Here is a 56,514-nt window from a genome sequence, read left to right as displayed (position 1 = left end):
GCTGCGGGTCCATGTCGTGGAGCTCCTTGGCCACGTCGGCGGGATTCATGTCCGCGAACTCCGCGACGAGGGTGGCGGTGGTCCGGACCGTCGAGGCGTGCAGCCACGGCACCTCCGACCAGCTCTCCACCTTGATCTCCGAGCGTCCGCCGAAGCCGAACCGGCCGACCCTGGTGTTGGTGCGCAGCGCCACCTGGCTCAACTCCCACTCGTGGCTGCGCACCTCGTGCATCGACACGTCGAGGATCCGCGCCACCGCGTCGCCCTGCTCCACGGGTCGGTCGAACAGGTCTCCGGCGACGAGCAGCTCGCCCGCGCGACGCTGGAAGCGGCGGGTGTCGATGGTGCCCGTGATGCTCACCTGGTGCGCGGAGACGTGGTGGACGCGCAGCATCGGCACGAAGATGCGCTGCTTGGCGAAGAGCTCCACCACCAGGCCCTTGACCCTCGGTGCACGCCCGTCGGGGCGCGTGTAGCAGATGATGTCCTTCACCCGCCCGACGTGGCTGTCGGACGCGTCGACGAGCGGCAGCCCGATCACGCGCGAGATGAAGACCTGTGCCATGCGCACAAATGTACCGGCTACCCGACGGGTAGCCTTGGAGGCACCGAAGGAGGAATGGATGGGTTTGAAGGACCGTTTCCAGCTGAACTACCCGCAGTCGCTGGGCGAGTTCGGCGCGTACGAGGACGCCCAGAAGGCCGTCGACTTCCTCGTCGAGCGGAAGTTCCCCGTCGAGAACCTCATGATCGTCGGCACCAACCTGAAGCTCGTCGAGCGCGTCATCGCGCCCAGGACGTGGCCGCGGGTCCTCGGCCGCGGGGCCCTGTCCGGGATCGGGACGGGCTTCCTGATGGGGCTCATGCTGCTGCTGTTCGTCGGCGGCGACAACCCGCTCCTCATGCTGCTGCTCGGCCTCGCGATCGGCGTCTTCACCGGCGTCGTCACGGCCGGGCTGGGGCGTTCGCTGGCCGGCGGCAAGCGGGAGTTCGAGTCGATGCGGGACACGGTGGCCACGAACTTCGAGGTCCTCGTCGAGCACAAGGTTGCCCAGCAGGCGCGCGAACTGCTCGCGACGATGCCCGGCTACCGCTCCGGCCTGTTCTCGTGACCGTCGACTGGGACGCGCGGTTCGCCGCCGAGGGCTACGTCTACGGCGAGGAACCCAACGACTTCCTGCGCGAGCACGCCAAGCTGTTGAGGCCGCGGTCGAGGCTGCTGTGCGTGGGCGACGGGGAGGGCCGCAACGGCGTCTTCCTCGCGGGGCTGGGCCACGACGTCGTGAGCCTCGACCAGTCCGCGGCGGGCTTGGCGAAGGCCGAGGCGCTCGCGCGGCGCCGCGGGGTGGCGGTCGAGACCTGGCACGTCGACCTCGCCGACTACGTCCACCATCCGGCCCCGGTGAGGCCGTGGGACGCCGTGGTGAGCATCTTCTGCCACCTGCCCGCCGAGCTCGGGCACGCCGTCGCCCGTACGCTCACCGCCCAGACGCGCGCCGGGGGAGTCCTGCTGCTCGAGGCGTACACCCGTGCCCAGCCGGCGTTCGGCACCGGCGGGCCGAAGGACCCCGCGCTGTTGGTGACCCGCGCGCAGGTGCAGGACGACTGGAGCGAGGGCTGGGAGCTCGACGTGCGCCTGGTGGAGCGGCGCCTGAACGAAGGTCGCCTGCACAACGGACTGAGTTCCGTCGTGCAGGCGATCGGTCTGCGCTCGAGGGGCTAGGTCAGGCGACGCCCACCAGGTCGCACACGAAGACGAGCGTCTCGTTGGGCTTGATCACGCCGCCGGCGCCGCGCTGGCCGTAGCCGAGCTGCGGCGGGATTGTGATGCGACGACGGCCGCCCACCTTCATGCCGGCGATGCCCTGGTCCCAGCCCTGGATGACCTGGCCGGCGCCGAGGACGAACGTCAGCGGCTCGCCCCGGTCGTAGGACGCGTCGAACTGCTTCTTGTCGCTCCAGGCGACGCCGACGTAGTGCACCTGGACGCGCTGGCCCGGCTTGGCCTCCGGGCCGTCGCCGACGGTGAGGTCGTCGAGCTGGAGGTCGGCGGGGGCGTCGGTGTCGGGGATTTCAACCACTGGCTTTTTCATGCGCCCCACCCTACTCGCGGTCAGTCCGTGACCTCGACGATGCCGTGCGCCCCGCGCTCGGCGTCGAGCATGACGTGGTTGACCACCGGGTAGTGCCCAGGCTCGGGGAACGTCAGCTCGACGAAGCCGCCCTGGGCGGCCAGGAGCGGCAGGACCTGGGCGCCGCCGTCGGTGGCTCCGTCTGGCGACACCCCGCGGTTCAGGGTGTAGCTGCCCTCCGTCCACGACGTGTCGAACTGGCCGCCGACGACGTGGAAGGCGATCGGCCGGTTGGGTCCGGCCGCGAGCACCCAGAACCGCACCCGCTCGCCCGTCCGGACGCGGAAGGGGTGGAGGTCGTACTGGTTGGCGATGCCGTTGAAGACGACCCGGTCGGGCGTTTCGGCCGCGATCTTCGCCGCATCGAGTTCCTGCGCCTCCTCCGCGGAGCCCGCGGCGCCGGCGAGGTAGACCTCCGACTGCACCAGGACGTACTGGTGGTCCACCTCGGGCAGGCCCTCGGGCTCGATGACGACGGCGCCGTGCATGCCGGCGGCGATGTGGGAACTCATCGGCATGGTGGAGCAGTGGTACATCCACACCCCGGCCCGCTCGGCGGTGAAGCGGTAGACGAGTTCCTCGCCGGGGGCGATGGTGCGCATGGGCCGGTCCGGCGCCAGCGCACCGGCATGGAAGTCGATCGAGTGGCCGATGGTGCCGTCGTTGACGAGCGTGATCTCGAACACGTCCCCGACGCGCCCGTGCAGCGTGGGCCCGACCGAACGGCCGTTGTAGGTCCAGCGGGTCTGCCAGATCCCGGGCGCCACCTCCAGGGGCACCTCGGTCACGACCAAGCGGATCCGGTGGACGGTCTCGTCGGTCAGGGGAGGCAGTTCGGGGTCGACGAACTCGGTGAGCCCCGCGCCCGGCACGTCCGGTACCTGGCCGACCGCGGCCGGGGCCGCGGCGTGCCCGTCGTGGCCGGTGGACTCGCCGCCGACGGCGACCACCTCGAGCACCATCCCCATCTGGCGGTGACCGGCGACGGAGCAGTAGCCCTCGACGTCGGCGCCGATGACGCCGGCGTCCAGCTCGGCCGAGTCGCCCGGCGCGAGCCTCGGGGTGCGGGCGTCGCCCACGACGAGGTCGTGCACGTCGGTGCCCGTGTTGCGGAAGTCGATGACGAGCCGGTCGCCCGCCGGCACCTCGATGCGGCTGGGCACGAAGTGCATGCCGTCGACGGTGACCTCCACCCGGGTGACGTTGCCCGTCGCGGCCACCGCCCGGCTCGGGCCGGTGGTCGTGGCGATGCCGACGGCGCCGGGGTCGATCGCGACGCCCGCGGTGACCGCCAGCAGGATGGCGGCAAGCCCGGCGATGAGCCCGCTGCCGGTCCAGGCCCTCAACTCCTGCGGGGGTTCCGGCTTCTCGCCCGCCCGCACCGCGCGGAGGGCGCGGGCGGAGCGGACCGCCCCGATCACCAGCAGTGGCAGGAACGTCGCCATCACCAGCGCGCCGACGGAGGTGGCCAGGACCTTGACCCACGACGGGGAGGGCAGCAGCCACAGCACGATGGCGAGGTTGGGGACCACGAGCCGGAAGGTCGTCCACTTGTGCAGGGCGGACTGGCCGGCGCGGACGACGGACGGGCCGCCGCCCATGACCGACGGGACGAGGTAGGTGAGGGCGCCGAACAGCAGCTGGGCCCCGAACCCGGCCGCGAAGACGCCGCCGATCGTGGGGAGCGCGACCGTCACGTCCGCCCAGGTGTCCGCCGTGGCGAGTACGTACCCGACCCACACCAGGCCGACGGAAGCCCAGACCATGGCGATCCCCACGGACGCCGGCGCGAACTCGCGGATGCCCTTCGCCCGCACCGGTGCCCACAGCGCCCGGCCCCACCAGACGAGGGCGGCGACGTAGAGCCCGAGCCCGGCGAGCGCCACCCACTGGGAGCCCACCAGCGCGCCGCCGGTGAGGACCGCGATGCCCGCGACGAACAGCGGCAGCGCCTGCCGCGCCAGGAGCTCCGCCCGGTCGTCCATGCGGGCGCGCACCATCGTCGGCCAGAACGTGACGAGCGTGCCGGTGACGGTGAGCCCGATCCAGCCGAGCAGGTTGACGGCCATGTGCGCGATGAGGAAACGGCCGTACCAGGGCTCCGCCAGGCCGAACGCCAGCGTCGCCCCGAAACCGGAGCCGACGGGCAGCATGAGGGCGGCGGCGATGTAGTAGCGCGACACGACGCGGAAGCGGTTGGGCAGCGAGCCCTTCAGCTGGCGGTAGAGGTGCACCGCGTGCCACAGCACCGAGGCCGCGACGAGCAGCACGCCCACCAGCACCAGCCACCACTGGCCCCACGGGTAGCCGATGAAGACGCCCAGGGAGCCGATGCCCAGCAGCGCGATCCGGACGTCCTGGCGGCGCCGGCCGTCGTCGTCGAGGGAGGTGCGCAGCAGGGTGTGGGCGAAGTGCTCGCTCCAGACCAGGGCCGAGTGCGTCAGCGCGCCCAGCAGGACCAGGTGGATCATGAGCCACGACGAGGCGGGGACCCACTGGTGGGTCAGCACCACCACGAGCAGGACGGCCAGCCAGCCGAGCGCGACGAAGTCGCGCAGCTTGCGCGGCTTGGCCGTGGTGGGGCGGGCCGGCGGCGTACTGAGGGTGGTCATGCGGACACTGCTTTCCGGGGGTCTCGATGGGTGACGACCGCCATCACCGAGGCGATCACGAACAACAGCATGGCGAGGACGGTGATGACGGAGCCAACCTGCCACACCGGCCCCTGGCCGAGGAAGTCGCCGGCCACCCTGACGGCGAGCCCCGCGTGCAGGGCGAGCAGCGGGACGTAGAAGTAGGGCCGGTAGGGCAGGGGGCGGCCGAGCACCGTCGGGAAGATGATGGGCGCGTGCGCCATGATCATCGACACCCCGAACCCGAGGAAGGTCGTGTGGATGACGACGTCGTACGCGGGGGTGCCGGCGTGCCCGCCGGTGAGCAGCCACGTCGCGCCTCCCACCAGCAGCCAGAAGTAGCCGAACAGCAACGCGACGGCGTTGTACCGGCGCAGCCCATCGGCGCGCACCATGCGGCGGGGGACGTCGTCGCGCAGCAGCCAGAGGGCGATGAGCGCCTGCACCAGGCCGAAGGCGCGTGAGCCGACGCCGGGCCACAGGAGATGGGCGACGGTGGCGAGCGTCAGCGCCGCCGCGAAGCCGACGAGGAGCGGGATGGCGCGTCGGCCCATGGTGAGCTGCGCGAGTTCGGCCCGTTCGGCGGCGATGGTGAGGACGATGAACGCCGCGAGCACGGGGATCAGGTCGGCGATCGGGGCGACGAGCGCCAGGGCCGCCGCCGAGAACGCCATGAGGGCCGACATGACCTGGACGGCGACCAGCGGCAGCGGCGCGCGTCGCCAGAGCGCGAGGTAGACGAGGACGAAGAACAGCGCGCCCTCGGCGAGCAGCATGGCGCCGAGCCAGGTGTGGCCGAGCGCCATGACGATGCCGCCGGCGCCCAGCGTGCCGGGGGCCAGGTACGCCCAGCCCTGGCGCAGCGCCTGCGCGCGCTCGAGGGCGATGACGGTGCCCATGAAGCCGAGCGTCATGATCAGGCCGTGGGAGCCGGGGAGGTGCGACGAGGTGACCGGCGCCCAGACGCCGACCAGGAGCAGGGCGGCGTTGAGCCCCGCGAGCAGCGACACCCCGCCCAACGCCAGGAACGCGACCCGCCAACTGGTGGCGGGCCGCGTCCTGGCGCTCGGGGTGCGGTGCATCAGACGCGCGTGAACTTCAGCGTCCAGGGCTCCTCCGACAGGTACGAGATGTCGATCGAGTCGCCATGGGCGTCGCGGATCTGGCCGAGCAGCGGCAGCGGGTTGTGCGGGGCGATCAGGGCCATCGACGAGCCCTTGCCGAGCGATGCGACGGCGCCCAGGATCGTGGCGTGGCGGAGGGCGTGGGGGATCTCGCGCGCGTCGAGCGTCGGGATCTGCGCCTCGTGGTCGTGTCCGCAGTTGCAGGCGTGGCTGCTCTTCTCGGCGATGGGCAGTTCGGTCGTCATTGGCTCTCCATTTACGGGTAGTGGAACGTCCCGCAATTATTACATGGTTTTTGGACTTATTCGACGGCGGGGTGGCTCAGCGAAATGCCGCCCACCGGTCCCGGTGCCGCCGCCGCTTAGTAGGTTTGGGTCATGGAACTCACGTGGCACCTGTACAACCCCGAAGTCGACGCCAAGCGCATCCTCGTCCTGAGCGGCAGCCTCGGGGGCGACACCGCCCACCAGTGGGGGCAGGTGGCGGGCCACCTCGCCAAGGACGCGCTGATCGTCTACGCGTACCTCCCCGGCCAGGGCGTCGCGCCCGACTGGGACGACGAGGTGGAGCCGTCCATGGAGGGGCTCGCCGACCGACTGGCCGACGTCGCGAAGGCCGTCCGCCAGCAGCGCGCCGACCTGCCCACCTACTACGCCGGGCTCTCGTTGTCCGGCGCGCTCGGGCTCTACCTCGCCCGCGACCACAGCGACACCTTCGACGGCGTCGTCGTCGTCTCGTCGGCGGCCACCGTCGGCACCAAGGAGGGCTGGCTCGAGCGCGCGGAGCGAGTGGAGGCCAACGGCACGGTGTCGCTCGTCGAGGAGACCCGGATGCGCTGGTTCACGCCCGACTTCATCGCGGCCGAACCGGGGAAGGTCGCGGCGATCATGGAGGGTCTGGCCGCCTCCGACGACCACTCCTACGCCCAGCTGTGCCGCGCCCTGTCCGAGCACGACATCCGCGGTGACCTCGACAAGATCCTCACCCCGATGCTGCTGGTGGTGGGGGACAAGGACAAGTCGACGCCGATGGCCGACGTCGAGCTCGTCGCGACGTCGGCGCCGAACGCCGACCTGCGCATCGTCCACGACGTCGCCCACCAGGTGACGGTCTCCGCGCCCGGCACCGTGGCGGACCTCGTCCGCGGGTTCATCCGCAGGGTGGAGCAGCCGCGCTGGTCCGTCTACGACATCACCGACGGCAACCCCGTCGTCTGACCGGGGTCAGGCCTGGAGGTCGGCGATCCAGGCCTCGACCTCGTCGGCGGTGCGGGGCAGGGCGTCGCTCAGGTTGATCGGGTCACCGTCGGTGACGAGGATGTCGTCCTCGATGCGGATCCCGATGCCGCGGTACTCCTCGGGCACCAGCAGGTCGGTGGACTTGAAGTAGATGCCGGGCTCGACGGTGATGATCATGTCCGCCCGCAGGTCGCCCTCGCGGTAGTCCTCCCGCGAGGCCTGCGCGCAGTCGTGCACGTCGAGTCCGAGGTGGTGCGACGTGCCGTGCACCATCCAGCGCCGGTGGTGCCCGCCGTCCTCCGACACCGACTCGTCGACGCTCACCGGCAGGATGCCGAGCTCGTCGCAGAACTCCGCCACCACCCGGATCGCCGCGGCGTGCACGTTCTTGAACGGCTCGCCGGCGCGGGCGGCCGCGATGCCCGCCTCCTGGGCGCGGTACACCGCGTCGTAGACGCGGCGCTGCGCATCGGTGAACCTGCCGCCGATGGGCAGCGTGCGGGTGATGTCGGCGGTGTAGAGGGAGTTGACCTCCACCCCGGCGTCCATCAGGAGGAGGTCGCCGTCGCGGAGTTCCCCGTCGTTGCGGATCCAGTGCAGCGTGTTGGCGTGGTCGCCGCTCGCCGCGATCGTGTCGTAGCCCACGGCGTTGCCGAGGTGGCGGGCGTGCAGCGCGAAGATGCCCTCGACCCAGCGCTCGCCGCGGCCTCCCGCGACCGCCTTCGGCAGCTCGCGGATGACGGCCTCGAAGCCCACCTTCGTCGCGGCGATGGCGCGGCCCATCTCGCCGACCTCGAACTCGTCCTTGGTGAAGCGCAGGGTGGAGGCGTTGCGCGCCAGCGCGGCGTCGTCGTCGCTCGACCCGCCGCGCACCCTGTCGACCAGCTCGGTGACGGCGGGGTCCACGTCGCGGATCACGACGATGTCCCCGCGGCCGGTGAGGAACTCCTCGAGGCCGCGGATGTCGCGGCACTCGAACCCGACGGCGCTCGACATCTCGTCGAGCGAGTCGCGCTGGCCCACCCACATCTCGCCGTAGCGGGCGTCGGCGTAGAACTCGCGGTCGGTGCGCGGGGCGCGCGGCCGGAAGAACAGCAGCGGCTCACCGTCGGCGACCACCAGCGCTGCGTCCGGCTCGCGGTCCTCGCCGAGGCCGGTGAAGTAGGCGAACGCGGTGTGCGGGCGGAAGCGGTAGTCGGTGTCGTTCGAGCGGACCTTCAGCGGACCGGCGGGGAACACCAGCGTCGCGCCCGGGTGCAGCTCGCTGATCCGCTCGCGGCGCTTCGCGGCCCACTCCGCGGCCGGCAGCCTCGCCGGTAGTTCGCTGGAGTACGGGGCCCAGTCCGAGACGATGAACTTCTTGAAGGCCTCGGAGAACGGGTCGCGGCGGTTGGTGTTGCTGTCACTCATGCCGGCCAGTCTATGGGTAGCCCCGCCGGGTGCTCGGGCCACCTTCCCTGGGTGCGATTCACCTGCGTCGGTTCGGGCCACCTGCCCTGGGTGCGATTCACCTGCGTCGGTTCGGGCCACCTGAGTCGGGTGCGATTCACCCGCCGAGTTCGGCAGGGGAATCGGACCGGAGACAGGTGAGCGGCACTCAGACCTTGCGGATGCTGATCTCCGAGATCAGGTGGTCGGAGTTCTTGCGCAGGATGGCGGTGGCGCGCTGCTTCGTCGGGGCGACGTTCTGGCGCAGGTTGGGGCCGTTGATGGTGTCCCAGACCTCCGACGCGAACCCCGCGGCCTCCTCCTCGCTCATGTCCTGGTACTGGACGAAGAACCCCTCGTCCTTGCCCGCGGCCCGGCGACGCAGCTCCAGGAAGCGGGAGGTGAACCACTGCTTGATGTGCGCCTCCTTCGCGTCGACGAAGACCGAGAAGTCGAAGAAGTCGCTGATCGCGAGCCCGGAGAGCCCGTTCTTCTCGACCCTGGCGGGCTGCAGCACGTTCAGGCCCTCGACGATGAGGATGTCCGGTTGCTCGACCACGATCTTCTCATCGGGGACGATGTCGTACTTCGAGTGGGAGTAGACGGGCGCCTCGACGCGCGGGGAGCCGGACTTCACGTCCATGACGAACTGCAGCAACGCCCGCCGGTCGTACGACTGGGGGAACCCCTTGCGGTGGAGGATGCCGCGGCGCTGCAGCTCCGCGTTGGGGTAGAGGAAGCCGTCGGTGGTGATCAGGTCGACCTTCGGTGAGCCGGGCGCGCGACGGAGCAGCTCCTGGAGCAGGCGGGACACCGTCGACTTCCCGACGGCGACCGACCCCGCCACCGCGATCACGAACGGGGTGCGGGCGACGTTGAGCCGCAGGAAGTCGTTGCGCTGGTCGTTCAGGCGTCCCGCGTTGACCATCGTCAGGTGCAGCAACTGCGTGAGCGGCCGGTAGACCTCCGCCACGTCCGCCTGGCTGGTCGGGTCGCCGATGCCGCGCAGCCGGGCGAGGGTGTCCTCGTCGAGCCGGATCTCGGTGTGGTTGGACAGCGCCGCCCAGGTGTCTCGGCGCAGGGTCACGTAGGGGCGGGCCACCTGATCTCCTTTGTTCTGGTCCACGCAACACTAGCGGTAGCCCGCGCGGCGGGACGATCCGGGCGGTGCCGCAGTCCCCGGGGCGACGATGTCAAGAAGTGCGCAATCATCTTGTACATTTCTCCCCATGTGTGGAATCGTCGGATACGTCGGGGCTCGCCCCGCCAGCGAAGTCGTCATCTCTGGCCTGAAGCGCCTCGAGTACCGGGGCTATGACTCGGCGGGGGTCGCGCTGGCCTCCGACGGGGGCGTCGAGTGGCGCAAGCGGCAGGGCAAGATCAGCAACCTCGAGGAGTCGATCGCCGAGCAGCCGCTGCCCGACGCGCCGTCCGCGATCGGCCACACCCGCTGGGCCACCCACGGCGCCCCCACCGACGCGAACTCGCACCCCCACGTCGCCGGCCGGATCGCGATCGTGCACAACGGGATCATCGAGAACTACGCCAGGCTGCGCGCCGAGTTCGACGGCACCGAGTTCGCCTCCGACACCGACTCCGAGGTCGCCGCGCACCTGCTGAACCGGGAGGTCGAGCAGGGCCGTTCGCTGACCGAGGCGATGCAGGCGGTCGTCGGAAGGCTCGAGGGGGCGTTCACGCTCGTGGCGATGGACGCGCAGGACCCGGACCGCATCGTCGCCGCGCGCCGCAACTCGCCGCTCGTCGTGGGCATCGGTCAGGACGAGAACTTCCTCGCCTCCGACGTGGCGGCGTTCATCGAGTACACCCGTGACGCCGTGGAGCTGGGGCAGGACCAGATCGTCGAGATCACCCGCGACGGCGTGAACGTGGTCGACTTCGACGGGGCGCCCGCCGAGACCAACGCCTTCCGCGTCGACTGGGACCTCGCGGCCGCCGAGAAGCAGGGCTACGACTGGTTCATGCGCAAGGAGATCTTCGAGCAGCCCAAGGCCGTCGCCGACACCCTGCTCGGTCGCCTCAACGAGCGCGGCGAGCTGGTGCTCGACGAGCTCCACATCCGCCCCGAGGAGCTCCGGCGAATCAACAAGATCATCATCGTGGCCTGCGGCACCGCGTTCTACGCCGGCATGGTGGCCAAGTACGCCATCGAGCACTGGGTGCGGGTCGCCTGCGAGGTGGAGTTGGCCAGCGAGTTCCGGTACCGCGATCCCATCGTCGACGCGAACACGCTCGTCGTGGCCGTGTCGCAGTCCGGCGAGACCGCCGACACCCTCATGGCGCTCCGCCACGCCCGCGAGCAGGGCTCGCGCGTCATCGCGATCTGCAACACCAACGGCGCCACGATCCCGCGCGAGTCGGACGCCGTGATCTACACCCACGCCGGCCCCGAAATCGGCGTGGCGTCGACGAAGGGCTTCACCACGCAGCTCGTCGCCTGCTATCTGCTGGGCCTCTACCTCGCGCAGGTGCGCGGCATGAAGTACGGCGACGAGATCGCCGCCGTCCTCGGCGAGCTCGAGCGCATGCCGCAACTGATCCAAGGGATGCTCGACAAGGCGCCCGAGGTGTACGAACTCGCGGACCGGCTGAAGGAGACCCAGTCGATGCTGTTCCTCGGCCGCCACGTCGGCTACCCGGCGGCGCTCGAGGGCGCGCTCAAGCTGAAGGAGCTCGCCTACATCCACGCCGAGGGCTTCGCGGCGGGCGAGCTGAAGCACGGGCCGATCGCGCTCGTGAACGAGGGCATCCCGATCTTCGTCGTGGTCCCGCCCGCCGGCCGCGACCAGCTGCGCGACAAGGTCATCGCGAACATCTCCGAGGTCAGGGCCCGCGGGGCGCGGACGATCGTGCTCGCGGAGGAGCGCGACGAGGAGGCGCGGGAGCACGCGGCGGCGTTCTGGGCGTTGCCGCACGTCTCCACGCTGCTGCAGCCGCTCGTCGCCATCATTCCGCTCCAGCTCTTCGCGTGCGAGATGGCCACCCGGATGGGCCACGACGTGGACCAGCCGCGCAACCTCGCCAAGTCCGTCACCGTTGAGTGAGGCGCACCCCTAAGCTGGGGGCGTGATCGTAGGCATCGGCACCGACATGGTGGTCATCGAGCGGTTCTCCGCCGCCCTGAACCGCCAGCCCGGGCTCGCCGAGCGCCTGCTCACCAGCGCGGAGCGCGAGCTGTCGATCGAGTCCCAGGCGGCCCGGTTCGCCGCCAAGGAGGCCCTGGCCAAGGCGCTGGGCTCGCCCGGCGGCATGCGCTGGCTGGACTGCGAGGTGAGACGCAACGGGCAGGGCCAGCCGTACTTCGACGTGCGCGGCACGGTCGAGGCGCGCGTGAAGGCGATGCGGATCGGCCGCATCCACCTGTCGATCTCGCACGACGGTGGCTTCACGACCGCGATGGTGGTGTGCGAATCATGAAGACGGTGGTCACCGCGCAACAGATGCGCGACGCGGAGCGGGCCGTCTGGGACGCCGATCCCGACGTCGACCTCATGACGCGCGCCGCCGCCGGCGTGGCCAGGGTCGCGGACGAGATGGCACCCGAGGGCCCGGTGCTCGTCGTCGTCGGCCCGGGCAACAACGGCGGCGACGGCCTGTTCGCCGCGGCGACGCTGGCCGAGTCGCGCGAGGTGCTCCTCTGGCTCGCGGCGGGCAGGGCCCACGACGAGGGCCTCGCCGCCGCCAGGTCCGCCGGCTGCCGCGAGGTGGGGGACCCCGCGTCGGCCCGTGCGCGGCTCGCGGACGCCTCCCTCGTCATCGACGCGTTCACCGGGCTTGGTGCGCGCCCGGGCCTTCCGCCCGACGTCGCCACCTTCGCCGCCGCCTGCGAGGCATGGCAGGTGCCCGTGCTCGCGGTGGACCAGCCGAGCGGGCTCGGCACGGACGGGGGTCCGGTGGGGCACAGCTTCAACGCGACGGTGACCGCCACTTTTGCCGCACGGAAGCCCTGCCACGTCGTCGAGCCCGCGGCCTCCCGCTGCGGCGACGTCGTCGTGCAGGACATCGGAGTTCCCGTGCCGGCCACCGACCTGCGGATACTGGAGGAGAGCGACCTCGCCAACTGGTGGCCGACGCCGGACGCCGCGTCGGACAAGTACTCGCGCGGGGTGGTGCTGCTCGACACCGGGTCCGAGCGCTACGCGGGCGCGGCGCTCCTCGGCATCTCCGGCGCGCTGCACGCGGGCGCGGGGATGGTCCGCTACGCGGGCGGCGCCCCGTCGGGGCTGGTGCTGGGCCGCTTCCCGAGCGTCGTGCTCGGCGAGGGGAGGGCCCAGGCCGCGGTCGTGGGCTCCGGCTGGGGTGAGCCCGACGAGGCGCGTATGGCCCGCGCCGTGGAGCTCGGCCTGCCGTTGGTGGTCGACGCGGACGCCCTCGGGGTCCTGCCCGACGGCGGGATGGAGGGCTGGCTCCTCACCCCGCACGCGGGGGAACTCGCCCGGCTCTTGGGCGTGGGGCGCGACGAGGTGGAGGCCGATCCGCTCGGCGCGGCCCGCGAGGCCGCCCGACGCCACGGCGCGACGGTGCTGCTCAAGGGTGCCGCCCAGTACGTCGCAGAGCCCTCCGGCCGGGTGACCGTCGCCGTGCGGGGGCCGAACTGGACCGCGCAGGCAGGCTCGGGCGACGTGCTGGCCGGCATCTGCGGGACGCTGCTCGCAGCGGGACTGCCCGCCTGGAAGGCCGCCGCGATGGGCGCAAGCGTCCAGGCGTTGGCCGCCCAGCGGCATCCCGGCCCCTACCCGCCCGACCGGCTCACGGAGTTCCTGCCGACGGTGGTCGCGAACCTCGACGCCTGATCAGGCGTGGGCGACCACCTCGATCTCCACCTTGGCGCCCTTCGGCAGCGCGGCGACGGCCACCGTCGAGCGGGCCGGGTACGGCTCCTGGAAGGCCTGGCCGTACACCTCGTTGACCGTGGCGAAGTCCGCCATGTCGGTGAGGAAGATCGTCGTCTTCACCACGTTCGCCAGCGTCAGGCCCGCCTCGTTCAGGATGGCCTCGACGTTGTCGATGCACTGCTTCGCCTGCTCGGCGACGGTCTCCGCGTCCTGGCTGCCCGCGGGCGTGAGCGGGATCTGGCCCGACGTGAACACGAAGTCACCGACCCTGACCGCCTGGGAGTAGGGGCCGATGGCCTCGGGCGCCTTCTCGGTGCGGATGATGTCGCTCATTGTTGTCCTTTCGTCTACTCCAGCAGGCCCTGTGCCAGGTACCCGCCCTCGCGCATCCCCGGCGGGATGACGAACACCGCCGAGCCTACGGCGGTGGTCCACTCGTTGAGCGCGTCGAAGTCGTCGAGCACGCGCTGCACGGGGATGAACTGCTTGGAGATGTCGGACTGGAAGGCGCAGAAGATGAGGCCCGAGCCGGTGTCGTCGGCGTAGTTGAGGCCCCGACGGTACATCGTCCGGCCCCGGTTGTGGTCGGGGTGGGCGAGCCGCGAGTGGGCGTTGTCGGCGATGACCGGCTCGCCGTCGCGCAGCACCGCGAAGTCGAGCGGGGTCTGCTCGTCGCCCCCCGTCAGCGGGGCCCCGGTCGCCAGGTCGCGGCCGATCGCCCGCTCCTGCTCGTGGCGGATCAGCCGGTCCCACTCGTCGAGGTCCATCTCGATGCGCCGGACGACGAGCTGGGTGCCGCCGGTGAGCCAGCCGTCCTCGGACCAGACCGCGCGGTCCAACGCCTCCCCGCGGGGATTGCCGGTGCCGTCGACCTGGCCGAAGAGGTTGCGCCCCGTCGCGGGCTGCCCGTCCTTGCCGATCCCACGCCACGAGCCCTGCTGCGACCAGCGCAGGTCGGCCCAGGGCGCCGCGTCGTGGACGAGCCGGCGGGCGGCATAGGCGACGGTGGTGAAGTCGTCGGCGCTGATCCACAGCAGCAGGTCGCCGCCGGAGTACGCGTCGGTCAGGCGGTCGTGCCGCATCGCGGGGATCTCCTGGAACCCGACGGGGGTCCGCTGGCGGAGCCCGTCAAGCTCGAACACCCTCGGCCCGAGCCCGACGAGCACGGACAGTGACACCCCGCCCAACGCCATGTCGGGCAGCGTGTCTCCGGCGGCGGGGCGCCCGGCCATCAGCGCCGCGATGTCCGTGGACCAGACCCGCATGAGTCGCCCGAGGGCGGCTCTGTCGACTTCCGCGCGCAGGTCCAACGCCATGAGCCGGGCCGCGGCGGGAGTGGGGGTGGTGACCCCGGCCTGATGTGCACCGAAGGGGGAGTACGTCTGCCCGCTGACGCCGGCGGCCTCGGCCTGCGCGGACGGGCGCGCGAGCCCGACGCTGGCCGCCAGGCCCACGCCGGCGACTGCGCCCGCACCGGCGCCGAACAGTCCGCGTCTGGAGACATCCGCCATGGGCCCCCAGTGTAGGCGTGGCGGTGAGGAGGAGCGACTCGGGTCGAGCGCCCGGCAGCATTCCAATACACTCGCGTACATGAAGGCTCCCTTGGCCCTTGCGGCAGTGCTGCTGCTCGTCGGCTGCTCCTCGAACGCCTCGCCGGGCGTCATCGCCGGCGAACCCTGGGTGCGCACCACCGACGGCGCGCAGCGCCCCGACATGACCGCGGTCTACGTCAACCTCACCAACCCGTCCGAGGAGGACGTCCTGCTCGTGTCGGCCGACTGCGGCGACGTCGCCCGCTCCACCGAGTTGCACGAGATGGTGATGGCCGACGGGAAGATGGTCATGCAGGAAGCCGAGGACGGCATCGTCGTGCCGGCCGGTTCCCACCAGCACCTCGCGCCCGGCGGTCCGCACATCATGCTCATGGGCCTCACGCGCGAGCTGCCCGTCGGCTCCGAGGAGATCGCCTGCACGCTGGTGTTCGACGACGGCAGCTCCCGAGAGATCGTGGCGCCGGTGAAGGACTTCACCGAGGAGCAGGACACCTACCACGAGCACGGCTGACAGAGTTCGCCGGTTGTTCACCTGCCGTTCGCCCGGCGAAGAGGACTTGGCTCGGCGGCGGAGTAGACTCGCGGTGTGCGCGTAGCGATCGTTGCGGAATCGTTCCTGCCTCAGGTGAACGGAGTCACGAACTCCATCCTGAGGGTTCTCGAACACCTCCGGGCCGAGGGCCACGAGGCGATGGTGATCGCTCCGGCCGACGCGGACAAGACGCCCAAGGAGGCCGTCGGCTTTCCCGTCGTGCCTGTGACGAGCATCGGGCTCCCCGGCTACGAGACGGTCCGCGTGGTCACCACCACGAACATGCACCTGCGCAAGGTGCTCGTCGGTTTCGCGCCCGACGTCATCCACCTGGCGGCACCGTTCGTCGTCGGCTACAAGGCCGCCACGGTGGCCGCGGAACTGGGCATCCCCATGGTCGGCATCTACCAGACCGAGGTCCCGAGCTACGCCGCCCGGTACGGTTTCGCGGCGTTCGAGCCGCTGCTCTGGTACCACGTCCGGCAGACGCACTCGCTGGCCACGCTCAACTTCGCGCCGTCCACCTTCGCCCGCGACCAGCTGGTCGAGCAGGGCGTCCCGCGCGTCGGGGTGTGGGGCCGCGGCGTCGACTCGGTCCGCTTCGACCCGGCCAAGCGCAGCGAGCGGCTGCGAAAGGCGCTCGCCCCGAACGGCGAACGCCTGGTCGGGTACATGGGCCGGCTGGCCTCCGAGAAGCGCGTCGAGGACCTCGCCCACCTGCGCGACATCCCCGGCACCCGCCTCGTGGTGATCGGCGACGGCCCGAGCCGCGCCCAGCTGGAGGAACTGCTGCCGGGCGCCGCGTTCCTCGGCCAGCTCACCGGCGACGACCTGCCGGTGGCGATGGCGTCCCTCGACCTCTTCGTCCACACCGGTGAGCTCGAGACGTTCTGCCAGTCGATCCAGGAGGCCAAGGCCTCCGGCCTGCCGGTGGTGGCGCCCCGCCGCGGCGGCCCCATCGACCTCGTCGACCAGTCCCGCACCGGCTGGTTGTACACCCCGGGCCGGCTCGACGAGATGCGCGGCCACGTCGTCGACCTCATCGGTGACGACGCCAAGCGGGCCGCGTTCTCGCAGGCGGCGCGCGAGTCGACGCTGGACCGCAGCTGGCACAACGTCTGCGGGGAACTCGTGGACCACTACCGGCACGCGATGGCGATGTCCGTGCGCGGGGGGCGGCTCCTCGCCAGTTGAGGCGCATTTGGGGGGAGCGATGACTTCGCGTAAGCTAAGAAGGCTGCGCATCGCGGCCACCATCTTTCCAAACCCCCAAACCTGAAGGTCTCCATGGCTCGCGCTCCCAAATCCCACAAAGCTGACGGCACACCGAAGAAACGGTGGAGTCCGGAGCAGCGTGCTGCCAAGGGGAAGGGCCCTCGCCGACGCGGGGGCCGGCCCGAGTTCGGCCGTGGCGACGAGCAGCCCCGCAACCGCGCCGAGCGGCGCGCCCAGCAGTTCGTCGATCGCGGCGACGACCGGTCCGCCGGCGACCGCGGTGCCGACCGTCGCGAGAAGCCCTCGTTCAACCCCCGCTGGGACGACCGCGGCGACCGCCGCAAGAGCGCGAAGCCGTACGGCAAGCGTCGCTACACCGGTGACGCGCCGGGCGCGGAGGTCAGGATCAACGACGAGCGGCCCAGGCGCTACGGCAGCGACGCCGGGGACCGCCGCGAGGACCGCCGTCCCTACAACCGCGACGACCGCGGGTTCCGCGACGACCGCGGTTACCGTGACGACCGCCGCGACGACCGCGGTTTCCGTCGCGATGACCGTTCCGATAATCGTCGTGGTGACCGGTTCGAGCGCCGCGACGACCGCCGTAGCTTCGACGACCGGCCCCGCTTCGACCGTGATGACCGCGGGTTCCGCGGTGACCGCTCCGACGACCGCCGTGGCGACCGGTTCGACCGCCGCTCCGACGACCGCCCCCGTTTCGACCGTGACGACCGCGGTGACCGTCGACGCTTCGACCGCGACGACCGTCCCCGGTTCGACCGCGACGACCGCCCCCGCTCCAACCGTGACGACCGCCCGCGCTTCGACCGTGACGACCGGGGTGGGCAGCGCCGGTTCGACCGCGACGACCGCCGCCCGTCCCGCGGGCCGCGCGAGGATCGCGGCTTCGACCGTCGCGACCGCGGCGCGTCGGACGCCCCCGAGGCCGACCAGATGGCCTGGGAGGCCACCTCCGTGGAGGGTGTCGAGGGCGTGACCAACGGCTTCACCGAGCTCGGCGTCGCCGAGGCGATGGTCGGCGTCCTCGCCGCGCAGGGCATCACCGCCCCGTTCGCCATCCAGGAGGCCACCATCCGCGACGCGATCGCCGGACGCGACGTCCTCGGCCGCGCCCGCACTGGGTCGGGCAAGACGCTCGCCTTCGGGCTGTCGTTGTTGACGCGGCTCTCCGAGGGCTCGGGCCCCGGCCCGCGCGCCGTCGTCCTGAGCCCCACCCGCGAGCTCGCGCTCCAGATCGCGGACAACCTCGCGCCGCTCGCCGCCGCGGTGAAGCTCGACCTCACCCTGATTGCCGGCGGCATGGGCTACGGTCCCCAGATCCGCGCGTTCGAGCGCGGCGTCGACGTCGTCATCGCCACTCCCGGCCGCCTGATCGACCTCATGGAGCAGGGCGCTGCGGACCTGAGCAACGTGGAGGTCGTCGTCCTCGACGAGGCCGACCACATGGCCGAGATGGGCTTCACGGAGGAGGTGACCGCCATCCTCGACGCCACCCCGGCCGAGGGCCAGCGCCTCCTCTTCTCCGCCACCCTCGACGGCGCGGTGGACCGCATCGTGCGCAAGTACATGCACGACGCCGTCACGCACGAGGTGGACTCCGACAAGGCCTCCGTCACGACGATGACCCACGCGGCCCTGATCACCAAGCCGCACCACAAGATCGACGTCACGGCCGAGATCGCGTCGCGCGAGGGCAAGACCGTCATCTTCGCCCGCACCCAGCGCGGCACCGACCGGATCGCCGAGCAGCTCCGCGACGCGGGCGTGATGGCCGGCGCCCTGCACGGCGGCCTGACCCAAGGGGCGCGTGCCCGGATCCTCGCCGCGTTCAAGTCCGGTGACGTGCCGGTGCTCGTCGCCACCGACGTGGCCGCCCGCGGCATCCACGTCGACGACGTGAGCCTGGTGCTGCAGGTGGACCCGCCCCGCGACTCGAAGGACTACCTGCACCGCGCGGGCCGCACCGCGCGAGCCGGCACCGACGGGACCGTCGCCACCATCGTGCTGCCGCACCAGCGCAAGCTGATGCGACGCATCCTCGACCAGGCCGGCGTCAAGGCCAGCACCGTCGACACCGAGCCCGGCTCCGACGAGCTCACCGAGCTCACCGGCGCCCGCGAGGCCAGCAACGAGCCCGTGGACGAGCGCGACTACCAGGCGCTCATCGCGCCGAAGCAGCAGGCCCGCAAGCGCCCGCAGCGCAAGTTCGTCCGCCGTAGGTAGAATCCACGCTTGCCATGAGCAATGCAGTCCGCCTCGCCGAGCCCGCCGACGCCCCGGAGCTCCTCCGCGTCATCCGCGCGGCCTTCTCCGCGCGCCCACCCGTCGATCCGCCCGCCGAGGCGCTGGCGGACCAGGTCCACGACGTGGAGGCCGCCATCGAGCGCGGCTACGGCGTCATCGTCGAACGCGACGGCCGAGCCATCGCCGGGCTGCTCATGGAGGTCGAGGACGGCACGGCCACCCTCCGCCGCGTGAGCGTGCTGCCCGAGGCGGGAGGGGCGGGGGTCGGCTTCGACATGATCGCCACCACCCTCATCGCCGCCGCCGACCTCGGCGCGCGCCGCGTAGAGATCGTCGCTCGCAGCGAGTTCCCGCAGACCATCGCCTGGTGGGAGCGCGCCGGCTTCGTCAAGCTCCGTCCGCTGCCCACCGGCTGGGTGATGGGCCGTTCGCTCCCCGTCCCCGTCCGCGTGCCCGACGCGGCGAGCATGCGCGCACTCGGGCGCCGCCTCGCCGGAATCCTGCGGGCGGGCGACGTCATCGTCGCCACCGGGGAGCTCGGCGCCGGCAAGACCACCCTCACGCAGGGCATCGGCGAGGGCCTCGGCGTGCAGGGCCCGATCATCTCGCCCACCTTCGTCCTCGCGCGCATCCACCGCAACGCCGGTGACGGGCCGGACCTGGTCCACGTCGACGCCTACCGGCTCGGCTCCGCCGGCGAGCTCGGCGACATCGATCTCCAGGAGACCCAGCCGCGAGCCGTGACCCTCATCGAATGGGGCCGGGGCCTGGCCGAGTGGCTGTCCCCGGACCGGCTCGACATCGACATCCAGCGCAGCGACGACCCGGCCGACGAGGAGCGCACCGTGTACCTCTTCGGGGTGGGCGAGCGTTGGCGGGACACCCTCGAGCAGTTCCGGGAGGACGCATGATCACCCTTGCCATCGACACCTCGCACCACGTCGCCGTGGGAATCGCCCGCGACGGTGTGCCGGCGGGGGCGTTCGTCGTCGAGGACCAGCGCGCCCACGTCGAGCAGCTGATGCCCGGCGTGCAGTCGGTGTGCGGCGACCTCGGGCTCACCGTCGCCGACGTGGACGAGTTCGTCGTGGGCATGGGGCCCGGGCCGTTCACCGGTTTGAGGGTGGGCGTCGCCACGGCCGCCACGCTGGCGTACGTCGGTGGCAAACCACTGCGTCGTGTGTGCTCGCTCGATGTCGTGGCGCTGGCGCTGGCCGACGACGGCATGGGGGAGGAGTTCGTCGTCGCCTCCGACGCCCGCCGCAAGGAGCTCTACTGGGCCCGCTACGCCGCCGACGGGACGCGCCTGGGCGAGCCGCAGGTCTCCGACCCGGCCAAGCTGCCGGATGGGCCGGTCTACGGCGCCTTCCCCGACGATTACCGCCCGGTGCTGCGGTTCGCGGGGGAGCGGCGCCTCGACCCCGAGTTCATGGCCGTGCACCACGCGCGCCTCGCCGACGCGCCCGCGGAGCCGTACTACCTGCGCGCGGCCGACGCCACGGTCCCCGGGGCCCCCAAGTCCGCGCTGCCGCGACTCAAGGTGCGGCGATGAGGATCACGCCGGCCGGGCCCGACGACCTGGCGGCCATCCTCGCCCTTGAGGAGGTCTTCCCGGCCGGGCAGCGGTGGAAGGAGGCGTCCTGGGCGGACGAGCTGGCGGCGCACTCGCGCATCGTGCTCGCTGCGCGGGAGGGCTCGTCGCTGCTGGGCGTGGTCCTGCTGGCGGTCCTCCACGACTTCGCGGACCTGCTGCGCATCCAGGTGGCCGTCGGCGCACAGCGTCGCGGCATCGCCGACGCGCTGCTGCGGGAGGCGCTCGCGCTCGCCCAGCGACGCGTGCTGCTCGAGGTGCGGGACGACAACGAACCGGCGCTCGCCCTCTACCGGAAGCACGGCTTCCACGTCATCGACCGCCGCCGCGACTACTACGGATCCGGGATCGACGCGCTCGTCCTGGAACGGCCGTACCCGAAGGAGGAGACCGCATGAGCGAGCCCCTGGTGCTGGGCATCGAATCGTCCTGCGACGAGACCGGCGTCGGCCTCGTCCGTGGCCACACGCTGCTCGCCAACGAGGTGGCGAGCTCGGTGGACCTGCACGTGCGCTTCGGCGGCGTCGTCCCGGAGGTCGCCAGCCGCGCGCACCTGTCGGCGCTCATCCCGACGTTCGAGCGGGCCGCTGCCAAGGCCGACGTGGACCTCGCCGACGTCGACGCGATCGCAGTGACGGCCGGCCCCGGCCTGATGGGGGCGCTGGTCGTCGGGATCGCCGCGGCCAAGGCGATGTCGGCCTACCTCGGCAAGCCCCTGTACGGGGTGAACCACCTCGTCGGACACGTGGCGGTGGACCTGCTGGACCACGGCCCCCTGCCGCAGCCCGCGCTCGCCCTCCTCGTCTCCGGCGGCCACACGTCGCTGCTGCACGTCGAGGACGTCGCCACGAAGATCACCGAGATCGGCTCCACCATCGACGATGCGGCGGGTGAGGCCTACGACAAGGTCGCCCGCCTGCTCGGCCTCGCCTATCCGGGCGGACCCGTGATCGACCGGGCCGCCGCCGAGGGTGACCCCAGCGCCATCCGCTTCCCCCGCGGGCTCACGGCGCGGCACGACCTGGAGAAGCATCGCTTCGACTTCTCCTTCTCCGGCCTCAAGACCGCGGTGGCGCGATGGGTGGAGCAGCGCAGGCTCGACGGCAGGGACGTCCCCGTCGCCGACGTCGCCGCGAGCTTCCAGGAGGCCGTTGCGGACGTCCTCACCGCGAAGACGATCGACGCGGCCCAGCACCATGGGGTGGACTCCATCCTGATCGGCGGAGGAGTGGCGGCCAACTCGCGGCTGCGCACCCTGCTCGAGGAGCGGGCGGCCGCGGCGGGCTTCGAGGTGCGCCGACCGCGGCCCGCGTTGTGCACGGACAACGGGGCCATGATCGCCGCCGTGGGCGCCGAGGTGGTCCGCGCAGGGGTCGCCCCCAGCGGGCTCGGGTTCTCCGCGCACTCGGGGCTGCCAGTCTCCACGATCGTGGTGTGAATGCAAGCGCTATTCCTTGAAAACTAAATCTGTTTCTCCTTTCAGGCAGCAACGGCATTCTGGTCGAACCTGAACCGGGTCTCATTCCCGTAACAATTGCTGTCCAAATCCGCGCTGACCCTGTCGCAACGCAGCCCGATGTCGATATTGTTCCCGCAACTTGGGCGAACGCCCGAAGTATGTCGTTGACGACAAGGAGAATCCATGAAGTTGAAGGGAACCGCATCCCTGGCGCTTCTGCTGACCGGCGCGCTGTTCCTCGGCGCGTGCACCTCGGACACTGATCCAGGTGACGACGGGACGCAGGCCAGCGAGACCGCGACTGCATCCCCGACTGCCGGTGGCAGCGAGAGCCCGAGCGAAGGCGAGACCGGTGGCGAAGGCGCCACGGACGACCCCTGTGAGCAGCCCCTCGGCATCACCGAGTCCCAGGAGGGCGAGGTCCGCTACACGGCCGGCCCCGGCAACTGGAACGGCTACAACGCCACCACCAACGCCACCTACTCGACGTACAACAACGCGATCGCCGGCATGATGTTCACCGGCTTCACGTACTTCGGCGTCGACGGCACCATCTGTGACAACACCACCTTCGGCACCTACGAGGTCACCTCGGAGGACCCGATGGTCGTCGAGTACACGATCAGTGACGACGCCGTTTGGTCCGATGGCACCCCCGTGACCATCAACGACTACCTGCTCGACTGGGCCGCCCAGAACCCCGAGTTCCTGGTCCCCGGCCTCGCCAGCGGCGAGAACCCCGAGGCCACCCCGGTCTTCGACCACGTCTCCCTCTCGCTCGCCGAGAAGGTGCCGGACGGCCCGCAGGGCGAGGTCGGCTCCAAGACGTTCACGCTCGAGTACGCGAACCCGGACCCCGACTTCAAGATCAACGTCACGACCGCGCTCCCGGCCCACGTCGCCGCCGAGCAGTCCGGCCTGACCCCCGAGGAGCTGGCGCAGGCCATCCTCGACAAGGACGCCGAGACCGTCAAGCAGGTCGCGGAATTCTGGAACACCGGCTGGATCTACGAGCCGGGCGAACTGCCCTCCGACATGGGCACCGTCCCCTCCTCGGGCCCGTACGTCCTGAAGGAAGGCGGCTGGCAGGCCGGCACCGCGCTCACGCTGACCCAGAACGAGTCCTACTGGGGCGAGCCGCCGGCAACGAAGGAGATCGTCTTCCGATTCCTCGAGGACGCCGGTCAGGCCCAGGCACTCCAGAACGGTGACGTCCAGGTCATCGAGCCCCAGGCCACGGTCGACACCGTCGCCCAGCTCCAGGCGCTCGCGCCGGCCATCACGGTCGAGCAGGGCTCGGAGCTCACGTGGGAGCACCTGGACTACAACTTCCTCGAGTCCAGCCCCTTCTCCGACGCAAAGGGTGGCAAGGCGCTCCGTGAGGCGTTCGCCTACTGCGTGCCGCGCCAGACGATCGTTGACAACCTGATCAAGCCGATCGACCCCGAGGCCGTCGTCATGAACGCCCGCGAGGTCTTCCCCTTCCAGGACAACTACGAGGAAGTCGTCAGCGCTGCCTACGACGGCCGCTACGACGAGGTGGACCTGGACAAGGCCCGTGAGCTCGTCGAGCAGTCCGGCGTCGCCACCCCGGTCACCATCCGCATCGGATACCGCTCGGGCAACCAGCGCCGCACGGAGACCGTCGCCCAGATCAAGGCCTCCTGTGACCAGGTCGGCTTCCAGATCGAGGACATCAACGCCGAGGACTTCTTCGCCAACGCGCTGGTGAACGGCGACTTCGACATCGCCCTGTACGCGTGGGCCGGCTCCGGCCAGATCACCTCCGGCCAGAACATCTACGCGTCCAACGGTCAGCAGAACAACCAGGGCTACGCCAACGAGAAGGTCGACGCTGCCTGGAAGGCACTGTCCTCGACCCTCGACGAGGCGGAGCAGCTGGAGCAGACCAAGATCATCGAGACCGAGCTGTGGAACGACCTCTTCGGTCTTCCGCTCTACGCTCACCCCGGTGTGACGGCGTACGACTCCAACCTGCAGAACGTCCGCCCGACCGCGACGCAGTCCGGCGTCGTGTGGAACGCATACCAGTGGGTTGCGGCTTCCTGATCTGATCAAGTAGCCACAGCAAAGGGGCAGGTGGTCAAGGCCACCTGCCCCTTCACTTTGGCTGAAATCGGGCCGATTGCCGTAGTATCTTCCACCATGTGCGTTTGCCGTTGCCGCGACGACGCGCTGTCAAGCAGCCATGAAGGACCGTAGTGTTTAAATACATCGCAAAGCGATTGGGACAGTCCGTCCTGATCCTCCTGTTGGGCTCGTTGGTGCTGTACGTGCTGGTCATCAATTCCGGTGACCCGCTCGAGGACCTCCGCGAGTCCAACGACCCGAACCGCGAGAACCGCATCCAGGCGCGCATAGCCAACATGAACCTCGACCTCCCCTGGTACACGCGCTACCTGACGTGGCTGGGCGGCGCCGCCCGCTGCGTCATCGGACAGTGCGACCTTGGGACCAGCCGCGACGGCCAGTCCGTCACGGCGCTCGTCACGCAGGCCGCCTCCGCCACCCTGCGACTCGTCATCGTCGCGACGCTGGCCGCCATCATCATCGGCATCACCCTCGGCATCGTGAGCGCCGTCCGCCAGTACTCGGGCTTCGACTACGGCGTGACGCTCATGGCCTTCGTCTTCTTCTCGCTCCCCGTGTTCTGGTTCGCGGTGCTCCTCAAGCACTACGCGGCCATCCAGTTCAACGACTGGCTGCCGGCAGGCCAGATAAGTCTGAGAACGATCCTGATATCGGCGGCGGTGATCGCCTTCATACTCCAAGCCGCCCTGGGCGGCCACTGGAAGCGGCGTCTCGCGACCTTCGGCGTCATCTTCGTCATCGTCGGCGGGGTGCTGTTCTACATGGACGCCGTCGAGTGGCTGCGCCGCCCGGCCGTCGGCCTGCCGATCTACATCCTCGCCGTCATCGGGCTGGCCGTGTTGGTGATCGTCCTCACGTCGGGGTTCAAGAACCCTCGCGTGCGCAACGCGGTCTTCGCCACCGCCGGCATCGCGATCGTCGGCTACGCCGTGATGCGACCCACGCTGATGGCCGAGCGCACCGACCCCGAGACCTTCCGTGGTGCGACGCTGCTCCTCCTCGGCTGCCTCGTCGCCGGTGTCGTGCTCGCGGTGCTCGCGGGCCAGCTGCTCGGCGGTTTCTCCCGCCGCCAAGCGACCGGCGCAGCCGTCGTCACGTCGCTGTTCTCCAGCGCGCTGGCCTTCGCCGATCTCATGCTGAGCCACTGGTCGGGCTACCTCGCGGTCATGCCGCGCCCGATCCCGACCATCGCCGCGGTGACGCCGAACTTCTACTCGACGTACTGGAACCACATGATCGACACGGCGACCCACCTGATCCTGCCGACGGTGGCGCTCACCGCGATCTCGATCGCCGCCTACACCCGTTACACCCGCGCCTCGATGCTGGACGTCCTCAACCAGGACTACATCCGCACCGCCCGTTCCAAGGGCATCGCCGAGCGCAAGGTGATCACCCGTCACGCGCTTCGCAACGGCCTGATCCCCATCGCGACCATCGTCGCCTTCGACTTCGCCGGCCTCATCGGCGGCGCGGTCATCACCGAGACGGTCTTCGGGTGGCAGGGCATGGGCAACCTGTTCCGCGTCGGGCTCGAACAGGTGGACCCCGCGCCCGTGATGGGCTTCTTCCTCGTGACCGGCTCCGCTGCGGTCCTGATGAACCTCGTGGCCGACCTGGCCTACGCAATCCTCGACCCGCGGATCACCGGCTAGGAGGGCTGAACAAATGACTGACAACAACACCCCGCAGAGCCAGCCCGTGACCGACGAGGAGAGCCAGTACTCCGTCGAGGACGTCATCGACCAGACGACCGACAAGTCCTACTCCCAGGGCCAGCTCGTCATGCGCCGCTTCTTCCGCCACAAGGCGGCGATGGGCGGCCTCGTCATCCTCCTGTTCGTCATCGTGATCTCCTTCACGTCCATCGGGTTCGGGCCGATCCCGGGCTGGTGGGACAAGGACTTCATGACGCCCTCGACCGTCCAGAACGGTGGGGCTCCGACGCTCAAGCTCTGGCCCTTCCAGATCGGCGAGCACCCGTTCGGCCAGGACACCATCGGCAAGGACTACTTCGCCCTGGTGATGCGTGGCTCCCAGGTGTCGCTCTTCATCGCCTTCACCGTCGGCATCATCGCCACGATCATCGGCACGACCATCGGCGCCGTCGCGGGTTACTACCGCGGCCTGACCGAATCGCTCCTGATGCGCACCACCGACCTGTTCATCATCATCCCGGCGCTGGTGCTCGCCGCCGTGTTCGGGCGCACCTTCGGCTCGAACGTGCCGATCCTGGCGGTCATGCTGGGCGTCATCTCGTGGACCGGTCTCGCCCGCCTCGTGCGTGGCGAGGTGCTCTCACTGCGCGAGCGTGAGTTCGTCGCGGCTGCACGCGCCATCGGCACGCCGTCGGGCACGATCATCCGCCGCCACGTGCTGCCCAACGCGCTCGGCACCATCGTCGTGAATGCGACGCTGCTCATCTCCAGCGCCATCCTCACCGAGACCGCCATCTCCTTCTTGGGCTTCGGCGTGCGCCCGCCGGACACGTCGCTGGGTCTGCTGATCCAGACGTACCAGAACGCGCTCACCACCCGCCCGTGGCTGTTCTGGTGGCCCGGCATCTTCATCCTCACGATCGCGCTGTGCGTCAACTTCATCGGTGACGGACTGCGCGACGCGTTCGACCCCCGGCAGACGCTGGACTGAGGGGAACATTCATGACTCAGGAAGCAGTGCTCCAGTTCAAGGACCTGGACGTCAAGTTCAAGACCGAGTTCGGCAGGGTCCACGCAGTCAAGGGCCTCAACCTCGAGGTCCGGCCCGGTGAGGTCGTCGCGCTCGTGGGCGAGTCCGGTTCGGGCAAGTCCGTCACTGCCACCACCGCGCTCGGGCTCCTGCCCAAGAACGCGGCCATCGGCGGCGAGACCGTCGTCGGGCAGCACAGCATCACCAAGCTGAACGGCAAGCAGCTGCGGACCATCCGCGGCAACCACGTCGCAATGGTGTTCCAGGAGCCCATGACCGCGCTCAACCCCGTCATCCGGGTGGGCGAGCAGCTCACGGAGGCGATGGAGGTGCACGGCGTGGCGTTCGGCCGCGAGGCGTGGAGCCGCGCCGTCGACCTCCTCAAGGCCGTCGGCATCCCCAACGCCGAGCGCCGCGCGAAGCAGTTCCCGCACGAGCTCTCCGGCGGCATGCGGCAGCGCGTCGTGATCGCCATGGCGCTGTCGTGCGACCCCGAGGTGATCATCGCCGACGAGCCGACCACCGCCCTCGACGTCACCGTGCAGGCCGACATCCTCGACCTACTGCGGTCGCTCAAGGACAAGCTCAACACCGGCATCCTGCTCATCACGCACAACATGGGCGTCGTCGCCGACATGGCCGACCGCGTCGCCGTCATGTTCAAGGGTGAGATCGTCGAGCACGGCACTGCGGAGGAGGTGCTGCTCCACCCGCAGCACCCCTACACCAAGCGGCTGCTCGACGCCGTCCCGCACCTCGGCGACGGGCACGGCCAGTTCGGCTCCAAGGTCAACCCGGTCACCACCGACGAGCTCGCCCTTGAGGTGCGCAACTTCGTCATCGAGTACAAGCGCCAGGGCAAGAAGCCGTTCCGCGCCGTCGACGACGTCAGCTTCGACGTGCGTCGCGGCGAGATCGTCGGCCTCGTGGGGGAGTCGGGCTCCGGCAAGTCCACGATCGGCCGCGCGCTGCTCGGCCTGATCCCGGCGCACTCGGGCGAGGTCCGGGTGCTGGGTCAGGACCTCACGAAGCTGCGCGGGCAGGAGCTCAAGAAGCTGCGTCGTCGCATCGGTGTCATCTTCCAGGACCCCGCCGCGTCGCTGAACCCCCGCCTACCGATCGGCGACGTGATCGCCGAGCCCATGGTGGTCCACAAGATCGGCAACGCCGCGGAGCGCAAGGCGCGCGTCCACGAGCTGCTCGACGCCGTCCGACTGCCGCGGTCGGCCTACAACCGCTACCCGCACGAACTCTCCGGCGGCCAGCGCCAGCGGGTGTCGATCGCGCGTGCGTTGACGCTGAACCCGGACCTGCTCGTCGCCGACGAGCCCACGTCGGCCCTCGACGTGTCGGTCCAGGCCAGCGTCCTCGAGATGTTCACCGACCTGCAGACCGAGTTCGGCTTCGCGTGTCTGTTCATCTCCCACGACCTCGCGGTCATCGACTCGCTCGCGCACCGCGTCGTCGTCATGCAGTACGGCAAGATCGTCGAGAAGGGCACGCGTGAGGAGGTGCTCCTCGACGCCAAGGAGGAGTACACCCGCCGTCTCCTGGCCGCGGCGCCCGTCCCGGACCCGATCGAGCAGGCCCAGCGCCGCGAGGAGCGGCACCGCCTGCTCGAGTCCTTGGGCGACGAGGTCGTCGAGCTCGACACCCGGGAGCTCGACCAGTAGGTCTCGGCACGATTGGGAGGGTTTGCACCAAGCTCGGTGCAAACCCTCCCTCTGCTCGTGGGCGACTAGTGTTCCCTCATGGCGTTTGCTCCCGAACTCACCACCCTCGGCTACATCGTCGACCCGACGCGCACGAAGGTCCTGCTCGTGCACCGCAACGCGCGGCAGCATGACGAGCAGCTCGGCAAGTACAACGGGCTGGGCGGCAAGGTCGAGCGCGGGGAGAACATCGTCGAGGCCATGCGTCGCGAGATCCGCGAGGAGGCGGGCATCGAGGCCACCGAGCTCGAGCTGCGGGGGACCGTGAGCTGGCCCGGGTTCAACGGCCGTGACGTGTTCGGTTTCGTGTTCCTGGTCACGGCCTACGAGGGTGAGGTCGTCGACTCCAACGTCGAGGGCACGCTCGACTGGCACGACGTCGCCACGATGATGGAGCTCCCCATGTGGGACGGCGACCGACACTTCCTGCCGCTCGTCTTCGACGCCTCGGTGCCGCAGTTCCACGGGGTGCTTCCCTACGACGGCGGGCACAGCACCGGGTGGCAGGTGTCCTGGTGACCGCGCGCCTCGACGCCCTGCGCGCGGCCGAGGGGGAGCCCGATCCCGATTCGCTGGCGGCCGGCGAGCGGCTCCGGCGCGCCTTCCCGGCCGACGACGTCGCGTGGGCGCTGACGCAGGTGGCGTTGCGACGGAGGACGGCCGGCCGACTCGACCGCGCCGCAGACATGCTGTTCACCCCCGCCGGCGCCGAGCAGGCCACCCGCTCCACGGTCGCGCGCTGGAGGGCGGAGCGGTTCGCGGACGCGGGGGTGCGTCGCGTCTGGGACATCGGCTGCGGGATCGGCTCCGACGCGATGGCGTTCGCGGAGGCGGGCCTCGAGGTCCTGGCCGTGGACGCGGATGCGGAGACCGTGGAGGTGGCGACGCACAACCTCGCCCTCGTCGGGGCGGGCCCGGCCCGCCTCGGCCGCGCCGAGGAACTCGACGTGCCCGCCGGGGACGCGGTCTTCCTGGACCCGGCCCGTCGCACGGCCCGTGGCCGCAGCTGGCAGGTCGAGGACTTCACCCCGCCCTGGTCGCTGGTGTTGGGGTACCTCTCCTCCGCACGCTTCGTGGCCGTGAAACTGGGTCCCGGTGTGCCGAAGGAACTGCTGCCCAGGGACGTCCAATGGGCGTGGGTCTCCGCCAGCGGCGACGTGGTGGAGGCCTCGCTGTGGAACCGCCTCGAGCCGGGCCCGCTCGCCGTCCGCATCGACAAAGGAGTGCACACGCTCCGGCCCGCCGGTCGCGCGCTCGACGTGCGCCCGCTCGGCCGCTACCTCGCCGAGCCCGACGGGGCGGCGATCCGGGCCGGGCTCGTCGCCGAGGCGGCGGGGGAGCGCGACGCCTGGCTGCTCGACGAGCACGTCGCCTACCTCTCCAGCGACACCCCGATCGACTCCGGCTGGGTCAGCAACTTCGAGGTGCTCGACGTGCTCGACCACGACCGCAAGGCGCTCAGGGCCTACGTCCGCGACAACCGGCTCGGGCGCCTGGAGATCAAGAAGCGGGCGGTCGACGTCAACCCGGCGGAGCTGCGGAGGGCCCTGAAGCCGAAGGGCCCGGGGGCGGCGACGATCATCCTGGCGAGGACCCCGGAGGGCACGCGGGCGGTCATCGCGCGCCGTCTGGCACTCGGTTGATTTGAGTGCTAAGTGGGGTATACGGTGGGCTTAGCACTCGGTGACCCCGGGTGCTAAGCCTGGCGGCACCCGCGACGACGCCCGGCGACCTACCCAGAATTCACAACCCGGTCCGGCCGGGAGGATAAAGACAGGAAGGTGTTTGACGTGGCAACCACGATCAAGCCGCTTGAGGACCGCGTCCTCGTTGAGCCCCTCGAAGCAGTCCAGACCACCGCTTCGGGTCTGGTGATCCCCGACACCGCCAAGGAGAAGCCCCAGGAGGGCAAGGTCGTCGCGACCGGTCCCGGTCGTTTCGACGAGGACGGCGAGAAGCGCATCCCCATGGATGTCAAGGAGGGCGACATCGTCGTGTTCTCCAAGTACGGCGGCACCGAGCTGAAGTACGACGGCAAGGAGTACCTGCTGCTGAACGCGCGCGACATCCTCGCCGTCGTCTCCAAGTAAGGAACCCGCTCCATGGCAAAGATCCTTTCCTTCAACGAGGAGGCGCGCCGCTCGCTCGAGCGCGGCGTCGACATCCTCGCGAACACCGTCAAGGTGACGCTCGGCCCCAAGGGCCGCTACGTCGTCCTCGACAAGAAGTGGGGCGCCCCCACGATCACCAACGACGGCGTCACCGTCGCCAAGGAGATCGAGCTCGACGACCCGTACGAGGACCTCGGCGCACAGCTGGCCAAGGAAGTCGCCACCAAGACGAACGACGTCGCCGGTGACGGCACCACAACCGCCACGGTTCTGGCCCAGGCCATGGTCCACGAGGGCCTCCGCGCCGTCGCCGCCGGTGGCAATCCCGTCGGCATCAAGCGCGGCATCGACAAGGCCGTGGAGGCCGTCGTCGAGCGCCTTCGCGAGAACGCCCGCCAGGTCGACACCACCCAGGAGATGGCCTCCATCGCCACCATCTCGTCCCGCGACGAGGAGATCGGCGCCCTGATCGCCGAGGCGTTCGACAAGGTCGGCAAGGACGGCGTCATCACCGTCGACGAGTCCCAGACCTTCGGCACCGAGCTCGAGTTCACCGAGGGCATGCAGTTCGACAAGGGCTACCTGTCCCCGTACTTCGTGACCGACGCCGACCGCATGGAAGCCGTCCTCGAGGACCCGTACATCCTCATCCACTCCGGCAAGATCTCCGCCATGAGCGACCTCCTGCCGCTGCTGGAGAAGGTCATCGCCGCCAAGGGCACGCTGTTCATCGTGGCCGAGGACGTCGACGGCGAAGCGCTGTCGACGCTCGTGGTCAACAAGATCCGCGGCACCTTCACCTCCGTCGCGGTCAAGGCCCCGGCGTTCGGTGACCGCCGCAAGGCCATGCTCGAGGACATCGCGATCCTCACCGGCGGCCAGGTCGTCGCCCCCGAGGTCGGCCTGAAGCTCGACCAGGTGGGTCTCGAGGTGCTGGGGCGCGCCCGTCGCGTCGTCGTCACCAAGGACAACACCACCATCGTCGACGGCGCGGGCTCCCACGAGGAGGTCTCCGGTCGCGTCGCGCAGCTGCGTGCCGAGATCGAGCGGACCGACTCCGACTGGGACCGCGAGAAGCTGCAGGAGCGCGTCGCGAAGCTCGCCGGCGGTGTCTGCGTGATCAAGGTCGGCGCCGCCACGGAGGTGGAGCTGAAGGAGATCAAGCACCGCGTCGAGGATGCGGTCTCCGCCACCCGTGCGGCCATCGAGGAGGGCATCGTCGCCGGTGGCGGCTCGGCCCTCATCCATGCCGGCAAGGTGCTCGACGGAGGCCTGGACCTCACGGGCGACGAGAAGCTCGGCGTCGACATCGTCGCCAAGAGCCTCCCCGAGCCGCTGCGCTGGATCGCCGAGAACGGCGGCCAGCAGGGCTACGTCGTCACCACCAAGGTGGCCGAGATGGAGCCCGGCAACGGCTACAACGCGAAGACCGACGTCTACGAGGACCTCGTGGCCGCCGGCGTCATCGACCCGGTCAAGGTGACGCGTTCCGCGCTCGCCAACGCCGCGTCGATCGCGTCGCTGCTGCTCACCACCGAGACGCTGGTGGTGGACAAGCGCGAGTCCGACGACGACTGAGCCGTCTGAACGACGAAGCCCCGGGTGCCCTCGCGGCCCCGGGGCATCGTGTTTCCCAGGGTTGCCGCACGGTGCCCGCCGCCGCTCTGGCGGGTCGGTGATCGGGAAACCGCGGAGTACACTGGCCCCGGTAGACCGACGGGGCGCGCCTCGGCGCCCTGCATTTCGAGAGGTGAAGCGTGACCGAAGAACTGTCCGGCGCGGGCGTACCGCAGAAATTCGCCACCTTGGGGCTGACGTACGACGACGTGCTCCTCCTGCCGGGCGAGACCGACGTGATCCCGTCGGAGGTCGACACCACCAGCCGGTTCACCAAGGGCCTGGAGCTCAAGCTCCCGATCCTGAGCGCGGCGATGGACACCGTCACCGAGTCGAGGATGGCCATCGCGATGGCCCGCCAGGGCGGCCTGGGCGTGCTGCACCGCAACCTCTCGATCGAGGACCAGGCCTACCAGGTGGACCTCGTGAAGCGGACGCAGACGGGCCGCATCGCCAACCCCGTCACCATCGGTCCGGACGCCACGCTCGAGCAGTTCGACCAGGTGTGCGGCCGCTACCGGGTGTCCGGCCTGCCCGTCGTCGCTGCCGACGGCACGCTCGTCGGCATCTGCACCAACCGCGACCTGCGTTTCACGCCCGTGGCCGAGTGGGCCACCACCAAGGTCAGCGACGTGATGACGGCGACGCCGCTGATCACCGCGCACGAGTCGATCAGCCGCGAGGACGCGACGACGCTGCTCCGCCAGCACAAGCGTGAGCGCCTGCCGCTGCTCGACGACGACGGCCGACTCACCGGCCTCATCACCGTGAAGGACTTCGTGAAGTCGGAGCAGTACCCGCTCGCATCCAAGGACGCACAGGGCCGCCTGCTCGTCGGCGCCGCAGTGGGCTACTTCGGCGACTCCTGGGAGCGCGCCATGACCCTCGTCGAGGCCGGGGTGGACGTGCTCGTCGTGGACACCGCGCACGGCCACGCGAGGCTGCTGCTCGACATGGTCCGCCGGCTCAAGGCCGAGGTGGGCGACAGGGTCCAGGTCATCGGCGGCAACGTCGCCACCCGCCAGGGTGCGCAGGCGCTCGTCGACGCCGGCGTGGACGCGGTCAAGGTGGGCGTCGGCCCGGGCTCGATCTGCACCACGCGCGTCGTCGCGGGTGTTGGGGTGCCGCAGGTCACCGCGATCTACGAGGCGTCGCTGGCGTGCCGTCCCGCGGGCGTGCCGGTGATCGCCGACGGCGGGCTCCAGTACTCGGGTGACATCGCCAAGGCGCTCGTCGCCGGCGCCAGCAGCGTCATGGTGGGCTCCCTGCTCGCCGGCTGCGAGGAGGCTCCGGGCGAGTTGGTCTTCATCAACGGGAAGCAGTACAAGCAGTACCGCGGCATGGGCTCGCTCGGCGCGATGAGCTCGCGCGGCAAGAAGTCCTACTCCAAGGACCGCTACTTCCAGGCCGACGTCGCGAGCGACGACGAGCTGATCCCGGAGGGCATCGAGGGCACGGTCGTCTACCGCGGCCCGGTCTCCTCCGTCGTGCACCAGCTCGTCGGGGGCCTGCACCAGAGCATGTTCTACGTCGGCGCCCGCACCCTCCCCGAGTTGGACGAGCGCGGCAGGTTCGTGCGGATCACCTCGGCGGGGCTCAAGGAGTCGCACCCGCACGACGTGCAGCACATCGCCGAGTCGCCCAACTACTCCCGACGCTAGGATCTGTGTCCATGTATGATCTCGCCCGCAGCAAGCGCGCCACGCAGGCCTACAGCTTCGACGACGTAGCCATCGCCCCCACGCGGCGCACCCGCAGCGACTCCGAAGTGGACCTGTCCTGGAAGATCGACGCCGTCACGTTCGACGTGCCGATCGTCGGTGCCCCCATGGACTCGGTGATGTCCCCGGAGACCGCGATCAGGATGGGCCAGCTCGGTGGTCTGGGCGTGCTCAACCTCGAGGGCCTCTGGACCCGCTACGAGGATCCCACCGAGCAGTACGAGCGGCTCACGGGGGAGATGGACCAGGTCACCGCGACGCGGCGCATGCAGGAGATCTACTCCGAGCCGATCAAGGCGGAGCTGATCGAGTCCCGACTCGCGCAGCTGCGTGAGGCGGGCGTCCCCGTCGCCGGTTCCCTGTCGCCCGCGCGCACCCAGGAGTTCGCCGGCATCATCGAGAAGGCAGGCCTCGACTTCTTCGTCATCCGCGGCACGACGGTCTCCGCAGAGCACGTCGGCGGGGAGAACGTCCTGAACCTGAAGGACTTCATCTACCGCTTCGACACGCCGGTCCTCGTCGGGGGAGTGGCGACGTACCGCGCGGCCCTCCACCTGATGCGCTCCGGCGCCGCGGGGGTCCTCGTCGGGTTCGGCGGCGGCGCGTCGCACACGACCGCCTCGGTCCTGGGCATCGAGGTGCCGATGGCGTCCGCGGTCGCCGACGTGGCCGAGGCCCGCCGCGACTACATCGAGGAGTCCGGAGGCCGCTACGTCCACATCATCGCCGACGGCGCGGTGGGGCGTTCCGGCGACATCGCCAAGGCCATCGCCTGCGGCGCCGACGCGGTCATGGTCGGCTCCCCGCTCGCCCGTGCCACCGAGGCCCCCGGCAAGGGCTGGCACTGGGGCTCCGAGGCCTGGCACTCCACGCTGCCCCGCGGCGAGCGCTCGTTCTTCGAGCAGGTCGGCACGCTGGAGGAGGTCGTCGTCGGCCCGTCGCGGGTGCCCGACGGCACGATGAACCTGGCCGGTGGGCTGCGCAAGGCCATGGCCCTGACCGGCTACACCGACGTCAAGAGCTTCCAGCGCATCGACCTGATCCTGCACGGATGACCGGCGACGAGGCCCGCGAGGAACTGCTCCGCCTGCGTTCCAGCATCGACAACATGGACTCGATGCTGGTGCACCTGCTGGCGGAGCGGTTCAAGGTGACCCAGCGCGTCGGGGAGCTCAAGGCCAAGCACGGCATGCCCCCGGCCGACCCCGACCGCGAGGCCAAGCAGATCGCCCGGCTGCGCTCGCTCGCGGAGGAGTCGCAACTCGACCCGGAGTTCGCCGAGAAGTTCATCACGTTCATCGTGCGCGAGGTCGTCCGGCACCACGAGCACATCCGCGACGAGCAGGGCTGAGCCCCCGGCCGGTCAGGCCTCCATCGCGTTGACCATGAAGTGCGCGGCGCGCACCAAATACTCCCGCAGCTCGGCGTCCTCGGCCTCGGGGAGCCCCAGGGTGTCCACCGCGGCCAGCATGTGCCGAAGCCAGCGGTCGCGCTGCTCCGGGGTGATCACGAACGGGGCGTGGCGGATCCGGAGCCTCGGGTGCCCGCGCGTCTCCCCGTAGGTCTTCGGGCCGCCCCAGTACTGCTCGAGGAAGAGCCTCAGCCGTTCCTCCGCCGGCCCCAGGTCCTCCTCCGGGTACATCTCCTTCAGCGGCGGGTCGTCGGCGACGCCGCGGTAGAACTCGTGTACGAGCTTGCGGAACGCCTCGTGTCCCCCGACGCGGTCGTAGAAGGTCTCGGTCATGCCCCCAGCCTATTCGGCGGGGCGACGCTCATGGATCCACAGGCGCTCGCCACCGTCGGGGTTCGCCACCCGCACGGTCCGACCGTTCGGGCCGTCCACGACCCGCGGGTCGGCGCCGATCTCCTCCAGCAGCGGGACGAGCGCCTCGACGTCGCCGGCGTGGAGGAAGGAGAGCAGCATCCCCCCGTCTGCCTCCTCCGGCGTCTCGTGGACGGCGACGCCGCCGTCGTCGCTGCGCAGTTCCACCCAGCGGCCGTTCCCGGTCCGAGCCGTCACCTCGAGCCCGGCGGACTCCAGCAGCGCAGCCGCGCGGGCCACGTCGGCGGTCATCCAGATGGGCAGCAGGCTCGTCCTGCCTCCTGCGGCCGAGTTCGCGCTGGTGGGCAGGGTCGCGCGCACGACCACACCGTCTCCGGTGCCGAGCGGCACCGCCCTGCCCCCGGGCATGTCCTCCTCGGCGACGCCCCGCTGCTCGGCCCAGGCGTCGAGGTCCTCCATCTCCAGGGTGAGCACGACGGTGCCGGGGGCGATGTCGTCGGTGGGGGCCTGCAGTGCCACCCGGCCACTGGCGAACTCCAGGACGTTCCAGCCGAGCTCCCGGACGACGGAGACGCCGCCCAACGCCGACAGGAGCAGCTCGTAACGGTCGGGGTGGTCGGTGTGCACGATGGGGCGGACGGTGGTCATGGCGGGACTCCCTTCGACGACGCCCAATCTACCGGCCCAGGAGCCTCCCGGAGGCCCGAGATCGAGGTGCAGGTCCTAGTCTGGTGTCATACGAGCGGGAGGAACCATGAGCACCCCAGCCATCCGCACCCACGGTCTCGTGAAGCGCTACGGCCGCTTCGAGGCCGTGAAGGGGATCGACCTCGAGATCCGGGCGGGGGAGGTGTTCGGGTTCCTCGGGCCGAACGGCGCCGGGAAGTCGACCACGATCCGGGTACTGCTCGACGAGATCCGCCCGACGGCCGGCCGGGCCGAGCTGCTCGGCCTCGACTCCCGGCGGGACGCCGTGGAGATCCACCGACGGATCGGCTACCTGCCCAGCGACCTGGCGCTCTACCCGAAGATGACCGGCCGGGACACGCTGAGATTCTTCGGGGGCCTGCGCGGCGGGGTCGACCAGAGCTACGTGGGCGAGTTGGTGGACCGCTTCGATGCCGATCTCGACAAACGCACCGGCGAGCTGTCGACCGGCAACCGGCAGAAGATCGGGCTCATCCTCGCCTTCATGCACCGCCCGGAACTGGTGATCATGGACGAGCCGAACGCGGGTCTGGACCCCCTCGTCCAGCACCAGTTCCAGCAACTCGTCAGGGAGACCGTCGCCGAAGGGCGGACCGTGTTCCTCTCCAGCCACACGCTCTCGGAGGTGCAGCGGGTGGCGGACCGCGTCGGCATCATCCGCGACGGGCACATGGTGGCGGTGGAGGACATCGACGACCTGCGCGCGGTGCGACGCGTCGACCTGCTCCTCGACCCGCAGCCGCGCGCGGTCGACTTCGAGGCGCTGGCCGGGGCCAGGGACGTCGTCGTCGCCGACCACCGCGTCCACTTGAGCTTCGACGGGGAACTGGGCGCCCTCCTGGAGGCGGTGACCGCCCGCTACCGGATCCTGGACCTCTCCGCCTCCGACGCCGACCTCGAGGAGGTCTTCCTCGCCTTCTACAGGGACTCGCGGTGAGCGGCGTCCTGGTGCTGCGCCACGGCCTGGCGGCGCGGTGGCGCCCGGCGGCGATCATCGTCGCGTCGATCTTCCCGATGCTCCTGCTCGGGCTGGCGATCTACCAGACGATGGACCTCACCATCTACGACGAGCTGCCAGAGGCGCTCCGGCAGATGATGGGCGTGCCACTGGGCGCCTCGGCGGCCGTGCTGGCCTACAACGAGATGCTCGCGGTCATGGGCGCGCTCGCCGTGGCGGCGCTCGCCGTCTCGATCGGTGCCGACATCGTCGCCGGCGAGGAGCGCCGACGTACCCTGGCGTTCCTGCTGGACCACCCCGTGTCGCGACTGACCGCAGTGTCGGCCAAGGCGCTCGTCCTCGTCGTCGTCATCGGCGCGACCGTGCTGGCGCTGTGGGGTGCCTCCGTGCTGTCGGCGGTCGTCACCGGCGTCGATCGCGGTGACGCGCACCTCGGTGCCGTGTGCGTGGGCCTCGGGGCCAATGCCCTGTTCTACGGCGCCCTCGCCTTCGCGATCGGTGCGGTCACCGGCAGCAAGTCCATGGCCGCGGGAGCGGGCGCCGCGGTGCTGGTGCTGAGCTGGTTCGCGGCGGGGCTGCTGCCCCTCTGGCCCGAGTACGCCGACCTGGCACGGTTCTCCCCGTGGCACTGGTACACGGAACCGGAGATCCTGGTGAACGGGATCGACGCGGGTTACTTGGCGCTGCACCTCGGGATCGCGGCCGTGCTCCTCACCGTCGGCGTGGTTGCGTTCCCCCGCCGGGATCTCCGCACCGCTCCGCCGGTCTCACTCTCGGAGCGGCTCGCCGCGCTCCGGTTGCTCGCCCCGAGGGGCCACGCACGACGACCGATGACGCTGTTCGGGCTGGCGTTCGCGCGCAACCGTGCGCTCCTTCTCGTCGTCACCGGCACGATGGGGCTGCTGATGGGAGTTGCGATGGGCCCCATCTACGAGCAGCTCGCTCCCGCGCTCGACTCGATGATGGAATCCATCCCGCCGGAGATGATGGCCCTCTTCGGGGCCGACGACATGTCGACACCCACGGGCTTCTACTGGGGCGAGACGATGGGGATGATGGCGCCGGCGGCGGTCATCACGATGGTGGCGGCGGCCGCCGCTGGGCTGGCCTCGGAGGAGCGGGAGGGGCGCCTCGGCACGGTCCTGAGCGCGCCGGTCCCGAGGTCGCGTGCGGTGCTGGCCGCGACGGTCGCGCTCACCTCCTACGCGACCATCGTCGCCGTCGCCACCGGCGCGGGCATCTGGGCGGGCTCCGAGCTCGCCGACCTGGGCCTGCTCCCCGCCAACATCATGGGTGCCACCGCGCACCTGCTCGCCCTCGGGCTGTTCGTGGGGGGCGTCTCCCTGCTCGTGGCTGCGGCGACCGGCAGCGGCGCGGCCGTCGTCTGGACCGCGGTCGGGCTGGGCCTCGTCGGCCACTTCGGCTACTCGATGCTCCTGCTCAGCGAGGACACCGAGGGCTACGCCAAGTTCTCGCCCTTCTACTACTACTCGGCGGCCCAGCCGCTCGCCGACGGGGCGGACTGGGCGCACGTCGCGCTGCTGGCGGGGGCGGGGGTGGCCGCCATGGCGGTGGCGTTCCCGGCCTTCAGCCGGCGCGACCTGCGCGTGTGAGCGTCAGGCGCCGACCGGGGTCCGGTCGGTCACGCGGCCCTTGAACACAGCCCTGACGATGATGAGGGCCACCGCGGTCCACCCCGCGATCTGCCAGCCGAGCCCGTCCGCGACGAAGATCCCGCTGACCGCGAAGAGGATCGGCAGGAGGTAGGACACCGACCACTGGATGTAGCCGCCGAACGACGGCATCTTCACGCCGGTGGACTCGGCCACTGACTTCACCATGAAGTTCGGGCCGTTGCCGATGTACGTCATGGCCCCGAAGAACACCGCACCGAGGCTGATCGCGACGAGGTAGAACTCGGGCACGCCCGGATCGAAGCCGATGCGGGGCTCACCGGGCAGCCGGCTCGCGATCTCGAAGAAGGTCGCGTAGGTGGGGGCGTTGTCCAGCACGGAGGAGAGCCCGCCGGTGATCCAGAAGAACGTCAGCTCGTTGAGCGGCAGCTTCGGCGCGATCTGGCCGAGGTACTTCAGCGCGGGAATCATGGTGAGGAAGATGCCGATGAAGATGGCGGCCACCTCGAGGATCGGCGCCCACTTGAACGCGTTGAGGCCGTAGCGCACCTCGTTGCTGCCCAGCCAGAGCGACAGTGCCGCCGCGCCGAGCATCAGGATCTCCCGGAGGGGCACGTACGACATGGCGGTGGCCTGGCCGGTCTCGATGGCGTGGAGGTCGATCGACGGGGCCAACGCGACGGCGAGGATGATCACGGCGAAGAAGATGAAGTGGACGGCTCCTGCGATGCGCAGGGGCTCCTGCTGCGTCTTGTCGAGGGCGATCGATGAGGGGTCCTCCAACGCGTACATCTTGCGGTCCAGCGCGAAGTAGGTCAGCAGCAGGAGGGAGTTGACGAGCAGCCACTCGAAGAAGAGCCCGAACGTCCAGGTGAACGGCACGCCGCGCAGCAGGCCGAGGAAGAGCGGCGGGTCGCCCAGCGGTGTGAGGAGGCCGCCGCAGTTCGCCACGACGAAGATCGCGAAGATCACGGTGTGGGCGACGTGCTTGCGCTCGCGGTTGGTCTTGAGGATGGGCCGGATCAGGAGCATGGCGGCACCCGTCGTCCCGATGAAGGAGGCGACGACGCCGCCCACGGCGAGGAACACGACGTTGTTGCGGGGCGTGGCCTCGATGTCGCCGCGGAGGTGGATCGCGCCGGCGACGATGAAGAGGGCCAGCAGCAGGGAGATGAACTGGAAGTACTCGAAGAGCGCGTGCCAGACCGAGACCGACTCACCCGCGAGAATCATCCACAGCGCGACCGGCAGGCCCAGCACCAGGGCCACCAGCAGCTGGTTGCGGGGACGCTCCCAGTGGTGGGCGGTGGCGGGGATGAGGGGGAAGATCGCGATGCTGAGCAGCATCAGGACGAAGGGGATCAACCCCCAGGCAGGCACGGTCATAGATGAACTCCACGGATAGCTACCGGGGTCACCCTGACGCGCCCGGTGCGCCTCAGCGTACTCCTTGGCCTTTCAACGACGAGCCGGGGGCCAGAGTTAGGCGATGACGTCCCCGTCGTGCACCTTGCTGGGAATGCCCACGATCACTGCGCCCGGGGCGACGTCCTTCACGACGAGCGCATTGGCGCCGATCTTGGCGTCGTCGCCGACCGTGATGGCGCCGATGATCTTCGCGCCGGCGCCGAGGAGGACCCGGTTGCCGATGGTGGGGTGGCGCTTGAAGCGGCCACGGGCCCGGCCGCCGAGGGTCACTTGGTGGTACATGAGCACGTCGTCGCCGACCTCGGCAGTCTCGCCGATGACGACCCCCATGCCGTGGTCGATGAAGAAGCGGCGGCCGATCGTCGCGCCGGGGTGGATCTCGATGCCGGTCAGGAAGCGGGCGAACTGGGAGATCGCCCGCGCCACGGGCTGCAGCGCGGGCGACTTGTACCAGAGCTTGTTGGCCACCCGGTACGCCCACACGGCGTGGACGCCCGAGTAGATCAGCGCGACCTCGAGCTTGTTGCGAGCGGCCGGGTCATCCCGCATGGCCGCATCCAGGTCCTCCTGGATGCGGGCCCAGGCGCGCTGCAACAATCCCTTGTTCGTCATGGCTGAAATCTAGCCGACAAGGCCCTCGAAGAGAACGGTGGACAGGTAGCGCTCACCGAAGTCGGGGACGATGACGACGATCGTCTTGCCCGCGTTCTCGGGGCGCTGGGCGATCTCGGCCGCGGCGGAGAGCGCCGCGCCGCCGGAGATGCCGGCGAGGATGCCCTCCTCCGATGCGGCCCTGCGGGCGTACTCGATCGACTCGTCGAGCTTGCGGGTGACGATCTCGTCGATGACGCTGCGGTCGAGGATCTCCGGCACGAAGTTGGCGCCCAGCCCCTGGATCTTGTGGGGGCCGGCCTTGCCCTCGCTGAGCAGCGGGGAGTCGGCCGGCTCGACGGCGACGATCTGCACGTCGGGCTTGCGCTCCTTCAGCACCTGGCCGACACCGCTGATGGTGCCGCCGGTGCCTACTCCGGCGACGAAGATGTCGATCTTGCCGTCGGTGTCGTTCCAGACCTCCTCCGCGGTGGTGGTGCGGTGGATGTGCAGGTTGGCCTGGTTGGCGAACTGTCGGGCCAGCACGCCGCCGCGCTCGGCGGCGATCTCCTCGGCCTTGCCGACCGCACCACGCATGCCCTCGGGGCCGGGGGTCAGGATCAGCTCGGCGCCGTACGCGCGCAGCAGTGCGCGACGCTCCATCGACATGGTCTCGGGCATGCACAGCACGACCTTGTAGCCGCGCGCGGCGCCGGCCATGGCGAGAGCGATGCCGGTGTTGCCGGAGGTGCCTTCGACGATGACGCCGCCGGGCTTCAGCTGCCCGGACTGCTCCGCGGCATCGATGATGGCCACGCCGATGCGGTCCTTCACGGAGTTGGCGGGATTGTAGAACTCCAGCTTCGCTGCGACGGTCGCGTTGTCGCCGGCGATGCGGTTCAGCTTCACAAGGGGCGAGCGGCCGATCAGGGCCGTCACGTCAGGGTAGATGCTCATGCACGCACCAACGACCGGGGCGTCGAATCTATTCCCGCCCCCTGAGAATTTTTCACGCGCGCCACCGAAGGCGGCGTGGTCACCTGTTGCATCGGCGCTGCGGCCGATGCGACGCGAGGGCGCGCGCGGACTAGACTTCCGTGCATGATCGTCCACCACGAACGCGTGCTCGTCGTCGATTACGGGGCCCAGTACGCCCAGCTGATCGCCCGCCGGGTGCGCGAGGCGCATGTCTACTCCGAGATCGTGAGCTCCAAGCTCTCCGTCGAGGAACTTCTGGCGAAGCGGCCCTCGGCCATCATCCTCTCGGGTGGCCCCTCGTCCGTGTACGAGCCCGGCGCGCCGCAGGTGGACCGGAGCCTCTTCGAGGCGGGCGTCCCCGTCTTCGGCATCTGCTACGGGTTCCAGGCCATGGCGCAGGCGCTCGGCGGCACCGTCGCACGGACCGGGACGCGCGAGTACGGCCGCTCGGCGTTGGCCATCCAGAACAGCGGCTGCCTGCTCGAGGCGATCCCCAACACCATCAACGTCTGGATGAGCCACGGCGACTCCGTCACCAAGGCGCCCAAGGGACTGCAGGTCCTCGCCCGGACCGCGGGCGCCCCCGTCGCCGCGTTCGAGAGCCGTGAGCGCAAGCTCGCGGGCGTCCAGTGGCACCCGGAGGTGATGCACTCCCAGTGGGGCCAGCAGGTGCTCGAGCACTTCCTGTTCAAGATCGCCGGCCTGACCCCGTCCTGGACCCCGGACACCATGGTCTCCGAGACCATCACCGCCATCCAGGAGCAGGTGGGCGACCGGCGGGTGCTCTGCGCGCTCTCCGGCGGCGTGGACTCCGCGGTCGCTGCCGCGCTCGTGCAGCGCGCCATCGGCTCGCAGCTGACGTGCGTCTTCGTCGACCACGGGCTCCTCCGGGCCGGCGAGGCGGAGCAGGTCAAGGAGGACTTTGTCCGGGCCACCGGCGTGGACCTGGTCGTGGCCGACGAGCGCGAGCGGTTCCTCGGCGCGCTGGCCGGGGTCACCGACCCCGAGCAGAAGCGCAAGATCATCGGCCGCGAGTTCATCCGGACGTTCGAGGAGGTGGCCCGGCAGCTCGAGAGCGACCGGGGCATCGACTTCCTCGTGCAGGGGACGCTGTACCCCGACGTGGTCGAGTCCGGCGGCGGCGACGGGGCCTCGAACATCAAGAGCCACCACAACGTGGGCGGCCTGCCCGACGACCTGCAGTTCACGCTCATCGAGCCGCTCCGCGCCATGTTCAAGGACGAGGTCCGCCAGGTGGGGGCACAGTTGGGTCTCCCGGAGGAGATGGTGCACCGGCACCCGTTCCCGGGACCCGGCCTGGGCATCCGCATCGTCGGCGAGGTGACGGAGGAGCGCCTCGAGATCCTACGGCGCGCCGATCTCATCGCCCGTGAGGAGCTCCGAGCCGCCCATCTCGAACGAGAGATCTGGCAGTTCCCCGTGGTCCTGCTCGCCGACGTCCGCTCGGTGGGCGTCCAGGGCGACGGACGCACCTATGGCTACCCGATCGTCCTCCGCCCGGTCACGAGCGAGGACGCGATGACGGCCGACTGGGCGCGCCTCCCGTACGAGGTGCTCGAGAAGATGTCGACCCGCATCACCAACGAGTGCGAGGGCATCAACCGGGTCGTCGTCGACATCACCAGCAAGCCCCCGGGCACCATCGAGTGGGAGTGACGGGTCACTTGGACGGAGGAGGGGCCGGCAGCGATCACGCTGCCGGCCCCTCCCGCGTCTCGGTCGGCTAGGACTGCGGAGGCCTGGGCCGGTCGCGCTCCTCGTACCAGTGCTTCGCCTTGCGCAACTGGTCCTCGGCGATCGTGCCCCCCTCCGCGCGCGGGATCACGATCCACAGCAGCGCGTACAGGAGGACGCCCGAGCCGCCGAAGACCGTGAACAACACGAAGGCGATACGGACCCAGCTCGGGTCGATGTTGAAGCTCTCGGCGATGCCCCCGGCCACGCCGCCGATCATCTTGTGCTCGTTGGAGCGTCGAAGCTGCATGTCACTGTCCCTTCTTTCGCTGCCTCCAGCGTAGTGCAGCAGCGGCGCCACGAGCGGGGGAACGACGGAGTCGCCCCGGGTCCGGCTCGGGCCCGGCGGGGGATAAGCGACCCCGCTGCGGACGTGTTTCTGAGAAAAGTTAGTATCTATCAACTACAGTCCGTCGTAGCCCATCGAAAGGACCACGCGATGTCCACAGTCGCGAACTCGCCGGTAGAAGCCGTGGCGGCCGCCGAGGCCGGCCTGCTGAAGAAGGCCAACGCACCCTGGGCCTCCACCATGGTGGCAGCCATGTTCGCGGGAGCGCTGATCGGGCTCGGTTTCGTGTTCTACGCGACGACGCAGATGGGCGCGGCCGAGTTGCCCTACGGGCTGGGAAAGGCCATCGGCGGGTTGGCGTTCTCAGGCGGCCTCTTCGTCGTCATCATCACGGGCGGTGATCTCTTCACCTCCACGTCGATGTCGACGCTGCCGCTGGCGAGCGGGAAGCTGCGGTGGGCGCGCCTGCTGCGGCACTGGGGCGTGGTCTACGTGTTCAACATGGTGGGCGCCGGCATCCTCGTCGTACTCGTCCTCCTCTCGGGCACCGCACTGCAGCACGGAGGGGAGTGGGGCGCCATCCTGGTCAGCGCCGCCAACGCCAAGGTGAGCCACACCTGGATCGAGGCCTTCTTCCTCGGCGTGCTCTGCAACCTCCTGGTATGCCTCGCGGTGTGGGTGGGCTTCCTCGGCAAGACCGTGGTGGACCGCTTCATCGCGGTGCTCTTCCCCATCTCGCTGTTCGTGGCCACGGGCTTCGAGCACTCCGTGGCCAACATGTTCATCATCCCCATGGGACTGGTGCTGAAGGCACAAGGGGCGCCGGAGGTGATCCAGTCGCTCGGCGGGAAGGACGTGTCCGGCCTGACATGGACCAGCTACGTGTTCGACAACCTGGTGCCGGTGACGCTCGGCAACATCCTCGCCGGCTCGGTCTTCATCGCACTCGGGATGTGGGCCTGGCACCGCCACTCCCTGCCCGTGCCTGCGCACGCACCCCAATCCACCACCGCGGAGCCAGTGGCGGCCGCAGCCCGGGCATGACGAAGGGGCGACGGCTGAGCCGTCGCCCCTTCGAAGGGTCGGTCCGCGAGTCAGGCGCGGCGGTTCTTCGTGACCAGGCCGTAGATGAGCAGGACGACGATGGCGCCGACGATCGAGCTGATCAGGCCGGCGATGGAGAAGATGTCGGAGTAGCGGCTGTCCAGGAGGAGGCCGCCCAGGAAACCACCGACGAACGCGCCGATGACACCGAGGAGGACGGTCATCCAGAACCCGCCACCCTGCCGCCCGGGGATGATGGCCTTGGCGATCGCGCCGCCGAGGAAGCCGATGATGATGTACGCAATGATGTTCCAGATCATGCGTCCAGTCTGCACCGCGTGAGGGTCACTTGGTCAGCACTTATGCGCACCAGGGGCCCAATTCTCCCGTGCCGGTCCCGAGCAGGCCGGAGTTCAGAAGATCGGGCGCCAGGGGCTGAGGAAGACCTCGGTCAGCTTGGCCACCCAGGAACGTCGTTCCCAGTCCTCGAGCCGCAGCTCGTAGCAGTTGGCCTGGTCCATCGCGAACACCTTCTCCATGTGCTCCGCGAGGGCGAAGTCGGTGATGTCGAGGTTCACCTCGTAGTTGCCGAGCAGGCTCAACCGGTCGAGGTTCGCGGTGCCGATGGTGGACCAGGTGCCGTCGATCGTCGCGGTCTTCGCGTGGACCATCGCGTCCTGGTACATGTACAGGCGGATCCCGGAGCGCAGCAGACGCGCGTAGAAGCCGCGGGACAGCCAGTCCGCGACGACGTGGTTGGAGCGTTCGGGGACGATGATCCGCACGTCGACGCCGCGGCGGGCAGCGTCACGCAGGGCGGCGACGAGATCGTCGTCGGGCAGCAGGTAGGCGTGGGTGAGCCAGATGCGCTCGGTCGCCCGGTCGATCGCCTCGAGGTACATGTTGCGGATCGGGTAGACGCTGATGCGGGGCGTGTTGCGGTGGAGCCGGATCTGCCCGAACCAGCTCCGCTCGGGGTTCTCGTCGATGACGGGCTGGCGCTTCGACCGGTGCGCGTTCCAGAAGTCGATGTAGGCGTTGTCGAGTTCCGAGACGCTGGGCCCGACGATGCGCGCGTGGGTGTCGCGCCAGCCGGTGGCGTAGAGGGACCCGATGTTGTAGCCGCCCAGGAAGCCGATCCGCCCGTCCACGGTCATCAGCTTGCGGTGGTTCCGGCCCCAGTTCTGGGGGCCCACGAGGCCATGGATCAGGGGGAAGCGCAGCGTGTGGACGTGGCTGGGGAATCGGTAGAACTTCGGGTCGACCACCATGTTGCCGAACGCGTCCCAGCAGACGTAGACCTCCACGCCGCGGTCCGCGGCCCGGATCAGGGCGTCCTTGATCCGGCGGCCCCAGGTGTCGGACTTCCAGATGTAGGTCTCGAAGAACACCCGCTCCCGCGCGCCGTCGATGGCCTCCACCATGGCGTTGTAGAGGTTCTCCCCGTACGTGTAGACGGTCACCTCGTCGCCGTCGACGTCGAGCGGCTCGGGGACGGAGGTGGGGAAGCGCACGGCACGACGGCGCTTCTTCCGGAAGCCCTCGAGCGCGGTCAGCGCGGCCATGGCGAGGATCTGCCCTATGACTATGGTGAGGGTGGTGCGGGAGACGATCCTGCGGAGCCGTTCGAGGCGCGACATGCGCTCAGCCTAGTGCAGACGGGCGGATGGGGCTGTCGGTGCGGCGCAGTAGGCTTGCGCGTGACATGTCTGACTCCCTCTTTCCCGACCTCGCCGCCGCATTCGCACCCCAGCCCAAGGCCGATGACGCGCCCCGGCCGGAGCGCACGGGCACGTCGCGCCGCATCAGCGAGGACGAGCTCCTCGATGGCCTCAACCCGCCGCAGCGCGAGGCGGTCCTGCACGCCGGCGGTCCCGTGCTGGTGGTCGCCGGCGCCGGGTCGGGGAAGACACGGGTGCTGACCCGGAGGATCGCGCACCTCGTCAGCCAGCGCGACGTCCACCCCGGCTCCATCCTGGCCATCACGTTCACCAACAAGGCGGCCGCCGAGATGCGCGAGCGGGTCGTCGGGCTGGTGGGCAACCGCGCGAAGCTGATGTGGGTCTCCACGTTCCACTCGGCGTGCGTGCGGATCCTTCGCTCGGACATCGACCGCTTCGGCATCGCCAAGACCTTCTCCATCTACGACGACGCCGACGCCAAGCGGCTGATGTCGCTCGTGCTCCGCGACCTGGAGGCCGACCCGAAACGTTTCCCCGTCCGCGCGGTGATGACCGCGGTCAGCAACTTCAAGAACGAGCTCGTCGACTACGAGACGGCGGCGGCCCAGGCGGTCACCCCCAACCAGAAGGTCTACGCCGACGCCTACGCCGACTACCAGGCGAGGCTGGCGTCCGCGAACGCCCTCGACTTCGACGACCTCATCATGACGACGGTCAACCTCTTCCAGGCCTTCCCGGACGTGCGGGAGAAGTACCGCCGTCGGTTCCGGCACGTGCTCGTCGACGAGTACCAGGACACCAACCACGCGCAGTACGCGCTCATCCGCGAGCTCGCGGGGGACGTCACCGACGGCATGGTGGCGGGCACTCCCGTGGTCGAGCCCGCGGAGTTGATGGTCGTCGGCGACTCCGACCAGTCGATCTACGCCTTCCGCGGCGCCACCATCCGCAACATCCTCGACTTCGAGGCGGACTTCCCCGGCGCCAGCACCGTGGTGCTGGACCAGAACTACCGCTCCACCGGCAACATCCTCACCGCCGCCAACGCGGTCATCTCGCGCAACGAGGGCCGCCGCGACAAGCAGCTGTGGTCCGACCTGGGGGAGGGTGAGCTGATCACCGGCTGGGTGGCCGACTCGGAGCACGACGAGGCGCAGTTCGTCGCCACCGAGATCGACAGGCTCCGCGACGAGGGGATCTCCCAGTACTCCGACACGGCGATCTTCTACCGCACCAACGCGCAGTCGCGCGCGCTGGAGGAGGTGTTCATCCGGGTCGGCCTCCCGTACCGGGTGGTCGGCGGCGTGCGCTTCTACGAGCGCCGCGAGATCCGCGACGCCGTCGCGTACCTCCGGGCCATCGTCAACCCCGCGGACGACGTCTCCGTGCGCCGCATCCTGAACGTGCCGAAGCGCGGCATCGGCGACCGCGCGGAGGCCGCGATCGCCAGCCTCGCCGCGCAGGAGCGGATCACGTTCTTCGAGGCGCTGCGCCGGGCCGACGAGGCGCAGCTCGCGGCCCGGAGCGCGAAGCAGATCAAGTTCTTCGTCGACCTCATCGAGGCCCACCAGATGCTCGCCGCCACCGGCACGGCCGCCGACGAGGTGCTGCTCAGCGTCCTCAACCAGTCCGGTTACGTCCCCGAGCTGCAGAACTCCACCGACCCGCAGGACGAGACCCGCTTGGAGAACCTGGAGGAGCTGGTCAGCGTCGCCGCCGAGTTCGTGGCCGCGGCCAACACCGTCGACCTCGACGAGGAGGACGTCTCCGGGCTCGCCGCCGGGATGCCGGAGCCCGACGACTCCCTCGCGGCATTCCTGGAACGGATCGCGCTGGTCGCGGACTCCGACCAGGTGCCCGACGAGGGGACCGGCGTCGTGACGCTGATGACCCTCCACACGGCGAAGGGGCTGGAGTTCGACACCGTCTTCCTCACCGGGCTCGAGGAAGGGATCTTCCCGCACCAGCGGGCGATGCTCGACATGGCCGAACTGGAGGAGGAGCGGCGCCTCGCCTACGTCGGTGTCACCCGCGCCCGCAAGCGGCTCTATCTCACGCGCGCCACGGTGCGGACCACCTTCGGCCAGCCTGCCTACAACCCGCCGTCGCGGTTCCTCGACGAGGTGCCCGCCCACGTCCTCGACTGGCGCAGGACCGGGTCGGGCGCCATGAGCACCTGGGCCGCCTCCGCGGCCACGCGCAACCATCAGACCCGTTCGCGGATGACCGACGCGGCGCCCAGCTTCGGCAAGGGCCAGGCGCCGAAGCAGGCGCTGGTCGTGCGCACCGGCGACAAGGTGCTGCACGCCAAGTTCGGGCTCGGCACCGTGCTCGCCGTCGTGGGAGCCGGGGACCAGGCGAAGGCGGACGTCGACTTCGGCTCGGCCGGCACCAAGCGGATGAGCCTGAAGCACGCGCCGATGGAGAAGCTCTAGGGGGAACGGGAACGCCCGCCGCTCGATGGAGCGGCGGGCGTTTCGGTGTCTTCGGGGATCAGCCGTTGACGCCGAGGCTGCGGAGGAACGTCATCGGGTTCGACGCCTGGTACACGTCGCCGGGCGTGGTGCCGTTCTTGTAGTACTCGAAGTGCAGGTGCGAGCCGAAGGAGCGGCCCGTGTTGCCGACGTAGCCGATCAGGTCGCCGGCCTTCACCGTCTGGCCCGCCTTGACGGTGCGACGTGAGAGGTGGGCGTAGAGCGTGGCGCCCGGCTTGTGCTGGATGACGACGTTGGTGCCCGCCCAGCCCGCGGCGGTGGGGCTCAGGACGACGCCGGAAGCGACCGCGTAGACGGGGGTGCCGGTGGGGGCGGGGAAGTCCTGGCCGGTGTGGTAGCGGGCCCAGATGCCGCGCTGGCCGAAGCCGGCACCGACGCGGAAACCGGACTTGACCGGCATCGAGCCGCCCTTCGCGGTGAGGTTGGCGACGTCGTTGGAGGACATCCCGGAGGTCTTGAAGCCGGAGGCGGCGGCGATCTTCTTCGCCTCCTCGAGGCGGCGTGCGGCCTCCTCGGCCTCCTTCTTCAGCTTCTCGGCCTGCTGGTTCACGAGCTGGAGATCGGCGTCCATCAGGCGCTCGCGCTCGAGCGCGGTGTCCGACACCTCCGCCTGGAGCGCGTCGTCGGCCGCCTGGCCGATGGCCTCGGCCCGCTGGCGAGCGTTGGCGTCCGCGGCTTCCTCGCTGAGCCCGTCGCGCACCACGTTGCGGGAGACGTCGGCGGCGCGGTTGGCGAAGCCCTGCTGGGCGGCCTCGAGCGCGGCGGCCGGGACGGCTGCCTCGGCGCCGATGGAGCTCATGGCGGGCTCGCTGCTGTCACGGGCGGCGAAGGCGTAGGCGAAGAGGGTGCCGGCGGCCAGCGCGCCGGCCATTACCGCGGCGACGGCGCCCTTGCCGATCTTCGCGCGGCCGTGACCGCGGCGGGCCCGGCTGGGATTGGGGGTGAGGTCCTCGATCGAGTCGACGGTGTCGTCGATGGCGATGCCACGCCGGGGCGTAACGTCGAACTCTTCGCTCACTGTGCTCCTCTGAGATTTGAAACCGAGTGGAACCTTAGCATTTCTCAGGTTGGTCTCAAACTCGGGGTGCAGGATGTTTCACGGGCGCTGCGCAGTTCCTAGTAGAGTGCCCGTTGGCAGCAACCAAAGAACACACAAGGAGTCAAAGTGGACCTCCTGGAATTCCAGGCCCGCGACCTGTTCGAACGTTTCGGGGTGCCAGTCCTGCCGGGACGCGTCGCCACCACCGTCGACGAGGCGCTCGAGGGCTATGAGGGGCTCGGCGGCGGCACCGTCGTCGTGAAGGCGCAGGTGCGCGTGGGCGGCCGCGGCAAGGCCGGTGGCGTGAAGCTCGCGAAGAGCGCGTCCGAGGTGGCAGAGGTGGCCGGGCAGATCCTCGGCATGGACATCAAGGGGCACACGGTGGAGACCGTGATGCTGAGCCCCGCGGCGGAGATCGCCGACGAGTACTACTTCTCGATCCTCCTCGACCGCGCGGCGAACGGCTACCTCGCCATGTGCAGCCTCGAGGGTGGGGTGGAGATCGAGCAGCTCGCCGAGGAGCGCCCGGAGGCGCTGGCGAAGGTGCAGATCGACCCGGCGGTCGGGATCGATGAGGCCACGGCGACGGAGATCCTCCGCCAGGCCGGATTCGAGGAGAAGGACCACGCGAAGATCGGGCTGGTCCTGCGGAAGCTCTGGCACGCCTTCATCGAGTCGGACGCGACGCTCGTGGAGGTCAACCCACTGGTCCGCACCGGCTCCGGCTACATCCTCGCGCTCGACGGCAAGGTCACCCTCGACGACAACGCCGAGTTCCGGCACTCGGACTGGGCGCGCTACCACGAGACCGCGGGCAACGTGGACCTCGAGAAGCAGGCCCGCGAGCTCGACCTCAACTACGTGAAGCTCGACGGGTCGGTCGGCATCATCGGCAACGGCGCCGGGCTCGTGATGAGCACGCTCGACGTCGTGGCCGCGGCCGGCGAGGACCTCCCGGGGCAGCCCAAGCCGGCCAACTTCCTCGACATCGGGGGCGGCGCCTCGGCCCAGGTGATGGCCAACGGGCTGCGCATCATCATGAGCGACCCCCAGGTGAAGTCGGTGTTCGTCAACGTCTTCGGTGGCATCACCGCCTGCAACGAGGTGGCCCACGGCATCGTGACCGCGCTCGAGATGCTGGGCGACGAGGCGCAGCTGCCCATCGTCGTGCGGCTCGACGGCAACTCCGTCGAGGTCGGCAAGGCCATCCTGGCGGAGGCCGACCACCCACTCATCACCGTGAAGTCGACGATGGACGAGGCCGCCCGCACCGCGGCGCAGCTCGCCAGCAAGGGGAACTGAACCGATGGCCATCTTCATTGACGAGTACAGCCGCGTCATCGTCCAGGGCATGACGGGGCGCGAGGGCCGCAAGCACACCCAGCGCATGATCATGTCCGGCACCCGGGTCGTCGGGGGCGTCACGCCCGGCAAGGGCGGCGAGTCCGTGCTGTTCGAGGAGGACCCGGTGCCGGTGTTCAACTCGGTGGCCGAGGCCATGGACGCCACCCGCGCCAACGTCTCCGTCATCTTCGTCCCGCCGAAGTTCGCGAAGGCCGCGGTCCTCGAGGCCGTGGAGGCGGGCATCGAGCTCGTCGTCGTGATCACCGAGGGCATCCCCGTGCACGACACCGTGGAGTTCGTCGCCGCGGCGAAGGCGGGGGGCAAGACGCGCATCATCGGGCCGAACTGCCCGGGGCTCATCTCTCCCGGACGCTCCAACGTGGGCATCATCCCCGCCCACATCTCGGGCTCGGGCCGGATCGGGCTGGTGTCCAAGTCCGGCACGCTGACCTACCAGATGATGTTCGAGCTGCGCGACCACGGCTTCTCCACGGCCGTGGGCATCGGTGGCGACCCGGTCGTCGGCACCAAGCACATCGACGTCCTGCAGGCCTTCGAGCACGACCCGGACACCGACGTGATCGTCATGATCGGCGAGATCGGCGGCGACGCGGAGGAGCGGGCGGCGGCCTACATCCAGGAGCACATCTCCAAGCCCGTCATCGGATACGTCGCGGGCTTCACCGCGCCGCCCGGCAGGACGATGGGCCACGCCGGCGCCATCATCACCGGCTCCGCCGGCACGGCGGCCGCGAAGAAGGAGGCGCTGGAAGCGGCGGGCGTCCGCGTCGGCGAGACGCCGTCGCAGACGGCCCAGCTCGTGCGCGACACCATCGCGGAGCTGCGCACCCGGCGCTGACCACCGAGCCGACCAGCAGGGGCTCCCGCCGGATGGCGGGAGCCCCTGTTCGTCTTCCTCGTCCCGTCAGGACTGGGTGAGGCGCACGCGTGCGCGCTGGGCCACCCAGGCGAGGTTGGCGTCCGTGAACCGGTAGCCGTCGGTGACCGTGGCCATCAGGTACGCGACCTTGTTGCCCTGGGGCACCAGCGCGACCTGGTAGGCGATCGCCCCGTTGCCGGTCTCGCGGCGCAGGTTGTAGGCCCGGATTCCGTTGCCCGCGTCGATCGCCGACACCTCGGTGCCGAGCACGCGGTCGCCGCAGCTCGCGATGTTGTCGGCGATCGTCTTCGCGAACAGTCCGGCGGTGGCGTCGTCGGCCAGCGTGAAGACCATCTCGTCGAGTCCGAACTGGTCGGGGCGCTGGTCGTCCTGGGTCATGAGGTAGGTGTTCTGGAGGCGCTCGGTGGGGCCCGCGGCGGTGGCGAGCGTCAGGTTCTCGCACCCGTTGCCGCGGCTGGTGAGCGCCGCCGGCTGCTGCGCCGTCCAGCGCCCCACGCCCGCGCGCATGCGGGGCAGATCGGCGGGGATCAGCCAGCCGACCGGGTCGGCCGGGGGTACGACGCCTGCGGTGACCTCGACCGCGCCTGCGAGCCCCTGGCCGACGCTGCTGCGCAGCGAGTCCGTCGACCGCTTCACGGCCTCGACGACGCTCGTCGTCGGGACCGCCTGGCCGTTGCTGAATGCGTCGGTCATGGAGAGGATGTTGCCGACCCGGGTCAGCAGGAGGTTGTGGTACTGCGGTTGCTGGTTCTCGTAGAGGACCGTGACTTGGTAGGCCTCGTCGGCGAGCCCCGCGACGTTGTCCGAGGACATGATGCGGCTCGGCACCTCGCTGCAGTCGGCGATGATGGCCCGCCTGGCGGTCATCGCCTCCTTGGCCGCCTCCTCGGTGGGGTAGGCGTCGAGCTGGTGGAGGACCGCGAGTTGGTTGTCCTGGGTGGAGCCCAAGGTCCGTTGCAGGGAGCTGAGCCGCTCGGTGCTGGAGACCTCGGTGCTGAAGCAGGCCGCGCGGGCGGTGTGTTCCTCCACGGAGGTGGTGGTGTTGGTGATGGCCCACGTGGCGTTCGCGTCGAGCGCCTTCGCGTCGGCCTCGGTGAGCAGGTCTGCCTGCGTGACGCGCGGCATGGTCGACTGGCTCACACCGGGGGAGGGCGAGGCGGATACCGAGGGCTCGGAGGTCGGCGCCGAGTAGTAGCCGACGACGCCCGCACCGACTGCCATGAGGGCGACGCCGAGGCCGGCGATGACGAAGGACCGGGCGTGCGCGGTCCACCACGAGCCGCGATCCCCGGCCGCGACCGGCGGCGTGGTCGGCGACACGGGCGAACCGGGGCTGCCGTCGCCGGGGCCGGCAGCTGCCGGCGAAGGCTCGACGGGGGACGGCTCGGGCTTGGTGGCGTCGGCCTCCCGTGCTTCGCCCTGCGGCGACGCGGGCCAGAGCGGTTCCTGGCCCGGCGGGGCTGCGGGCGGGGGTTCGGGTGGGGTGTTGGAACTGAGGGCCGAACGACGGGGGCGGGGGCCGGGACCGTCGTAGAACCCCTCGGCGCGACCGGGCAGCACCGGGGCCGGGATCAGGGTCTCGGAAGGCCGGGCGAACCGGCGCGGCATGTCGAAGCGCTCGGTCGGGTCGAAGTCGGGGCCGCGGGCGGCCCCCTCGCCGGACGGTTCCCCGTCGTCGGGCTCGTCGGCCGAACGTCGCGCCCCACCGCTGCCCGGCCTGGCGAAGGGGCTGGTGGCCTCGGCCGCCTCGGTGGCGTCGATCGGGGAGTGTCCTGGCGTCGGCTCCGAATCGTGCGCGCTATCGTCTGAACCGAACGCCCGGCGTGGGCGTACCGCGTCGTCAGACATTCCGCATTGCCTTCCTGCTCCGGGAGCTCTAGGCAGACAGATTACAGGCCATCGCGAGACCACGGTGATCGGAAACGAGGAGGACCAGTGGCTGACCTGACCCGAACGGTCGCCGTCGACGTGGACGAGCAGCCCGCGCCGCCCAGGCGCGAGTTCACCTGGCCATGGCCGTTGCCCGCGGTGCTGGGTGCCCTGGGCGTCGCGCTCGCGGGCTGGGTGCTGCTCGGTGGCACGGCCACGGTGGTGTGGCTGGCGTCCGCCGACGAGTCGCTCGCGGAGGCCCTCGAGCTCGCCACGCGCGTCTTCGCGCTCGCACATGGGGCGCCGGTGGAGTTGGCGGGCCAGCGCGTGACGCTGGTGCCGCTCGGGCTCACCTTCGTGCTTGTGTTCCTCGCCCTGCCGGTGGTGGGCTTCGCGGCCCGGCTCGCCGCGGGTCGCGACGTCGAGCCCGGCGGGGACGGGGCGGTCCACGCCGACCCGGACCGGATCATCTGGTGGGTGGGCGGCACCTACGCCGCAACCTACACGCTCGCCGTCACCGCGGTCACCGGGGCCGTCGTCGGGGGGCCGGCCGCCGCCTCGGCCCTCGTGGGCAGCGGCCTGGTCGGGCTCGTCGCGGGTCTGTGGGGCGCCGCGAACGGGCTCGGCCACGATCCGACGAGCCGCTGGCCCGGATGGGTCCGTGCCGTGCCCCGCGCGATGGGTGTGGCGCTGGCCATGCTGCTGGCCGGCGGTGCGGTCGCGCTCGGTCTGGCCCTCTACGCGGGGAGGGGGCGCGTCGGGGCGATCACCGAGTCGCTGGATCCGGGGGTCGTGGGGCTCGTCGCCCTCGCCGTCCTGCACCTCATCTACCTCCCCAACCTGGTCCTCTGGGCGGTGTCGTGGCTGCTCGGCGCCGGGGTAACGCTCGGCGACGGGTCGCTCCTCTCGCTGGTGATCTCCGACGTGGGCATGCTGCCTGCCATCCCCGCCCTCGGGGCGGTGCCGGAGCCCGGTCTGGCATCCCAGGGGAACCTGTGGTGGCTCGCCATCGGCGTGGTCGCCGGTGCGCTGGCCGCGCTCGTCGTCACGCTGGCCCGGCCGCGGGCGAGGTTCGACGAGACCGCCCTCGTCGGGGCCTTGTCGGGGGTCCTGGCCGGGTTGCTGGTCACGGCCGCGGCGTCGGTGGCCAGTGGAGGCCTCGGCACCGACCGCCTCGCCCACATCGGCGCCCGCACCGGCCAGTTGGCGGTGTTCGCGCCCACGCTCCTGGGCCTCGCCGGGCTCGTCGCGGGGCTCGCGCTGGGCCTGTTGCGCAGGCCCGCACCCGCGGGGGGCGGCGCCCAGACGATCGACGAGGAAGAAGAGGGGGAGCGATGACGACCAGGGTGGTCCTGCTGGCGTCGGGCTCCGGCACGCTCGCGCAGGCGCTGATCGACGCCATCGACGCCGGGGAGGTGGACGCGCGCATCGTCGCGGTGGTCTCCGACAAGGTCGACGCCGGGGTCCTCGATCGTGCCCGCGCCCACGGCATCGAGGCCGTCGCCCACCCACTCACCAAGGGTGCGGACCGGGCCCGCTGGGACGCCGACCTCACCGAGCTCGTGGCGGGCTACGAACCGGACCTGGTGGCCTCGGCCGGCTTCATGAAGCTGCTGGGGGCGACGTTCCTCGCGCGGTTCGAGGGCCGGACGATCAACACGCATCCCGCCCTGCTGCCGAGCTTCCCGGGCATGCACGGGCCGCGGGACGCGCTCGCGGCCGGCGTGAAGATCACCGGCGCCACGGTCTTCGTGGTCGACGCCGGAGTCGACACCGGTAAGATCCTTGCGCAAGGTGCGGTGGAGGTGCTCGACGAAGACACCGTCGAAAGCCTCCACGAGCGCATCAAGGTGGTGGAACGGCGCCTGTTGGTGGACGTCGTGCGTGACTGGAGGTAGAAGATGACCGAACGCCGACCCCTGCAGCGGGCCCTGGTGAGTGTGTACGACAAGACCGGGCTCGTCGAGCTGGGTCAGCAGCTGGCCGAGGCCGGCGTCGAGATCGTCTCCACCGGCTCCACCGCCCGGGTGCT

General features: G+C 70.3%; 53 protein-coding genes (2 of these 53 running past the window's edge). 34 read left to right on the top strand and 19 right to left on the bottom strand.

Translation table 11 applies throughout. From position 1 onward, the window contains the following. Positions 1–565, bottom strand: the beginning of a protein-coding gene (locus BLR46_RS06825; RefSeq protein ID WP_093250270.1) for a magnesium transporter MgtE N-terminal domain-containing protein. It extends 698 nt beyond the left edge of the window; the window shows 565 of its 1,263 coding nt (coding positions 1–565); the start codon lies at positions 563–565; its stop codon lies off the left edge, out of view. 58 nt (positions 566–623) lie between these two features. Here BLR46_RS06825 and BLR46_RS06820 point away from each other — a divergent pair, with 58 nt between their 5' ends. After that, complete coding sequence (locus BLR46_RS06820) at positions 624–1,112, top strand: YflT domain-containing protein (protein WP_093250269.1); 489 nt, start codon at positions 624–626, stop codon at positions 1,110–1,112. Further along, positions 1,109–1,723 (top strand): SAM-dependent methyltransferase, encoded by a 615-nt coding sequence (locus BLR46_RS06815; RefSeq protein WP_093250268.1) that lies wholly within the window; start codon positions 1,109–1,111, stop codon positions 1,721–1,723. Before BLR46_RS06820 ends, BLR46_RS06815 begins: the two co-directional genes overlap by 4 nt. A 1-nt stretch (position 1,724) precedes the next feature. On the opposite strand, the gene BLR46_RS06810 is transcribed toward BLR46_RS06815, so the two are convergent. The 4 genes from BLR46_RS06810 to BLR46_RS06795 are packed head-to-tail and all read right to left on the bottom strand — an operon-like array spanning position 1,725 to position 6,134. Beyond that, entirely contained in the window at positions 1,725–2,093 is a 369-nt protein-coding gene (locus BLR46_RS06810; protein WP_093250265.1) for an FKBP-type peptidyl-prolyl cis-trans isomerase, read from the bottom strand. Between the two features lie 20 nt (positions 2,094–2,113). After that, positions 2,114–4,744: a multicopper oxidase domain-containing protein gene (locus BLR46_RS06805; protein WP_093250263.1), complete on the bottom strand. Its 2,631-nt coding sequence runs from the start codon at positions 4,742–4,744 to the stop codon at positions 2,114–2,116. Further along, on the bottom strand, positions 4,741–5,847 hold the full coding sequence (locus BLR46_RS06800) for a hypothetical protein (RefSeq protein WP_245701569.1): 1,107 nt from the start codon (positions 5,845–5,847) through the stop codon (positions 4,741–4,743). Before BLR46_RS06800 ends, BLR46_RS06805 begins: the two co-directional genes overlap by 4 nt. Next, entirely contained in the window at positions 5,847–6,134 is a 288-nt protein-coding gene (locus tag BLR46_RS06795; RefSeq protein WP_093250261.1) for a DUF2249 domain-containing protein, read from the bottom strand. Before BLR46_RS06795 ends, BLR46_RS06800 begins: the two co-directional genes overlap by 1 nt. Positions 6,135–6,266: 132 nt before the next feature. On the opposite strand from BLR46_RS06795, the gene BLR46_RS06790 reads away from it, so the two are divergent. Then, on the top strand, positions 6,267–7,106 hold the full coding sequence (locus BLR46_RS06790; protein WP_093250259.1) for an alpha/beta fold hydrolase: 840 nt from the start codon (positions 6,267–6,269) through the stop codon (positions 7,104–7,106). A gap of 6 nt (positions 7,107–7,112) precedes the next feature. On the opposite strand, the gene BLR46_RS06785 is transcribed toward BLR46_RS06790, so the two are convergent. Beyond that, positions 7,113–8,537 (bottom strand): aminopeptidase P family protein, encoded by a 1,425-nt coding sequence (locus BLR46_RS06785; RefSeq protein WP_093250256.1) that lies wholly within the window; start codon positions 8,535–8,537, stop codon positions 7,113–7,115. Between the two features lie 187 nt (positions 8,538–8,724). Further along, positions 8,725–9,681 (bottom strand): type I pantothenate kinase, encoded by a 957-nt coding sequence (gene coaA / locus BLR46_RS06780; RefSeq protein ID WP_245701567.1) that lies wholly within the window; start codon positions 9,679–9,681, stop codon positions 8,725–8,727. 103 nt (positions 9,682–9,784) lie between these two features. Here coaA and glmS point away from each other — a divergent pair, with 103 nt between their 5' ends. The 3 genes from glmS to BLR46_RS06765 are packed head-to-tail and all read left to right on the top strand — an operon-like array spanning position 9,785 to position 13,366. Continuing rightward, the gene (gene glmS, locus BLR46_RS06775; RefSeq protein ID WP_093250251.1) at positions 9,785–11,617 is read left to right on the top strand and encodes a glutamine--fructose-6-phosphate transaminase (isomerizing); all 1,833 of its coding nucleotides are present in this window, start codon (positions 9,785–9,787) and stop codon (positions 11,615–11,617) included. A gap of 22 nt (positions 11,618–11,639) precedes the next feature. Then, positions 11,640–11,990: a holo-ACP synthase gene (locus BLR46_RS06770; RefSeq protein WP_093250248.1), complete on the top strand. Its 351-nt coding sequence runs from the start codon at positions 11,640–11,642 to the stop codon at positions 11,988–11,990. Continuing rightward, positions 11,987–13,366 carry a bifunctional ADP-dependent NAD(P)H-hydrate dehydratase/NAD(P)H-hydrate epimerase gene (locus BLR46_RS06765; RefSeq protein ID WP_093250247.1) on the top strand — a complete coding sequence of 460 codons (1,380 nt, stop codon included), beginning with the start codon at positions 11,987–11,989 and terminating at the stop codon, positions 13,364–13,366. The genes BLR46_RS06770 and BLR46_RS06765 overlap by 4 nt, the downstream gene beginning before the upstream one ends. Here BLR46_RS06765 and BLR46_RS06760 read toward each other — a convergent pair whose 3' ends face one another. Both BLR46_RS06760 and BLR46_RS06755 read right to left on the bottom strand, forming a co-directional pair. After that, the gene (locus BLR46_RS06760) at positions 13,367–13,741 is read right to left on the bottom strand and encodes a RidA family protein (protein ID WP_093250244.1); all 375 of its coding nucleotides are present in this window, start codon (positions 13,739–13,741) and stop codon (positions 13,367–13,369) included. It abuts the gene before it with no gap. Positions 13,742–13,755: 14 nt separating this feature from the next. Beyond that, positions 13,756–14,919 (bottom strand): Dyp-type peroxidase, encoded by a 1,164-nt coding sequence (locus BLR46_RS06755; protein ID WP_176761689.1) that lies wholly within the window; start codon positions 14,917–14,919, stop codon positions 13,756–13,758. Positions 14,920–14,998: 79 nt separating this feature from the next. Between BLR46_RS06755 and BLR46_RS06750 the strand changes: the two genes are divergently transcribed. The 18 genes from BLR46_RS06750 (at position 14,999) to BLR46_RS06665 (ending at position 35,335) form a co-directional block, all read left to right on the top strand. Then, positions 14,999–15,472 (top strand): copper chaperone PCu(A)C, encoded by a 474-nt coding sequence (locus tag BLR46_RS06750; protein WP_093250790.1) that lies wholly within the window; start codon positions 14,999–15,001, stop codon positions 15,470–15,472. Positions 15,473–15,547: 75 nt separating this feature from the next. Beyond that, positions 15,548–16,687 carry a glycosyltransferase family 4 protein gene (locus BLR46_RS06745; RefSeq protein ID WP_093250241.1) on the top strand — a complete coding sequence of 380 codons (1,140 nt, stop codon included), beginning with the start codon at positions 15,548–15,550 and terminating at the stop codon, positions 16,685–16,687. A 93-nt stretch (positions 16,688–16,780) separates the two neighbouring features. After that, positions 16,781–18,952 carry a DEAD/DEAH box helicase gene (locus BLR46_RS15405; protein ID WP_093250239.1) on the top strand — a complete coding sequence of 724 codons (2,172 nt, stop codon included), beginning with the start codon at positions 16,781–16,783 and terminating at the stop codon, positions 18,950–18,952. A gap of 14 nt (positions 18,953–18,966) precedes the next feature. Then, entirely contained in the window at positions 18,967–19,884 is a 918-nt protein-coding gene (gene tsaE, locus BLR46_RS06735) for a tRNA (adenosine(37)-N6)-threonylcarbamoyltransferase complex ATPase subunit type 1 TsaE (protein ID WP_093250236.1), read from the top strand. Beyond that, positions 19,881–20,525 (top strand): tRNA (adenosine(37)-N6)-threonylcarbamoyltransferase complex dimerization subunit type 1 TsaB, encoded by a 645-nt coding sequence (gene tsaB / locus BLR46_RS06730; protein WP_093250234.1) that lies wholly within the window; start codon positions 19,881–19,883, stop codon positions 20,523–20,525. Before tsaE ends, tsaB begins: the two co-directional genes overlap by 4 nt. After that, positions 20,522–20,962, top strand: a complete 441-nt coding sequence (locus BLR46_RS06725; RefSeq protein WP_093250231.1) for a GNAT family N-acetyltransferase — start codon at positions 20,522–20,524, stop codon at positions 20,960–20,962. Before tsaB ends, BLR46_RS06725 begins: the two co-directional genes overlap by 4 nt. Further along, complete coding sequence (gene tsaD, locus BLR46_RS06720) at positions 20,959–22,002, top strand: tRNA (adenosine(37)-N6)-threonylcarbamoyltransferase complex transferase subunit TsaD (protein WP_093250228.1); 1,044 nt, start codon at positions 20,959–20,961, stop codon at positions 22,000–22,002. The genes BLR46_RS06725 and tsaD overlap by 4 nt, the downstream gene beginning before the upstream one ends. 204 nt (positions 22,003–22,206) lie before the next feature. After that, complete coding sequence (locus BLR46_RS06715) at positions 22,207–24,093, top strand: ABC transporter substrate-binding protein (RefSeq protein ID WP_093250226.1); 1,887 nt, start codon at positions 22,207–22,209, stop codon at positions 24,091–24,093. 176 nt (positions 24,094–24,269) lie between these two features. Beyond that, on the top strand, positions 24,270–25,790 hold the full coding sequence (locus BLR46_RS06710; protein ID WP_245701565.1) for an ABC transporter permease: 1,521 nt from the start codon (positions 24,270–24,272) through the stop codon (positions 25,788–25,790). A gap of 13 nt (positions 25,791–25,803) precedes the next feature. After that, positions 25,804–26,784: an ABC transporter permease gene (locus BLR46_RS06705; RefSeq protein WP_093250221.1), complete on the top strand. Its 981-nt coding sequence runs from the start codon at positions 25,804–25,806 to the stop codon at positions 26,782–26,784. Between the two features lie 11 nt (positions 26,785–26,795). Continuing rightward, entirely contained in the window at positions 26,796–28,496 is a 1,701-nt protein-coding gene (locus tag BLR46_RS06700; protein WP_093250220.1) for an ABC transporter ATP-binding protein, read from the top strand. 78 nt (positions 28,497–28,574) lie between these two features. Continuing rightward, entirely contained in the window at positions 28,575–29,054 is a 480-nt protein-coding gene (locus tag BLR46_RS06695) for an NUDIX hydrolase (protein WP_093250219.1), read from the top strand. Continuing rightward, positions 29,051–30,178, top strand: a complete 1,128-nt coding sequence (locus BLR46_RS06690; protein WP_093250218.1) for a class I SAM-dependent methyltransferase — start codon at positions 29,051–29,053, stop codon at positions 30,176–30,178. The genes BLR46_RS06695 and BLR46_RS06690 overlap by 4 nt, the downstream gene beginning before the upstream one ends. A 147-nt stretch (positions 30,179–30,325) precedes the next feature. Further along, on the top strand, positions 30,326–30,625 hold the full coding sequence (gene groES, locus BLR46_RS06685; protein ID WP_093250216.1) for a co-chaperone GroES: 300 nt from the start codon (positions 30,326–30,328) through the stop codon (positions 30,623–30,625). Between the two features lie 12 nt (positions 30,626–30,637). Then, positions 30,638–32,224, top strand: coding sequence for a chaperonin GroEL (groL, locus tag BLR46_RS06680; RefSeq protein ID WP_093250213.1), 1,587 nt, complete (start codon positions 30,638–30,640; stop codon positions 32,222–32,224). A gap of 179 nt (positions 32,225–32,403) precedes the next feature. Then, positions 32,404–33,924 carry an IMP dehydrogenase gene (guaB, locus tag BLR46_RS06675; RefSeq protein WP_245701563.1) on the top strand — a complete coding sequence of 507 codons (1,521 nt, stop codon included), beginning with the start codon at positions 32,404–32,406 and terminating at the stop codon, positions 33,922–33,924. 11 nt (positions 33,925–33,935) lie between these two features. Next, complete coding sequence (locus BLR46_RS06670) at positions 33,936–35,039, top strand: GuaB3 family IMP dehydrogenase-related protein (protein WP_093250210.1); 1,104 nt, start codon at positions 33,936–33,938, stop codon at positions 35,037–35,039. After that, positions 35,036–35,335, top strand: a complete 300-nt coding sequence (locus BLR46_RS06665) for a chorismate mutase (protein WP_093250207.1) — start codon at positions 35,036–35,038, stop codon at positions 35,333–35,335. Before BLR46_RS06670 ends, BLR46_RS06665 begins: the two co-directional genes overlap by 4 nt. 12 nt (positions 35,336–35,347) lie before the next feature. Here BLR46_RS06665 and BLR46_RS06660 read toward each other — a convergent pair whose 3' ends face one another. Both BLR46_RS06660 and BLR46_RS06655 read right to left on the bottom strand, forming a co-directional pair. After that, positions 35,348–35,728, bottom strand: coding sequence for a globin (locus BLR46_RS06660; protein WP_093250205.1), 381 nt, complete (start codon positions 35,726–35,728; stop codon positions 35,348–35,350). Positions 35,729–35,737: 9 nt separating this feature from the next. Next, a complete protein-coding gene (locus BLR46_RS06655; protein ID WP_093250202.1) occupies positions 35,738–36,415 on the bottom strand; it encodes a VOC family protein in 678 nt (225 codons plus the stop codon). A 106-nt stretch (positions 36,416–36,521) separates the two neighbouring features. Here BLR46_RS06655 and BLR46_RS06650 point away from each other — a divergent pair, with 106 nt between their 5' ends. Both BLR46_RS06650 and BLR46_RS06645 read left to right on the top strand, forming a co-directional pair. Then, entirely contained in the window at positions 36,522–37,412 is an 891-nt protein-coding gene (locus tag BLR46_RS06650) for an ABC transporter ATP-binding protein (RefSeq protein WP_093250199.1), read from the top strand. Beyond that, a complete protein-coding gene (locus BLR46_RS06645) occupies positions 37,409–39,046 on the top strand; it encodes an ABC transporter permease subunit (RefSeq protein WP_093250197.1) in 1,638 nt (545 codons plus the stop codon). Before BLR46_RS06650 ends, BLR46_RS06645 begins: the two co-directional genes overlap by 4 nt. A 3-nt stretch (positions 39,047–39,049) precedes the next feature. On the opposite strand, the gene BLR46_RS06640 is transcribed toward BLR46_RS06645, so the two are convergent. The 3 genes from BLR46_RS06640 to cysK form a co-directional block, all read right to left on the bottom strand. Beyond that, entirely contained in the window at positions 39,050–40,453 is a 1,404-nt protein-coding gene (locus BLR46_RS06640) for a sodium:proton antiporter (protein WP_093250194.1), read from the bottom strand. A gap of 96 nt (positions 40,454–40,549) precedes the next feature. Next, positions 40,550–41,107 carry a serine O-acetyltransferase EpsC gene (gene epsC / locus BLR46_RS06635; RefSeq protein ID WP_093250191.1) on the bottom strand — a complete coding sequence of 186 codons (558 nt, stop codon included), beginning with the start codon at positions 41,105–41,107 and terminating at the stop codon, positions 40,550–40,552. Positions 41,108–41,116: 9 nt separating this feature from the next. Continuing rightward, on the bottom strand, positions 41,117–42,043 hold the full coding sequence (cysK, locus tag BLR46_RS06630; protein WP_093250189.1) for a cysteine synthase A: 927 nt from the start codon (positions 42,041–42,043) through the stop codon (positions 41,117–41,119). A 144-nt stretch (positions 42,044–42,187) separates the two neighbouring features. Between cysK and guaA the strand changes: the two genes are divergently transcribed. Continuing rightward, entirely contained in the window at positions 42,188–43,741 is a 1,554-nt protein-coding gene (gene guaA, locus BLR46_RS06625; RefSeq protein WP_093250187.1) for a glutamine-hydrolyzing GMP synthase, read from the top strand. Positions 43,742–43,808: 67 nt separating this feature from the next. Here guaA and BLR46_RS06620 read toward each other — a convergent pair whose 3' ends face one another. Next, positions 43,809–44,069 (bottom strand): PspC domain-containing protein, encoded by a 261-nt coding sequence (locus BLR46_RS06620; RefSeq protein ID WP_093250184.1) that lies wholly within the window; start codon positions 44,067–44,069, stop codon positions 43,809–43,811. 189 nt (positions 44,070–44,258) lie between these two features. On the opposite strand from BLR46_RS06620, the gene BLR46_RS06615 reads away from it, so the two are divergent. Continuing rightward, the gene (locus BLR46_RS06615) at positions 44,259–45,152 is read left to right on the top strand and encodes a formate/nitrite transporter family protein (RefSeq protein WP_093250181.1); all 894 of its coding nucleotides are present in this window, start codon (positions 44,259–44,261) and stop codon (positions 45,150–45,152) included. A gap of 50 nt (positions 45,153–45,202) precedes the next feature. On the opposite strand, the gene BLR46_RS06610 is transcribed toward BLR46_RS06615, so the two are convergent. Both BLR46_RS06610 and BLR46_RS06605 read right to left on the bottom strand, forming a co-directional pair. Next, positions 45,203–45,472, bottom strand: a complete 270-nt coding sequence (locus BLR46_RS06610) for a GlsB/YeaQ/YmgE family stress response membrane protein (RefSeq protein ID WP_093250179.1) — start codon at positions 45,470–45,472, stop codon at positions 45,203–45,205. A gap of 93 nt (positions 45,473–45,565) precedes the next feature. Then, positions 45,566–46,792 carry a phospholipase D-like domain-containing protein gene (locus tag BLR46_RS06605; RefSeq protein WP_093250177.1) on the bottom strand — a complete coding sequence of 409 codons (1,227 nt, stop codon included), beginning with the start codon at positions 46,790–46,792 and terminating at the stop codon, positions 45,566–45,568. Between the two features lie 65 nt (positions 46,793–46,857). Here BLR46_RS06605 and pcrA point away from each other — a divergent pair, with 65 nt between their 5' ends. Next, entirely contained in the window at positions 46,858–49,269 is a 2,412-nt protein-coding gene (gene pcrA, locus BLR46_RS06600; protein ID WP_093250175.1) for a DNA helicase PcrA, read from the top strand. 58 nt (positions 49,270–49,327) lie between these two features. On the opposite strand, the gene BLR46_RS06595 is transcribed toward pcrA, so the two are convergent. Then, positions 49,328–50,347: a M23 family metallopeptidase gene (locus BLR46_RS06595; RefSeq protein ID WP_093250172.1), complete on the bottom strand. Its 1,020-nt coding sequence runs from the start codon at positions 50,345–50,347 to the stop codon at positions 49,328–49,330. Between the two features lie 147 nt (positions 50,348–50,494). On the opposite strand from BLR46_RS06595, the gene sucC reads away from it, so the two are divergent. Together sucC and sucD are read left to right on the top strand one after the other, a co-directional pair. Then, positions 50,495–51,670, top strand: a complete 1,176-nt coding sequence (gene sucC, locus BLR46_RS06590; protein ID WP_093250169.1) for an ADP-forming succinate--CoA ligase subunit beta — start codon at positions 50,495–50,497, stop codon at positions 51,668–51,670. 4 nt (positions 51,671–51,674) lie between these two features. Further along, entirely contained in the window at positions 51,675–52,571 is an 897-nt protein-coding gene (sucD, locus tag BLR46_RS06585) for a succinate--CoA ligase subunit alpha (RefSeq protein WP_093250167.1), read from the top strand. Positions 52,572–52,637: 66 nt separating this feature from the next. On the opposite strand, the gene BLR46_RS06580 is transcribed toward sucD, so the two are convergent. Continuing rightward, the gene (locus tag BLR46_RS06580) at positions 52,638–54,461 is read right to left on the bottom strand and encodes a hypothetical protein (protein WP_093250165.1); all 1,824 of its coding nucleotides are present in this window, start codon (positions 54,459–54,461) and stop codon (positions 52,638–52,640) included. Between the two features lie 87 nt (positions 54,462–54,548). Between BLR46_RS06580 and BLR46_RS06575 the strand changes: the two genes are divergently transcribed. The 3 genes in view from BLR46_RS06575 to purH are tightly spaced (at most 3 nt apart) and all read left to right on the top strand, a layout consistent with a single transcriptional unit that may run on beyond the window. Further along, positions 54,549–55,820 carry a cell division protein PerM gene (locus BLR46_RS06575; RefSeq protein WP_093250163.1) on the top strand — a complete coding sequence of 424 codons (1,272 nt, stop codon included), beginning with the start codon at positions 54,549–54,551 and terminating at the stop codon, positions 55,818–55,820. After that, on the top strand, positions 55,817–56,380 hold the full coding sequence (gene purN, locus BLR46_RS06570) for a phosphoribosylglycinamide formyltransferase (RefSeq protein WP_093250161.1): 564 nt from the start codon (positions 55,817–55,819) through the stop codon (positions 56,378–56,380). The genes BLR46_RS06575 and purN overlap by 4 nt, the downstream gene beginning before the upstream one ends. Positions 56,381–56,383: 3 nt before the next feature. Further along, positions 56,384–56,514: the start of a bifunctional phosphoribosylaminoimidazolecarboxamide formyltransferase/IMP cyclohydrolase gene (purH, locus tag BLR46_RS06565; RefSeq protein ID WP_093250159.1), read on the top strand. Its footprint extends 1,429 nt past the window's final position; 131 of the gene's 1,560 nt are visible here — the first part of the coding sequence; the start codon lies at positions 56,384–56,386; its stop codon lies beyond the right edge, outside the window.

The organism is Tessaracoccus oleiagri (genome assembly GCF_900103275.1).
GTDB lineage: Bacteria > Actinomycetota > Actinomycetes > Propionibacteriales > Propionibacteriaceae > Arachnia > Arachnia oleiagri.
This window is presented reverse-complemented; position numbering and strand designations above follow the sequence as displayed.

Bases quoted from the DNA above. Each gene is read 5' to 3' on its own strand.
- tsaB (WP_093250234.1), top strand. From the start codon at position 19,881: ATGATCACCCTTGCCATCGACACCTCGCACCACGTCGCCGTGGGAATC.
- BLR46_RS06670 (WP_093250210.1), top strand. From the start codon at position 33,936: ATGTATGATCTCGCCCGCAGCAAGCGCGCCACGCAGGCCTACAGCTTC.
- BLR46_RS06660 (WP_093250205.1), bottom strand. From the start codon at position 35,728: ATGACCGAGACCTTCTACGACCGCGTCGGGGGACACGAGGCGTTCCGC.
- BLR46_RS06620 (WP_093250184.1), bottom strand. From the start codon at position 44,069: ATGCAGCTTCGACGCTCCAACGAGCACAAGATGATCGGCGGCGTGGCC.
- BLR46_RS06695 (WP_093250219.1), top strand. From the start codon at position 28,575: ATGGCGTTTGCTCCCGAACTCACCACCCTCGGCTACATCGTCGACCCG.
- BLR46_RS06790 (WP_093250259.1), top strand. From the start codon at position 6,267: ATGGAACTCACGTGGCACCTGTACAACCCCGAAGTCGACGCCAAGCGC.
- guaA (WP_093250187.1), top strand. From the start codon at position 42,188: ATGATCGTCCACCACGAACGCGTGCTCGTCGTCGATTACGGGGCCCAG.
- BLR46_RS06820 (WP_093250269.1), top strand. From the start codon at position 624: ATGGGTTTGAAGGACCGTTTCCAGCTGAACTACCCGCAGTCGCTGGGC.
- groL (WP_093250213.1), top strand. From the start codon at position 30,638: ATGGCAAAGATCCTTTCCTTCAACGAGGAGGCGCGCCGCTCGCTCGAG.
- BLR46_RS06665 (WP_093250207.1), top strand. From the start codon at position 35,036: ATGACCGGCGACGAGGCCCGCGAGGAACTGCTCCGCCTGCGTTCCAGC.
- tsaE (WP_093250236.1), top strand. From the start codon at position 18,967: ATGAGCAATGCAGTCCGCCTCGCCGAGCCCGCCGACGCCCCGGAGCTC.
- BLR46_RS06715 (WP_093250226.1), top strand. From the start codon at position 22,207: ATGAAGTTGAAGGGAACCGCATCCCTGGCGCTTCTGCTGACCGGCGCG.
- BLR46_RS06800 (WP_245701569.1), bottom strand. From the start codon at position 5,847: ATGCACCGCACCCCGAGCGCCAGGACGCGGCCCGCCACCAGTTGGCGG.
- BLR46_RS06650 (WP_093250199.1), top strand. From the start codon at position 36,522: ATGAGCACCCCAGCCATCCGCACCCACGGTCTCGTGAAGCGCTACGGC.
- BLR46_RS06760 (WP_093250244.1), bottom strand. From the start codon at position 13,741: ATGAGCGACATCATCCGCACCGAGAAGGCGCCCGAGGCCATCGGCCCC.
- pcrA (WP_093250175.1), top strand. From the start codon at position 46,858: ATGTCTGACTCCCTCTTTCCCGACCTCGCCGCCGCATTCGCACCCCAG.
- sucD (WP_093250167.1), top strand. From the start codon at position 51,675: ATGGCCATCTTCATTGACGAGTACAGCCGCGTCATCGTCCAGGGCATG.
- BLR46_RS06655 (WP_093250202.1), bottom strand. From the start codon at position 36,415: ATGACCACCGTCCGCCCCATCGTGCACACCGACCACCCCGACCGTTAC.
- BLR46_RS06750 (WP_093250790.1), top strand. From the start codon at position 14,999: ATGAAGGCTCCCTTGGCCCTTGCGGCAGTGCTGCTGCTCGTCGGCTGC.
- BLR46_RS06615 (WP_093250181.1), top strand. From the start codon at position 44,259: ATGTCCACAGTCGCGAACTCGCCGGTAGAAGCCGTGGCGGCCGCCGAG.
- BLR46_RS06705 (WP_093250221.1), top strand. From the start codon at position 25,804: ATGACTGACAACAACACCCCGCAGAGCCAGCCCGTGACCGACGAGGAG.
- BLR46_RS06610 (WP_093250179.1), bottom strand. From the start codon at position 45,472: ATGATCTGGAACATCATTGCGTACATCATCATCGGCTTCCTCGGCGGC.
- cysK (WP_093250189.1), bottom strand. From the start codon at position 42,043: ATGAGCATCTACCCTGACGTGACGGCCCTGATCGGCCGCTCGCCCCTT.
- BLR46_RS06810 (WP_093250265.1), bottom strand. From the start codon at position 2,093: ATGAAAAAGCCAGTGGTTGAAATCCCCGACACCGACGCCCCCGCCGAC.
- epsC (WP_093250191.1), bottom strand. From the start codon at position 41,107: ATGACGAACAAGGGATTGTTGCAGCGCGCCTGGGCCCGCATCCAGGAG.
- BLR46_RS06755 (WP_176761689.1), bottom strand. From the start codon at position 14,919: ATGGCGGATGTCTCCAGACGCGGACTGTTCGGCGCCGGTGCGGGCGCA.
- BLR46_RS06795 (WP_093250261.1), bottom strand. From the start codon at position 6,134: ATGACGACCGAACTGCCCATCGCCGAGAAGAGCAGCCACGCCTGCAAC.
- purN (WP_093250161.1), top strand. From the start codon at position 55,817: ATGACGACCAGGGTGGTCCTGCTGGCGTCGGGCTCCGGCACGCTCGCG.
- BLR46_RS06765 (WP_093250247.1), top strand. From the start codon at position 11,987: ATGAAGACGGTGGTCACCGCGCAACAGATGCGCGACGCGGAGCGGGCC.
- BLR46_RS06785 (WP_093250256.1), bottom strand. From the start codon at position 8,537: ATGAGTGACAGCAACACCAACCGCCGCGACCCGTTCTCCGAGGCCTTC.
- BLR46_RS06725 (WP_093250231.1), top strand. From the start codon at position 20,522: ATGAGGATCACGCCGGCCGGGCCCGACGACCTGGCGGCCATCCTCGCC.
- BLR46_RS06700 (WP_093250220.1), top strand. From the start codon at position 26,796: ATGACTCAGGAAGCAGTGCTCCAGTTCAAGGACCTGGACGTCAAGTTC.
- BLR46_RS15405 (WP_093250239.1), top strand. From the start codon at position 16,781: ATGGCTCGCGCTCCCAAATCCCACAAAGCTGACGGCACACCGAAGAAA.
- BLR46_RS06580 (WP_093250165.1), bottom strand. From the start codon at position 54,461: ATGTCTGACGACGCGGTACGCCCACGCCGGGCGTTCGGTTCAGACGAT.
- BLR46_RS06640 (WP_093250194.1), bottom strand. From the start codon at position 40,453: ATGACCGTGCCTGCCTGGGGGTTGATCCCCTTCGTCCTGATGCTGCTC.
- tsaD (WP_093250228.1), top strand. From the start codon at position 20,959: ATGAGCGAGCCCCTGGTGCTGGGCATCGAATCGTCCTGCGACGAGACC.
- glmS (WP_093250251.1), top strand. From the start codon at position 9,785: ATGTGTGGAATCGTCGGATACGTCGGGGCTCGCCCCGCCAGCGAAGTC.
- BLR46_RS06805 (WP_093250263.1), bottom strand. From the start codon at position 4,744: ATGACCACCCTCAGTACGCCGCCGGCCCGCCCCACCACGGCCAAGCCG.
- BLR46_RS06605 (WP_093250177.1), bottom strand. From the start codon at position 46,792: ATGTCGCGCCTCGAACGGCTCCGCAGGATCGTCTCCCGCACCACCCTC.